This is a genomic window from Rhodococcus pyridinivorans (genome assembly GCF_900105195.1).
GTDB lineage: Bacteria > Actinomycetota > Actinomycetes > Mycobacteriales > Mycobacteriaceae > Rhodococcus > Rhodococcus pyridinivorans.
The window spans coordinates 1,601,112-1,656,227 of record NZ_FNRX01000002.1 but is presented as its reverse complement, the minus strand read 5'-3'; the positions used below and the strand labels follow the sequence as shown (position 1 = coordinate 1,656,227).

Genomic DNA, 55,116 nt, shown 5'->3' with positions numbered 1-55,116 from the left:
ACAAGCACTGGAAGTACGACCCGAGCGATGTCTCGGAGCGCGCCCTGTGGCCGCAGTACCAGCAGGCCTATCAGGACATGCTGGATCGGACCAGCACCGACGAGGCGCCCTGGTACGTCGTACCGTGCGACCGCAAGTGGTACAGCCGCCTCGCGGTGACGGAACTGCTCATCGACGCGTTCGAACGTCTCGACCTCGATTGGCCGGAGCCGACTTTCGACATCGAAACGGAGAAGCGCCGACTCGCAGAGTCGTGATGTCGTGTGAGTGATGCGAGTCGGCTTTCACCGACTCGCGTCAGGTATCACCCTCAGAACAGATGCGGGGTGTCGTAGTGCCGTCTGTGGTCTCGGCGCACGGTTCCGGCCATCATGCCGAATGCCGCGCCGAGTGCGACGACAGCGCCGAGCGCCGCGACGAGCGCCCAGCCCGAGAATCCGTACCCCGCGGCGACGATCGTCAGGGCGATCATCAGGATCGAGGCGAGTGCGAGCGCATAGGCGCTCCAGGCTACGAACAGATTGAGTTTCACGACCGGCCTCCTCGGACGAGGTGTGTCCCTCTCGATGCCGACGGTACCTGCACGTGACTCGCATCACAACCGACCGGTGGATTCCTTCAGCACCTCGTAGCGGAGGACGGCGAACTCGCCGCTCTGCCCGAGCTCGGTGAGGCGCATCTCCACGTGTAGCGGGAGCAACGGACGGCCGGAACCGATGGTCACCGGCGCGAAGGAGACGACGAGCTCGTCGAGCAGACCGCGCTCGGCGAACTGTCCGGCGAGATCACCGCCGCCCACCATCCACAGGTCGCGGCCGTTCGCGGCCTCGGCCATCTCGTCGTAGACCTGACGGACGTCCTTCTGCGTGAAGCGGATGTCGCCGGGTTCGTCGCCTGCCCGGGCGACGGGCAGGTCGTCGCGATGCGTGAACACCCAGCAGGGCAGGTCGTACTCCCACTTGTCCTCGCCTGCATGGTCGAGCACCCAGCGGTAGGTGGACGAGCCCATGACGATGGCGCCGATACCGGCGATGAACTTCTCGTAGTCGAACGGCCCGCCGTCACCGGACTCCCGGGTGAGCAACCAGTCGAGCGAATGGTCCTCGGTGGCGAGGAAGCCGTCCAGTGTGCTTGCGGTGTAGTAGATCATCCGGGTCATGAGCTGCTCCTGTTCCAGTCGAGTGGATCTCCGTGATCGACGTCGAGCCCGACCGCCCGCATCATGTGCCGCGCGAGTTGACGGCGGTGTGCGGCGAAGGTGAGGACGTGGGCGACCACTCCCCCGAGGACGAAGCTCTCGGGAGGGTCGCACAGGGCGTCGATGAGCACGTCGCCCCAGGCGCCGCGGCGATGGATGTCGCGGATCGTCTCCACCCAGCGCGGAGCAACATCCTCGAAACGCACTGTCAGAGAGTCGATCCCGTTGTCAGAATCCTCGGGGTGGTCAGCGCCGGCCATCGAGGCCAACCACATCTCCTTGGCACGTACCAGGTTGCCGAGCACACGTGAGACGGATTCCTCGGGACCGTCCCATTCGAGGACCACCAGTCCGGGGAACCTGATCCGGTCGCGCTCGTCGTCGTCGAGCTCGGTGGCGCGCCCGAGGAGATAGCGGGTGTCCGCGAGGTCGTGCTGCACCATCTGCGCGAGGACCTCGGCGGCCGGGTAGTCGGGCGCGGTGGACCGCCCTCCGTCCTCCTCGACCCAGAGATTGGTGGGCGGATGGAAATGTACGCCGTTGGGGGCGGGCAACCAGTGATCGACGGGCGCGGGCGCCCAGTGGTCGACGGGCGCAGGCGCCCCGGGATCCCTACGGCCGGTGCCGAGCACCCGGGCGGCCTCGCTGGGCGGATATCCGTAGGCACGGACGAAGGCTCGGGCGAACCCTTCGACGCTGTCGTAGCCGGCGGCGAACGCCGCATCGGTGACCGAACTGCCGTGACGCAGTTGCCAGGCGGCACGCTCGAGCATCACCCGGCGCCGCAACGCCACCGGCGACTCGCCGGTGCCCACCGCGAAGGTGCGGCTGAAGTGCCACTGCGACGCGTAGGCGTGCTGCGCCATCCGTTCGAGGGTCGCGTTGTTCTCGTCGAGAACGGCGTCGAGCAGTTCCCGCAGTCGGTCACGGCCGAAGGTCATGCGTTCAGTGTCGCGCACAGACCCCGGCCGCCGCCCGACCGTTCTTGCTCTCTACCGGCTCACCCGGTCAGCCCGGCATGGTCTCGCCGCCGAGCGGGGCGAGTACCTCACCGCTGTAGTACGACGACATCGTCTCCGATGCGAAGAAGACGTAGGACGGGGCGATCTCGTCGGGCTGCGCGGCGCGGCCGAAAGGGGCCTGTTGCCCGAACTCGGAGACCTTCTCCGCGTCCATCGTCGCCGGGATCAACGGTGTCCACACCGGTCCGGGCGCCACGCAGTTCACGCGGATCTGCCTGTCCTGCAGTGCCTGCGCGAGCGAGTAGGTCAGGGCTATCACCGCGCCCTTGGTCGCCGAGTAGTCGATGAGCGTCTTGTTGCCGCGCAGACCGTTGACCGACGCGGTGTTGATGACGGAACCGCCCGGCGTCAGATGCGGCAGGGCCGCCTTCGTCACGTGGAAGAAGCTGTCGATGTTCACGGCGAAGGTGTGGCGCCACTGCTCCTCGCTCAACTCGGCGAAATCGTCGACGGGCTGCTGGGTGCCGGCATTGTTGACGAGGATGTCGAGGCCACCGAGTTGCTCGACCGTCTCGGCCACCACCGCCCGGCAGTGCTGCGCGTCGCCGAGGTCGCCCGCGATCACGTGGCATGTGCGGCCCTCGCGTCGCACCAGGTCGGCGGTGTGTTCGGCGTCGCGGTGTTCCTCGAGGTAGGCGATCGCGACGTCGGCACCCTCCTTCGCGAAGGCGACGGCGACCGCCCGTCCGATGCCGGAGTCGCCGCCCGTGACGAGGGCCTTGCGGCCGGACAGCAACCCGCGGCCGACGTAACCGCGCATCTCGTCGGCGGGGCGTTCGGCCATCTCGTCGGTCTCACCGGGATAGTCGATGGTGTGTGGTTCTCGTTCGCGGTCCTCGCTCATGGCCGCCGGATACCCACAGGCTGCATCGATATTCACGCCCGTTTCCCCGGTCCGCACCGACCGACGGGTCGTTTCTGCACCGACCGACGGGTCGTTTCTGCACCGACCGACGGGTCGTTTCTGCACTGCTCCGAGAGGGTAACCCCGGCGTATGGCTCATGAGACCCGGATGTGCGACGTGCACGACGCTCCGCTTCCCACGCCCCGCGGACCCATCTCCGCCGAGATCGTCGAGCGACTCGGTGGCCCGGTGGACGATGCCGTGTGGGACGTCGCGACCGACGGCGCGGATGCCTACGGCGAGGACGTCCAACTCGCTCTGGCCGTTCTCTACGAGCTCCACTACCGCGGGTTCGCGGGCGTCGACCCGGCCTGGGAATGGGCACCGGGCCCGCTCGGGGTCCGGGCGCGCCTCGAGCGCATCTTCCTCGATCGGCTGCGCGCCGACGTCCCGGCTTCCGACGATCCGCAGGGTGTCCTCGAGGACCTGTGCCGCGAGCCGGACGACTCGTGGGGTGTCTCCCACGAGCTCGCCGCGAACGGCACGTGGGAGATGATGCGCGAGTTCTTCGTGCATCGCTCGATCTACCACCTCAAGGAAGCGGACCCACACGCCCTCGCGATCCCGCGACTGTCCGGTCGCGCCAAAGCCGCGCTGGTCGCCGTCGAGTTCGACGAGTACGGCGGAGGTCGGGCCGAGCGCATGCACTCGCGGTTGTTCGCCGACCTGCTGCTCGCCGCCGGCCTGAAGGACGACTATCTGGGCTATCTCGACGTCGTTCCCGCCGTCACCCTTGCAACGGTGAACTTCATGTCGTTGTGCGGTCTGCACCGCGCATATACGCCGATGCTGGTCGGGATGTTCGCCGCGGCCGAGATCACCACCGCCCCCAGCGCCCGCCGCATGGTCGAGGCTCTCGAGCGTCTGGGCGCCGACGACGCGTGCGTCCTCTTCTACTCCGAGCACATCGAGGCCGACGCCGTCCACGAGCTCGTCCTGCGGCACGACGTGGTGGGTTACATGATCGAACAGGATCCGGCTCGGGCGCAGGACATCTCGTTCGGTGCGCAGGCCATCGAGTTCCTCGAGGGCCGGCTCGGAAGCCATCTGCTGGGCAGATGGACCGCCGGTCGCAGCTCGCTCCTCACGTCGGCGGAGGCACCGGCCTGACACTCGGGTACGAGACAGCGAGTGGAGCCCCGGGACAGTGCGTCCCGGGGCTCCACTCGTCGGTGCCGGGGTCCCGGCTCAGTCGATCAGGCCGGGTTCGTGTGTGGGGGTACCACCGGACCCGCGGAGGCGGCGTCGACGGAGGTTGAGCGCGGACATCACCACGCCGACGACGATGAGCACGGCGGCAGCGATGGCTCCGACGATCACCCATCCCTCGAATCCGTCGCCCGCCGCGTAGAGTACGAGAGCGACGACAGCGATCCCCGCGAGGATGCAGGCGTATCCGACCCAGCCCGAAGCTCGGGACGCAGTGGTGGGAGCGTGAGCTCGATTCGATGGTTTCGTCATGGTGGTGGATACCGCATCCGGCCCTCCACGAAACCAGCCCTCCACGAACCCGCCCTCCACGGCCCAGCAGGGGACGACGGAGGGCGGCGGATGGTTCTGCGCAGGAGAGCGTTACGGCCGAGAGTGTTACGGCGGTATCCGCCGGCCGATGGGCCCACGTTCGACGAGCGCGGCGAGTCGTTCGCGCGCGCTGCGCGGAGAGAGGACGGGGCTGTCGGTGCCCGTCGCGCTGCGCATGCCGCGCACCGTCTCGGACCACACCTCGGGACCGTCGTACTTCGGCGACCATCCGAGTTCCTCGCGGGCCCTTCTGCAGTCGAGCATCGGGCAGGTGTAGGCGAGGTCGATCCATCCGCCCTGCACCGGTTGCAACCGTAGGCGCCAGGTCGCTTCGGCGAGCGCCGACAGACCCCATCGCGGCACCGGAATCGTCGGGCAGTCGAACGGAGCGGCGAAGTCCCGCGCTCCCACCGGGGTCGGTGCACCCAGGTTGAACGGACCGGGCACCCGTCGCTCGAGCGCTGCGACCAGCGCGTCCGCCACATCGTCGGAGTGCACGGCGGGAATCGTGAGCTTGTGATCGATCGGGATCAACGGCAGATGGTTCGTGATGCCGGCGGGCACGAACTCGGGCAGCACGTAGCGTTCGAGGCCCGAGCCGGAGACGAGCTGCCCGATGAATCCCGGGCGGAAACGGGTGAGGACGGGCACGTTCGTGCCGGACTCGAAGTCGTCGAGGAATGTCTCCGCCGCAACCTTGTCGACGCTGTAGACACAGGTGGGCACGCCTTCGCGGGCCCACGACTCGTCGACCTCCCGACGGTAGGCGCCCTCGGAGTACACGGCGGCGGAGGACATGTGGATCACGTGCGCGACACCGGCGTCGGCGGCGGCCGTCATGACGGCGCGGGTACCGTCCACCGCCACCCGCCGGAGATAGTCGCGACGGTGCGAGGGCTGGAATCCCCAGGCCAGGTGCACAACGGCGTCGGCCTCCGCGAAGATCGGAGTCAGGACCCGGGCGGCGTCGGGAGCCCCGAGGTCCACGGCGCACCACTTCGCCGCCGCATACGGATCGCGCGCCGGGGGAATCCGGCGCGCGATCGCGACGATATCGAGTTGCGCGGGGTGAGCGGCCAGCCGGCGCAGGAGCGCCGTGCCGACATTTCCGCTCGCTCCGGTGACGACGATGCGTCGTGGCAGACCGGTTCGGGGTGTGGAAGCCATCGGCATCGTCGGTATCGTCCGGGTGTCCCGGTCAGCGGGCCGATTCCGCTGCGTCCTTCTCCGTCTGCGCATCGGCGTTCGGGAGAATACCGGCAGCGTTCTCGAGGTGCGCGCGGACGAACCACTGGAACTTCTCCAGCTGGCCGGTCTGGCCGATCAGGAGGTCCTCGGTGATCGGGTCGAGCTTGCCGACCTCGTCGATCGCCTTGCGGTTGTCGGTGATGATGCCGTCGTAGACGAGGTCCAGCGCAGCGAGGTGCGCCTGCGCGGTGTCGCGGCCGACCGAGTAGTCGTCCCACGTGCGGTTCTTCTCGATGGCGCCCGGCGTGCCCTTGGGCGACGCACCGAGCGCGGCGATCCGCTCGGCGACCTCGTCCGCGTATCCGCGCACGAGCTCGACCTGCGGGTCGATCATCTCGTGGACGCCGATGAAGTTCGGACCGACGACGTTCCAGTGGATGTGCTTCAGCGTGAGGTGCAGATCGTTGTAGGCACTCAGGCGCTCCTGGAGAATCTTCGCGGTGCGCGAGCCGTCGGCATCGCTCAGACCGGGAACCGTATAGCTCGAGTTCGACATATTCTTCCTCCGGAATGCTCTCGGGTGTGTCGGAAGGCGAATACCCGAGGCACGGTGGAATCCAAACATCCGGGCGCACCGGACGTCCCGTGACCTGCGTCGAATGAATTTGTCCGGATCAGGCGAGTCACAAACGTTTGGAAACGGACCAACCCGGTTATTCGATCGCCGGGCACCGAGGCTTCCAGGTTTCGGTCATGACATCTGAGGTGGCGACAATGATCATTCTGGGTCTGATTCTGTTGGTGGTGGGGTTCTTCACCGGTATCTCGATCCTCACCACACTCGGAGTGATACTTCTGGTGATCGGCGTGATCCTTGCGATCTTGGGCGCGACGGGCCGGGCGATCGGCGGACGCGCGCACTGGTACTGACCCCCTGTCGATCGTCCGTGCCGGAAGGAGACGTTCGGCACGAGGCAGAACTGCGAATCCCGGGTGCTCACGGCACCCGGGATTCGTCGTTTCCGGACCCTTACGACCCCGCCCCGATACGACAGGCCGACCGGCGGCCCGGGGTCCCGGAACGACGTCCGGGCCGGCCCCTGTGCAGGGACCGGCCCGGACCGGAAGGTTAGTTCGATGCCCTAGGTGTCGGTGCGCGCCGCCGCCTTCGGCGTACGGAGTGCGCGATGGCTGGTGTCGCAGAGGGGGTACAGCGCGCTGCGGTGACACCGGCACACGGCCACCACGAAACGGTCCGAGACCGTCTCGGCGCCGTCGTCCTCGACGATCCGCACCGGGCCCTCGACGAGGGTGGGACCGCCCCTCACCTGCCGCACGACCCGTGCTTCGCACTCTCCGTCGGCGGTGAGCTGCGTGATCTTCGGTGCCTTGCTCACGTTCTCAACTCCTCGTGCGGGGGCGGTCGGCGCGGACGACGACCACCTCCTCGGTCAGTGCCCCGGGCTCCGCCAGCTGCGACGAGTACAGATAGTCCGTGCGGTTGCGAAGGACCGGTCCGAAGGGGATACGGCTGCGGGCGACGACGGATGCCTTGAGGTCCGCCTCGCGCAGCCGGGACAGTGTTGCCTCCACACCGGTGAACTCGGAGTGCACGATCAGCGCGAATCCGCCGGGCGTGAGCAGGGTGGGCAGGCTGTCGCACAACGGATCGAGCACGCAGCGGCCGTCGGCGCCGGCATCCCAGCGCGGGTCGCGGTTCTCCCCGTCGCACGGAACGTACGGCGGATTCGACAAGACGATGTCGAACGGACCGTGGCGCAACGCCTCGTCCAGGCCTCCCTGCCGGGCACGGATCGGCAGCCGGCGCGACCACGCGTTGACGCGGGCGCTGAACACGGCTCGCGGGTTGATGTCGAAGGCGGTCACCGACGAGGCACCGAGCATGGCGGCGTTCACCGCCAGAAACCCTGTCCCGGTGCAGAAGTCGAGCACCTTCGCACCCTTCGTACCGCCTGCGTCCGCAAGCGCGCCTGCGAGCAGATACGAATCCTCTTGGGGGCGGTACACCCCCGGAAGACGCCATACCCGCGGCGAATCCGATCCGTCCAGCGCCAGGGAAGCTGTCACGTCACACCACCTCGGTATCTCGAGTTCGCCGGCATCTCCACCACCCCGGGCCGAAAACCCGGATCCGTCCGTTCGCGGGCGGATACCCGCGCGACTTCCGTGTGAAACACGCCACCGTTCCGCGTGGGAGGTCCAGCAATCACGAGAACAGCACCCGGCGAGCGGCATTTCGCACGCGTCGGGTCACCGGAGCGGTGCGTTTGCCGTCCGCGAGTGCGGCGTGAGCGGCGTTCCAGCCACCCATGCCGTGGACTCCCCCGCCCGGATGCGCACCCGAGCTGGCGAGATACACCCCTTCGACCGGCGTCCGCGGTCCGCCGAAACCGGGAGTGGGCCGCAGGAACAACTGCTGGTGGACCTGCGCGGTTCCACCGTTGACGGCGCCGCCGACGAGATTTGCGTCGGCTGCTTCGAGGTCGCCGGGTCGCTGGACGTGCCGGCCGACCACGCGTGCACCGAAACCCGGTGCGTAGGCCTCGAGTTGCGCGTCGACGCGTTCGGCGAGGTGGTCGGCGGACGCGTCGTCGGTGATGCCCCGCGGCAGATGTGTGTAGGCCCAGCAGCTTTCGGTTCCCTCGGGCGACCGCGTCGTGTCGGTGGTGGTCATCTGCCCGAAGAGGAGGAAGGGCGACTCGGGGACGACCCCGGTGGACAGATCGGCCGACCACCGGATCATCGCGTCCGTATCGGCACCGACGTGCACCGTGCCGGCCCCGCTCAACGAGGGCGAACGCCACGGCACGCGGCCGTCGAGCGCGTAGTTCACCTTCACGACCGGGGTGTCCCATTCGAACTTGCGCAGGTCGTCGAGTACCCGTGACCCGACGGCGTCGGCCGGGAGGAGCCGCGTGTACAGGGCCGGGGCCGAGGTATCGGCGAGGACGGCACGTCGCACCTTCACCCGCTCGCCACCGGCGATCCGGACTGCGGAGACCTTCCCGCCCTGCACCTCCACGCCGACGACCGGCGAGTCGCACCGCAGCTGGGCACCCGCTGCGGCGCCGCGCCGGACCAGCGCGTCGGTGAGCGCTCCCGCGCCGCCGACCGGCGCGGGGAATCCGACGTCCTGCGCGAGCATCGTGAGCATGTAACCCATCACGCCGCTGCCGGGCGCCTCGGGCGGTGTGTCGGCATGCATGGCATTGCCCAGGAGCAGCAGCCGCGCCGCCGAACCGCCGAACAACTCCGACGACATCCGGGTGACGGGCAGCGCGAGCATGCGCGCGTAGCGCAGCAGATCTCCCGTCTTCATGGTGCGCAGCAGGTCCACGGAACCCCGGACGGGCGGGAACGGACCGAGGAGCAGTTCGAGAAGCGCGCCGCGTACCTGCTTCCACTGGTCGAACAGCGCCAGCCACGCTTCCCCGTCACCGACGTAGCGACGCTCGAGGTCGGCCGCCGTGTCGGTCGGATCCGGAGAGACGACGATCGCGTCCTCGTCGTCGGGGCCCAGCGGGTGACCGAAGGCCTTCGGGGAACGCGCCCAGCGGAGGCCGTGCGACGCGAGATCGAGGGCTTGGAAGGCCGGTGAGGCCACACCGAGCGGATAGAACGCGCTGAACAGATCGGCGCAGTATCCCGGGTGAAGTTCTGCGCTGCGCACCGCTCCACCGGGTTCGGGTTGTTCCTCCAGTACGAGGACGTCCCATCCGGCGTCGGCGAGCACCGCGGCGGCGGTCAGACCGTTGGGTCCGGCGCCGATGACAACCGCATCGACCGTCGCGTCGCTCATTCGGTGGCGCCTTCGGCGAGCAGCACCAGCCGTCTCAGGCATTCCTGGTTCCGTGGCAACACCATTTCCTCCTGTACGCGATCGGGGACGAGGGCGTACGGTCCTTCGACGACGTGTTCGGCCATCGTGATGCGGGTGCCGCCGTCGTGGGTGGGTTCGAGCGAGATCGCGATCTCGGCCTTGCCGAACAGCCAGGCACGTGCGCGCAGCACCAGTTGCCGTTCGGGCACCACCTCGCTGACCTCGGTGTGGTCGTCGAGCAGGAGAGGCCACAGACCCACCGAATGATGGATCCGGGTGTCCCGTTGCGGCCAGGCGGGGTCGACGGCCCGGATGCGCGACGCACCCACCACCCATGCCGCGTACCGCCAGCCGTCGGCGAGGATCTCCCATACACGCGCCGGTGCCACCGAAGTCTCGATCGTCGCGATCCTGGCCATGCCCGCTCCTCATCCTCTGGACGACAGCTCGCTTGCGGCAGACGCATACCCCGCTTCCTCAGGTGTCACACGACGCCGGGTGTCATCGCTGTTCGGAGGGGGTATCCGGGCGGGCATGGAAGCCGAGAACATCCCCTCCTCCAACCCGTACGCCTTCGTCTTCGCGCCGTCCCCGCTCCTCACGGTAACCCTCGAGAAGGCACCCGACGGAAGCACCGAACTGCACGTCCATCCCGGCGGGCAGGGATTCTGGATCGGCCGCATGGCGGCGACCCTGGGAATGGACGTGCACCTGTGCGGACCGTTCGGCGGCGAGTCCGGCACGATCCTCGTCGACATGATCAACCGCGAAGGCGTGACGGTGCATGCCGTGGAGACCGCATCACCCAACGGTTCCTACATCCACGACCGGCGCGAGGGCGAACGGAAGGAGATCGTGGAGATCGACCCGCCGGCACTCACCCGTCACGAGACCGACGATCTGTTCAGCGCGTCGCTGGCGTCCGCGATGTGCGCGAAGGTCGCGATGCTGGGCGGACCGCACAACGACGACGCCGTACCGAGCGAGGTGTACACGCGCCTGTGCGCCGATCTGGGAGCCCTCGGCATCCCGGTCGTCGCCGATCTGTCCGGCCCCACCCTCGGTGCGGCCCTCGAAGGCGGGGTGACCGTGCTGAAGGTGAGCCACGAGGATCTCATCGAGGACGATCGCGCGAAGTCCGAGGATCTCGACGATCTCATCGAGGCCTTGCACCGTCTCCACGACGAAGGTGCCGCCTCGGTGGTGATCTCCCGCGCCGGCGATCCGGCGATCGCACTGGACAACGGAACCATCTGGGAGGTTGAGGCACCCTCGGTGCAGACCGTGGACCACCACGGTGCCGGAGATTCGATGACCGCCGGCATCGCGTCGGCCTACGCCGCGGGCGCGAAGTTCGAGGACGCGCTGCGTCTCGGCGCCGCAGCAGGTGCGGTCAACGTCACGCGCCGCGGTCTGGCGACGGGGCATCGTGGCGCTGTGGAGAAGATGGCCGAGAAGGTGGAGGTCCGGAAGGTGAAGGGGAAGCGTTCATGAAAGCACTGATCGTCAACGACGACGGCATCGACAGTCCCGGTCTCGCCCTGCTCGCCCGCCTCGCGGTCGAGGCGGGATTCGACGTGCAGGTCGCGGCGCCCCATGTCGAGCGCAGCGGCGCCAGTGCATCCTTGACCGCTCTCCAGGACGAAGGAAAACTCCTGCTCAGCCGTCGCCCGCTCGACGACCTGCCCGAGGTGGAATCCTATGCGGTGGAAGCATCTCCGGCGTTGATCACCTTCCTCGCCTCGTACGGCGCGTTCGGGACGGCACCGGACATCGTGTTATCCGGAATCAACCTGGGCCCCAACACCGGTCACGCGATCCTGCATTCGGGCACGGTGGGTGCAGCCCTGACCGCGGCCACCCACGGTGCCCGCGCGGTCGCATTGTCCCTCAACGGGACAGCTCCGTCGCAGTGGGAGACCGCCGAGTTGGTGACCCGTCGCGCTCTCGAGTGGGCCGTCGAACACAGCCGTCCGGGCACGGTTCTCAACGTCAACATCCCCGACATGCCCGTCCACGAGTTACGCGGACTGCGCAGTGCTCCTCTGGCAGGATTCGGTGCCGTCCAGGCCGAGATCGGGGAGGTCGAGGACGACGGCGACATCTCCCGCGCCTTGCCGGTCACCTTCCGGGCGGTCGAACTCGACGAATCCCACGACAGCGACGCCGTTCTCGTGTGCCGGGGGTGGGCGACCGCGACCGTGCTGACGATGCCTTTCGAGGTGGCGGAAGCCGATCTCGGAACCTTGGAATTCGCCCACTCGGGTAGTTCGCAGCAGTAGGTGCTGTAGAAGGTTCCGGGACCGCTCGGTCACGAGTGCCACGACCGAGCGGTCCCGACTCCAATTGATTCGGGCCGCTGCAGTTCTCAGAGAACTACAGTTCTCAGAGCACTGCAGTTCTCAGAGCACTGCAGTTCTCAGAGCACTGCAGTGCTCAGGCGACTGCGGAATCGGAGACGTAGCGAGAGATCGGCGTGACGACGGACCGTTGCGCACGACCGGTCGTGTCCGTCACGGACTGCACGAACCGGCCGGCCTCGGCGAGCGCACGCCGGCTCTCGGGAACGCTGTCGGCGAAGATCGGGAAGGCGTGCACCTGGTGTCGCCACAGGTGCAGGTCGCAGCTGACCCCTGCCTCCCGCACGGCCCGCGCCATGGATTCTGCGTCGCTGCGCAGCAATTCGTCGTGACCGGCGTGGATCATCACCGGGGGCAGCACACTGAGGTCGTTGTCGAGCGGGCACATCAGCGGTCCGGGCTCCCCGTCGACGGTCAGACGGGTATGGGTGCCCTCGATGTAGCGTACGAGCGACTGCACGGCCGATCCGGGGAACATGGGGCAGGCCGCCTGCATGTCGTGTTCGGCGCGACGATCGGAATCGAGGTCGACGAGGGGCGACAGCGCGACGATTCCCGCGGGGCGGGGCAGATCGGATTCCGCGATGGCCAGGGCCGTCATGAACGACAGGTATCCCCCGGCGGAGTCGCCTGCGACGACGATGTCCTCTCCCCGATAACCTTTCTCGCACAACCACTCGTAACCGCGTACCGCGTCGTCCACCGCGTGTGCGATGGGAGCGTTCGGCAGCATGCGGTAGTCGACGCTGAGCACCGCGCCGTCGGCGCGATCCGACAGGCTCACGGCCAGCGAACGATGAGTGTTCAATCCGCACATCAGGAACGCGCCACCGTGCAGGTACAGCACCGCGCGCTTGGTCGATCGTCCTTCCGCGCGGATCCACTCTGCACTGCACGCGCCCAGGTCGACGTCCACGTACTGGGCTCCGGAGGGCTTGGGGAGGAGGGACGCAGCGCCGTCGACGACCGACAGTGGCCACGCGAGGTCGGGCCGGGCCATCCATGCCCCGACGACCGGCTTCGCGAGTGCGCGTACCGCGCCCCGAACGACTCGGGAGCGCACGCTTCCACCTCGGTGGGTGCGGCTGACGCCCTCACCTCCACCGAAATCGTCGATCTCAGAAGACAGCACTGGAACCTCCCGTGGGACACCCACGAAACCGGTTGATTTATTTCGCCTTACGCGACGTGGTACTGCGGTTTACCCACACCTGTCCGGCATCGAAACACCCGGTTCGGATCACGAACCGGAAACAACGATGCGAGAGGCTCCCGCAGCGCCCCGTTTACCGGTCCGGCCGGGGAGGTAACCAGCGCATATGCCTACCGAGACCACGGTGTCCCTCTGGCGGGATCGCGCCCCGCACATCGCGACGTACGACGACTGGACGGCCCGCCGGGAGTGCTACGACATCGTGGTCGTCGGCGCCGGGATCACGGGCACCGTGACGGCGCTGCTCCTCGCTGAGAGGGGACTGCGCGTTGCGGTGCTCGAAGCCCGGGACATCGGGGCGGTGACCACCGGGAACACCACCGGCAAGGTCAGCGTCCTGCAGGGCACACGCCTGTCGCAGATCGGCCGCAGACATTCCGGTGCGATCCGTCAGGGATATGTCGACGGCACCCTCGCGGCACAACGATGGGTGGTCGATTTCTGCACGCGGCACGGACTCGACTTCGACCGTGCGGACGCCTATACCTACGCGCAGGATCCGTCGAACGTGAGCATGATCGACGCGGAATACCACCACTGCCGCGCCGCCGGGTTACCGGCCGAGAGGGTCGGTGAGATCCCGCTGCCCTTCGGCGTGGCCGCGGCAGTCACGGTTCCCGACCAGGTGCAGGTCGATCCCATGCCCATTCTGTTCACGGCAGTCGACCGGGCGCGTGCGTGCGGCGCCGAAGTGTTCGTCGGGCGGCGCGTGAAGACCGTGGACACCGAGGACGCAGGATGCATCGTCCGCACCGACGACGGCAACATCCGTGCAGATCGCGTCGTACTTGCAACCGGCATCCCCATCCTGGACCGCGGTGCATTCTTCGCCAGGATGGAACCCGACCGCTCGTACTCCATCGCCGTCGAAGTGCCCGGTGGCCCGCCGGAAGGGATGTTCTTGTCCGCGGACAGTCCCACCCGGTCGCTCCGCACCGCCTCTGCGGCGGGAACGTCCTCGTCGGCGGATCGACTACTGCTCGTCGGCGGCAACGGACACGTCGTCGGCCGGCACGATTCGACCTGCTCCGCATACGACGACCTGCTGCGATGGAGTCAACGGACCTTCCCCGGCGCCCACGAACTGTACCGGTGGTCGGCGCAGGACTACACGAACATGGACAGCCTCCCCGAGGTCGGCCCCGTCCTGCCCGGTGCCGACCGGATCTGGGTGGCGACCGGCTTCGGCAAGTGGGGCATGACCGGCGGGGTCGCGGCGGCGCACATCATCGCGTCCCGGTTCTCGGAGTCGCCGGATCCCGAGGTCGAGGCGTGGGCGCCCGCCATGGCGGCATGGCGCACCGAACTGGTGACCGGCATTCCCACCGCAGCCAAACTCAATGCCACCGTCGCATTGCACATGGCCAAGGGCTGGTTGCAGGCCGCGACGTCCTCCGGATCAAAGCCGGAAGAAGGACAGGGACGGGTGGTACGCAGTTGCGGACGTCCCGTCGGCGTGTCCACGGTCGACGGCCGGACGCACCGCGTGAGCGCGGTCTGCCCGCACCTCGGCGGAATCCTGCGGTGGAACGACGCGGAGTCGTCGTGGGACTGCCCGCTACACGGCTCTCGATTCACTGCCGACGGCACTCTGCTGGAGGGGCCCGCGACCGGCAACCTTTCCCCCAGCTGACGCCGAGGGTGGAAAAAGGCGTGAGAGCCCGCGTTTCACACCATCCGAGCCGGGTAATTCTGACAGCAGCCGAGAAAGGACACACGAACATGAATTCCGCCGATGGGGCACGACTGTCCGGACTGACCATCGCAATTCTCGCGACGAACGGAGTCGAGGAGGTCGAGTTCGTCGAGCCGCGTAAAGCTCTCGAGGACGAGGGCGCCACGGTCCGACTCGTCTCGATCGAGCAGGGCGAGATCCAGGCAATGGAGAAGGACGTCAACGCCGCAGGGAAATACACCGTCGATCACCTCGTCTCGGAGGTCTCCCCCGGCGACTTCGACGGCCTGGTGCTTCCCGGTGGAACCACGAATCCCGATCAGCTGCGCCAGGACGACAAGGCCGTGTCGTTCGTGCGGGAGTTCGTCACCTCCGGGCGCCCGGTCGGCGTGATCTGCCACGGACCGTGGATGCTCGTCGAGGCCGACGTGGTGCGCGACCGCACCCTCACGTCGTATCCGAGCGTTCGTACCGACATCCGCAACGCCGGCGGAAACGTCGTCGATCAAGAGGTGGTCGTCGATCGCAACCTGGTCTCGAGCCGCAACCCCGGCGACCTGCCGGCATTCTGCAAGGCACTCATAGATCTCTTCGCGGCGAACCCCGCGAGCTGAATCGTTCGGGCCACGACGCAGGCCGATCCTCGTCACTTCACCGACCGCGACCACAAAGGTCCCGGTCCATCTCCGCCTGTTTTCCGAAAGGACCTCGACGATGCTCGAGCAGAGCCCCGTTTCCGGCGCCACCTTCTTCCCGCCCGCAGCCCTCCACCAGGGCGTGCGATTCAGTACCGCGGAGATCAAGAAGCGTATCGACGAAATGTTCGACAACCCGGCTGCTCCCCTGCCGAGCGAAAGCTGATTTTCCGGAGAACTGCTGGTCGAAGGCCCGCAGCGGTGCACGCAATTTGCGGCCCCCTACCCGCCTTGATAACAAGAAGTAGTCGATTTCGAACATGTGGGATTGGTTCGCCGTAAGGCAGTTGCACGAAGGCGGGATTATGAACGAACCGAACTCCGACGATTTCGTCGTGGTCGCCAACCGTTTGCCGGTGGATCTCGAGACGCCGACCGACGGTGGCCCGCCGGTCTGGCGACGCAGCCCCGGTGGCCTGGTGACCGCGATGGAGACCGTCCTGAGGTCCAACAGTGGCGCCTGGGTCGGCTGGCCCGGCACTCCCGACGTGACGGTCGATCCCTTCGAGGAGGACGGGCTCTCGCTGTATCCGGTGGAGTTGTCCTCCCAGGAGGTCGAGGAGTACTACGAGGGTTTCTCGAACGACACTCTGTGGCCGCTCTACCACGACGCGCTCATCCCACCCACTTTCGATCGCCGGTGGTGGCGGACCTATCGCGCGGTCAATCAGCGATTCGCCGAGGCCGCGGCCCGTGCCGCTGCCCCCGGGGCGACGGTGTGGGTGCACGACTACCAGCTCCAGCTCGTTCCCCGGATGTTGCGTGAACTCCGGCCCGACGTCACGATCGGTTTCTTCCTCCACATCCCCTTCCCGCCTACCGAACTGTTCCTGCAGTTGCCGTGGCGGAAGGCGATCGTCGACGGTCTGCTCGGCGCCGATCTCGTCGGTTTCCATCTCCCCGGCGGGGCACAGAACTTCCTCTATCTCGCCAACCGGCTCTTCGGACTTCCGGCACCGCGCGGGACCTCGTCGGGCGGCACCATCGTTCTCGGCGACCGGCAGGTTCGTGTCGGTGCCTACCCCATCTCCATCGACTCCGCGCAGCTCCGGGAACGTTCCCGCGACACCGCCGTTCAGGAGCGCGCCGCCGAGATCCGCAGGGACCTGGGCGATCCGGAGGTCATGCTGCTCGGCGTCGACCGGCTCGACTACACCAAGGGGATCGACGTACGTCTCGAGGCCCTGCACGAGCTGTTCGCCGAAGGCACCCTAGATCCCGAGAAGGTCGTGATGGTGCAGTTGGCCACGCCGAGCCGCGAGCGTTTGACGGCGTACGCACAACTCCGCGACCAGGTGGAGCGCGAAGTGGGTCGGATCAACGGCGAGTTCGCCCGGCTCGGTTCCCCCGTCGTCCACTATCTCCATGCCTCGGTCGACCGCGACGAACTGCTCGCGATGTACACCGGTGCCGATGTCATGCTGGTCACTCCCCTGCGCGACGGCATGAACCTTGTCGCCAAGGAATACATCGCCTGCCACCCCGACGGCAGCGGTTCGTTGGTGCTCAGCGAATTCGCCGGGGCGGCAGCCGAACTCCGCCGCGCTCTTCTGGTCAACCCACACGATCTCGAAGGCGTCAAGCGCGCGATCGTGGAAGCGATAGAGGAGGACCCGGCCGAACGGAAGAAGCGCATGAAGACCATGCACGCGCACGTCATGGAGTACGACGTCGCCCGCTGGTCGCGCACCTTCCTCGAGGACCTGCGGGCCACCTCGGGTGCGCACGTCACCGCCTCCGGAAGCTAGGCGTGCGGGTCCTCTCCGACATCTGTCGGAAGAGGACCCGCACGCTCCGCACCTCGAACAGCGACAGACCCGAAGGAATGCGGACCTACCCGCTCGGCTGCGGCACCTCGCACTCGACCTGGGGATTGACGCCCGCGTAGTTGAGCGGCCCGGCCACCACCGTAACTGCCACCGTCGCGAGACTGCTGCAATTCTGGTCCGAGTCGCTGAAGTAGCCGCGCTGACCGGCCGCCACCGCACCGATGATCAACCAGATCAGGACCACGAGACTCACCAATCGCACGACCTCACCTCGATCCGTCTCATATGCCGGACCGTCCGGCCGGGTAGCAATACCCGAGGGGGAAACCGAACAAACGCACCGAGCGCCCTGATCCGGCCCTAACGGACAAAACTCTCCAAGGTCGGATCGGGCGGGGATGAATCCGGGTCCGGCGGCGCCTGGCGCTCGCAGGAGACGGACGTCGAACTGCGGGCACTGGCCGAACGACTCGTACACGAGATCACGTCCTTGCCGGCCCTCGCCGAACAGCATCGGAGCCACTTCGACCACGTCTTCATGACCGTGCACCAGCACGCCTGACGCCCGGCTCACCCCACCTCTCGTGGGGCGACCACCGCACATCCGGATTGGGCGACCTAGCCGGGGGTACTCGGAGAGCGAGTCACGCCGGCCGTTACGCGCGTGCGCCGCCATCGCGCGTGCACCGTTCGGCCACGAGAAGGAGAGCCATGACCCAGGATGTGGAGAAACGCTGGAACGACCCCCGGACGGCCCGTAAGGCCACGATGTACGCGGGGGGCGTGATCGTCGCTGCGCTCGTGGTGATGGGCATCGCCATCCTCTGGGGCACGAACTCCGGACAGGACTGCAGCGACGCCGCATTCGCGGTGTGCACCGATCCCGCCCGCCAGATCCTGGTCTTCGGACCCACACTCGTGCTCCTGCTCGGCGGACTCGGCGCACTGCTGACGGCCTACCGCACGTGGAAGCACGGCGGTCGCTGGCCGATCTGGCAGGGTGCGGGATGGGTACTGCTGGTGCTGATGGTCGTCTACGCCACCATCTCCGCCCGCGCCATCATCTGATCCGGGACCGGTCGTCCCGGCCCGGTGCGGCCGGAGCCACCGACCCACACGAACGAACAGGTGGGGCAGCAGCGTATTCCGGTTCGTACCGGCGCGCCGCGACCGGTTTATCCCCCACCACACACGGGAATACCGCTGTGGTGAAGATCGCGATGGTTGCCGGACAAGTGAATCCCCTGCTCGGTCACGGCGCGCACGCAGATGCGCCGCCGCAAGGACTTCACGTCCACCTGGCCGAACTGTCGTCCGCCCTCGCCGGGGCCGGTCACGAGGTGGTGGTCTACACACGCCGCGAGGACCGCGACGACCCCGACCGGATCTCCGCCCCCGGTGGATACGAGGTGGTGCAGGTACCGGCAGGACCACCGTCCCCGCTGCGTCCCGACGAAACCGACTCTGCGATGGGGGAATTCGGGAGCTTCCTGGATCGGGAGTGGCGCCAGCGGCCACCGGACATCACCCATGCCCACTACTGGCTGTCCGGACTGGCCACGCAGCTCGCCACCCGTTCGCTGGGCATCCCCACGGTTCAGACCTTCCATTCCCTCGGCACGGTCGAGCACCGGATCCGGGAGAAGACTGCGATGGACGCGTCCGCGCGCGACCGAATCCGCTTGGAGCGGCTCCTCGCCCGGGGCGCGACACGCATGATCGCGACGAGTTCCGACGAGGTGTTCGAGCTGGCGCGCATGGGACTTCCCCGCACGCGGACCACGGTGGTGCCGAGCGGCGTGGACGCCGTGCACTACAGCACCGCTGCCGCTCCCGACACCACGAGGACCCGCAAGCATCGTCTGCTCGCAGCCGGCCCTCTCGAACTGGGCTCCGGATTCGACATCGCCATCGAAGCGCTGGCGGGCATTCCCGACACCGAGTTGATCATCGCCGCGCATCCCGCTCCCCCGTACTTGTCGCGCCGAGCGGACGAGCAGGAGAAGTCCCGTCTCGTGAAGCTCGCACGCGTACGCGGTGTGCAGGGACGCGTCCGGATCCGCCGCGATGTCGGGCGGGACGAGATGCCCGGTCTGCTCCTGTCCGCCGACGCCGTGGTCTCCACTCCCTGGCACGATCCGTCGGGGATGCTCGCCCTGCAGGCGATGTCGTGCGGTCGCCCGGTCATCGCAACTGCTTCCGGTGGAATGCTCGACACCGTGCTCGACGAGGCGACCGGCCTTCTCGTGCCCACCCGCTCCCCCGAGGCCGTCGCGGCCGCCGCGCGCCGGCTTCTCTCCGATGCGACGACACGCGCCACCTTCGGTATCGCCGGACGCGACCGCGTTCTCGCCCGGTACACCTGGGATCGCGTGGCGGAGGACACCCTTCGCGCCTACGAACGCTGCGTGCCGGTCCGGCGTACTGCACACCGGACCGCACGGACCGGCGTGCAGTAGCGCCCGTCGAACCTCTACAGACGCCGGAACGATCAGCGACGGAAGTCCTGATCGTTCCGGTGTGCGCCCGCTGGGCCGGCCTCGTCGCCCGGCACGGTGTTCGGGACCTGATCCGACGAACCTGCCGTCCGCGGAACCGGATCCGCGCGGTGATCACCGCGCTCGGCGTGTTCCGCCGAACGGGGATCCAGCTCTTCCGCCCGGCGACGACGCTCGTCGAGTTCGGCTCGTGCCGCTTCGGCGGTACGACGTTCCTCCTCGGAGCGGGCGCGCAGCCGCTCCGCCTCGGCCGCCTTCGCTTCGGCGTCCGCCGCGGCGCGACGGGCCTCCGCTTCGGTGCGTTCGGCCGACGCCGCCCGCTGTTCGACTCCCGGCCTGTTCTCCTCGACGCTGCGACGCAGACGTTCGGCTTCGGCACGCCGGCGCTCGGCACGCCGGTTGCGGAGCGTCCACCCCAGCACCGCCACTACCACCAACGCGACGACCACCGCTATCACCAGCAGAATCCAGTCGTTCGTGCTCATCTCGACCTCCTCGGGTTCACCAGCGGGTTCCCCCGGGTCGAAGTGACGAAACGGGCACCTCGGGCCGAGCGGCGGATCGGAGATGCCCTCCGAACAGAACCGTTGCCGCCCGGGAAACCCGAACGGCAACGGTATGGAGGGGCGTGGCGGATTGCGGCCACGCCGTATGGTCGGCTCTCCCGGCCTGTTACTTCACGCGAGCGAGCGCAGCAAGCGCTGCTTCACGTGTTCTGCATGCCTTGGAAGCGATGGTCGCGTCGGCGACCCGGAGCAACCGTTCCACCGGTCGCCCACTCAGAAGTGCCCAGCGGACGTTCAGGGCACGCGCACGTTCGTCGAGATCGTCGAAGACCGACAACCCGGCCGCACCGAAGAATTCGACTGCTCCGAGATCGACGACCATACGGATCGATTCTTCGAGCTGCCGATGGGTGAACGCGTGTAGAGCGTGTGCGTTGCGGATGTCGATCTCGCCTCGCACGTCGATCCAGACGAGGTCCGGTTCGATCTTCTGCGCGCTGAATTCTGCGCCGACGACCCGTTCTGCGGGAATGTCGGACCTGATCGGCCGAGCCGACCACCCGGATGGGACGGAATCTACCTGTGCGGCAATTCGCTGAGGAACTGTCATAGCACTTCCCAACATCGAAAATTGCAGGAAGCACGACCTACGAGACAGGCACAACCGGTGACCGATCGGAACCCTCCCGAAACAGGGGTGCTTCCGTGTTCTCGGCTGTGTGCTCAACCTTCTGCCGCCACAGTAGTCCACGAACCACGGGCACTCAACACGCCGATCGTGCATTTCGGGAATGTTGCGGCCCCCTGCCCAGGTCACGGTGGATGGATTGAATTCGCGGTATCTGGGTACTCTCTCCGACGACCAGACAGACACGACCCGCTCGTACCCCCACTCCCCGTACTGGAGACATCAGGCTCATGGCAAAATCCGCGTCGATCGAATCGGCACGCGACCACAATCCCCCGGTAGTCGAACTTCGAGTAGAGGCCCATCCCGACCAGCTCGCAGTGCTCCGAGCGGTAGCCGCCGCGATCGCGCTGCAGCACGACTTCGACCTCGATACCGTTGCGGATGTGAAGCTCGCCGTCGACGAAGCGGCCACGCGGCTGATCATGGGCGCACCCGAGGACGCGATCCTGGCGTGCTCGTTCCGGGCGGCTCTCCCGCTGCTGCAGATCAGCCTGTCGGCGCCCACGAACGACGCCTCCGAGATCGGGCAGCCGCGCTCCTTCGGATGGCACGTGCTCAACTCGCTGACCGAGTCCATCTCGGTGACGAGCGACGACTCGCGCGCCACGATCGACATGTCCATCGCCGAAGGCAGCGCCGATCGGTGACGCGCAACACGGGTAGGTCGAGCGACGAGTACGCCGACGTCACCGAAACGTTGAGAACACTCCTCGCACTCGAGGAGGGCGACCCCGGTCGCATCCGCATCCGCGACGCAGTGGTCGAGCGGTGCCTGCCGCTCGCCGAGCACATCGCCCGGCGCTTCGACGGCCGTGGTGAGGCCTTCGAAGATCTGCTGCAGGTCGCGCGCCTGGGCCTGGTCAACGCGGTCGACCGTTTCGACCCCGAACGCGGTTCGGATTTCGTCTCCTTCGCGGTCCCCACGATCATGGGCGAGGTGCGCCGGCACTTCCGTGACGCCGGCTGGGCGGTTCGTGTGCCGCGACGCATGAAGGAACTGCATCTGTCCCTGAGCAAGGCCACGTCCGAGCTCTCCCAGCAGCTCGGACGTGCGCCCACCGCCTCCGAGCTCGCCGAGGTACTCGGCATCGATCAGGAGGAGGTGCTGCAGGGTCTCGTGGCCGGCAACGCCTACCAGACCGTGTCGGTCGACCGGTCGTCCCCGTCCGGCGACGACGGGCTCACCCTCGCCGACACGCTCGGCGACTACGACGCCGCGCTCGACGAGGTCGAGAACCACGAGGCGCTGCGTCCGCTGCTCGAGGCCCTTCCGGCCCGCGAACGCACGGTCGTGCTGCTGCGCTTCTTCGGCAACATGACGCAGACGCAGATCGCCGAGCGCGTGGGTGTCTCGCAGATGCACGTGTCGCGTCTGCTCACGAAGACCCTCGCGCAGCTCCGCGATCAGCTCGGCGACAACTTCTGACGGGTCGACGTCCCGGGCTCCCGTGCCCGGGACGTCGACGCGGTCAGAACGTCGAGGCGTCGATCACGAAGCGATAGCGCACATCACTGGCGACCACACGGTCGTATGCCTCGTTGATACGGTCCGCGGAGATCAGCTCGATCTCCGCACCGATGCCGTGCTCTGCGCAGAAGTCGAGCATCGCCTGCGTGTCGGGGATTCCGCCGACATTCGATCCGGCCATCGCACGATCGTTCATCGCGAGCGAGAACGCCCGCACCGACAGCGGCTTCTCGGGCAGGCCGAGGCCGACGAGGGTGCCGTGCAGCCGCAGCAACGACAGGTAGCGGTCGAGGTCGAGGTTGACCGAGACGGTGTTGAGGATCAGATCGAATTTCCCGCGCAACTCCTTGAAGGTCGACTCGTCCTCGGTGGACCGGTAGTCGACCGCACCGAAGCGCAGGCCGTCGTCCCGCTTCGACAGCGAGTGACCGAGCACGGTCACCTCCGCACCCATCGCTGCCGCGATCTTCACTCCGACATGCCCGAGACCGCCCATGCCGATGATCGCGACCTTGCTCCCCGGCCCGGCATTCCACCGCTTCAGCGGCGAGTACAGGGTGATTCCCGCGCACAGCAGAGGCGCCGCGGCGGCCGGGTCGAGTCCGTCGGGAATCCTCAGGACGAAGTGTTCGGTGACGACGATGTGTGTCGAGTAGCCGCCCTGGGTGACGGAGCCGTCGCGGTCGACGGAGTTGTAGGTTCCCGTCACCCGACTGGTGCAGTGCTGCTCGAATCCTGTTCGGCAGGGCTCACATTCACCACAGGAGTTCACGAAGCAACCCACGCCGACGCGGTCTCCGACGGCGTGCTTCGTGACACCGGAACCGACGGCGGCGACGGTGCCGACGATCTCGTGGCCCGGCACGATCGGGTACTTGGTTCCGCCCCACTCGTTCCGGGCGGTGTGGATGTCGGAATGGCAGATGCCGGCGAATTCGATGGCGATGAGCACGTCGAGCGGGCCGAGGGCACGTCGTTCGACGGTGGTCTTCGACAGGGGCGCGTCGGGCGCGGTGGCGGCGTATGCGGCGACGGTGGTCGTACCGGTTGTGGACGTCATTCCTCCACAACTACTCCGCCTCGCGACGACGTGCACCCGCGGGGGACTCCCGCAGGTGCACGTCGTGGAGACGGTTCGACTATCCGGCCTGGTCGGACCGGTGTGTCGCCCGGCGGCGCAGTCGTCGCGCCGCAGCGACGAGGTTGCGCAGCGACGGCTCGAGCTGCCAGTGGTGACGGGTCTTGAGACCACCGTCCGGATTGGCCCACAAGCGGTCGAGTTCCACCGATTCCGCCGCCTCGCTGAGCAACTCGTCGAGCTCGTCGATGTCCGGGATCCGCGCCGAGCGGGACTCGTAGACACCGGGACCGACACCGTGGGACAGCGCGCGGTCCTTGATCGCCTCGAGCACCCAGCGGATCGAGCGTGTCGCCACGATCGCCGTGACGTCGGCGTCGAGCCGCTCGATCGCGTCGACCACCGACACCTGACCCGAATAGGTCAGGTGCGTGTGGATCTGCGTCTCCGGCTTCGCGCCACCGGTGGCGAGACGGAAGGCGTCGACGGCCCAGTCGAGGTACTCGGAGCGCCCGTCCTGCCGCAGCGGCAACAGTTCCCGGATGGCCGGTTCGTCGACCTGGATGATCGCGATGCCCGCCCGCTCGAGATCGGCGATCTCGTCGCGGATGGCCAGCGCGAGCTGGTCGGCCGTCTCGTGGAGCGGCTGATCCTGACGCACGTAGGAACGCGCCAGCATCGTCACCGGACCGGTGAGCATGCCCTTGACCGGCTTGTCGGTCAGCGACTGCGCGAACGAGATCCACTCGACCGTCATCGGCTTCGGCCGCACGATGTCGCCGTAGAGGATCGGCGGACGCGTGCAGCGCGAACCGTAGGCCTGCACCCAGCCGAAGTGCGTGGTGGCAAAGCCCTCCATCAGCTCGGCGAAGTACTGCACCATGTCGTTGCGTTCGTGCTCGCCGTGGGCGAGGACGTCGAGACCGATGTCCTCCTGCAGACGGATGGTGGACTCGATCTCCTCCTGGATCCGCTTGACGTACTCGCCGTACGACATCCGGCCACGACCGAGTTCCGCTCGTGCCCTGCGGATCTCCGCGGTCTGCGGGAACGACCCCAGGGTTGTCACCGGCACCGGCGGCAGATCCAGTCGCTTCTGCTGCGCGGCGCGGCGCTCCTCGTACGGCGCGCGCACCCGATGGGCGGGCGTGACCGCGTTCAGACGTGCACGGACGGTGTGCTTCTGCTTGAAGTGCACCGACACGGGCGGCTTGCGCCACCGCTCCTCGGCTCCGGTCGTGAGCGCCTTGGCAAGGGAGACCACCTCCCCCACCTTCTGCTTCGCGAACGCGAGACGGTCGGCGACGTCGCCGGGGATGTCGTACTCGACGAGCAGGTCGTAGGGCACGTGCAGCAGCGAGGACGAGGTCGACACGACGAGATCCGGTGCGACCGCGGCGAGCGACTTCAGGTAGTCGAGGGTGCGGTGGCGGTCGACCTTCCACACGTTGCGGCCGTCGACGACACCGGCGTAGATGCGCTTGCGCTTGAGTCCGGGCACTGCGGCCAGTTCGTCCGCGCTCATGCGGCCGTTGACCAGGTCCAGGCCGATCGCCTCGATCTTCGACGCGGCCAGGATCGGCAGTGCCTCACCGAGATGCCCGTACGGGCCGGTCACGAGCAGACGCGGACGCAGCGGAGCGTGCGAGAGCGCGTCGTAGGTACGCGCGAGGGCTGCGAGCTCCTCCTCGCTGCGGTCCTCGGTGAACGACGGCTCGTCGAGCTGCACGCAGGTGGCACCGGCACGGGCGAGCTGCTCGAAGAGCTTCTCGTATTCGGGGAGCAGCGCGTCGAGCAGGTCGAGGGTGCGGAAACCCTCCTTCGTCGACGTCGGTGCGACCTTCGACAGCAGCAGCAGCGAGACCGGGCCGAGCACCACCGGCCGCAGCTCGATACCCTCGGCCTTTGCACGCTCGAACTCGTCGAGTACGGCCGCCGAATTCAGCTCGAAGACGGTGTTCTCGTCGAGTTCGGGCTGGCGGTAGTGGTAGTTGCTGCCGAACCAGCGCACCAGCTCGAGCGGCGGGAAGTCCTCGCGGCCACGGCACAGCGTGAAGTACAGATCGAGCGGGTCGAGCTCATCGGCCAGTGGACGGAACCGCTCGGGCAGCGCGCCGAACAACAGCGCGTTGTCCAGGACGTGATCGTAGTAGGAGAACGTGTTGCCGGGTACCTGGGTCAGACCCGTGGCTGCGAGCTCGCGCCAGGTGTTCTCCTGGAGCTCGCGAGCGACCGCGACAAGTTCGTCGCGCGTGCCCTCACCGTGCCAGTAGGCCTCGAGGGCGAACTTGAGCTCGCGGCGGGGCCCGATGCGCGGGTACCCGAGGATGCTCGATCCGTATCCGTCGGCGAGAGTTGCCATGTCGGCGTCGACCTTTCCCTCATGCACGTCGCGCCCGTGCACCGGTGACCAGTGTTCGGAACACTGTCGCCGGGCACGGGCGCCGTGTGCGGTGGTGCTACCTGGCTAGCCGGCCTTCTTGACCGTGCGACCGTTGTCGGCGTACTCGTAGAAGCCGGCGCCCGACTTCTTGCCGACGAGTCCCGCCTCGACCATGCGTTGCAGCAGCGGCGGGGCCGAGTACAGGGGCTCTTTGAACTCCTCGTACATGGAGTCGGCGATCGACTTGACGGTGTCCAGACCGACCAGGTCGGTCAGGGCGAGCGGACCCATCGGGTGGGCGCAACCCAGGACCATCGTCTTGTCGATGTCCTCCTTGGTGGCGAAGCCGGACTCGACCATCCGGATCGCCGAGAGCAGGTACGGCACCAGCAGTGCGTTGGCGATGAACCCTGCACGGTCGGAGGACCGCACGACCTGCTTGCCCAGTACGTCGGCTGCGAACGCCTCGGCGCGCTCGGCGACGGTGGGGCTGGTCTTCAGGGTGGTGACGAGCTCGACGAGCGGGAGCACCGGAACAGGGTTGAAGAAGTGCATGCCGATGACACGCTCGGGCGCACCGGTCGCGATACCGAGCTTCATGATCGGGATCGACGAGGTGTTCGAGGCGAGCACCGCGTTGGGATCGGTGACGATCTTGTCGAGCTCCGCGAGGATCTCGCTCTTGACCTTCTCGTCCTCGACGACGGCCTCCACCACGAGCTGCCGATCGGCGAAGTCACCGAGATCGGAGGTGAAGCGCAGACGCCATGCGGCCTGCTCACGCTCCCGTTCGGTGATCTTTCCGCTGCTCACGCCCCGGTCCAGCGACCGGAGGATCCGGGCACGTCCGGCAGCCGCGAGTTCGCGGGTCTGCTCGAACACCAGTACGTCGACATGAGCGCGTGCGCACACCTCGGCGATACCTGCGCCCATGATGCCGGCGCCGATCACGCCGACGCGCTGAATCTTTTCGCTGGTCACGTCAGCTCCTTCTCGTTGTGGGGGTCGTGGCCGAGGCCGGAAGTACAAGCGAGGACCCGTCGGGTGCGCGCGTTTCGAACTGCTCCGGATACGCACGCACCCCGCGGCAGGACATGGGGACCTGTGGATCCCGCCGCGGGGTGGTGGACCTCGGGGTGGCGCTGGTTCCTAGTGGAACTGGCCTTCCTCGGTGGAGCCCTTCAGGGCAGCCGTGGAGGTGTTGGGATCGACGGTGGTGGCGATGGTGTCGAAGTAACCGGCACCGACCTCACGCTGGTGCTTGATGGCGGTGAAGCCGCGCTCCTTGGCCGCCTTGAACTCGCGCTCCTGCAGGTCGACGAAGGCCGTCATGCCCTCGCGGGCGTAGCCGTGCGCCAGGTCGAACATGCCGTAGTTGAGCGAGTGGAAGCCGGCGAGGGTGATGAACTGGAACTTGAAGCCCATCGCGCCGAGCTCCTTCTGGAACTTCGCGATGGTCGCGTCGTCCAGGTGAGCCTTCCAGTTGAAGGACGGCGAGCAGTTGTAGGCCAGCAGCTGGTCCGGGAACTCGCTGCGGACGCCCTCGGCGAACTTCTTGGCGACCTCGAGGTCCGGAACACCGGTCTCCATCCAGATGAGGTCGGAGTACGGAGCGTAGGCCTTCGCACGGGCGATGCAGGGCTCGATGCCGTTCTTGACGTGGTAGAAGCCCTCGGCGGTGCGCTCACCGGTGATGAACGGGCGGTCACGCTCGTCGACATCGGAGGTGATGAGGGTCGCGGCCTCGGCGTCGGTGCGGGCGATGACCACGGTCGGGACGTCCGCGACGTCGGCCGCGAGGCGAGCCGAGGTCAGGGTGCGGATGTGCTGCTGCGTGGGGATGAGCACCTTGCCACCGAGGTGACCGCACTTCTTCTCCGACGCGAGCTGGTCCTCCCAGTGGGAACCGGCGACGCCGGCCGCGATCATGGCCTTCTGCAGCTCGTAGACGTTGAGGGCGCCACCGAAGCCGGCCTCACCGTCGGCGACGATCGGAGCGAGCCAGTTGTCGACGGAAGTGTCGCCCTCGACCTTGGCGATCTCGTCGGCGCGCAGCAGCGCGTTGTTGATACGGCGGACGACCTGCGGAACCGAGTTCGCCGGGTACAGCGACTGGTCCGGGTAGGTGTGGCCGGACAGGTTGGCGTCGCCGGCGACCTGCCAACCGGAGAGGTAGATGGCCTTCAGGCCGGCGCGGACCTGCTGGACCGCCTGGTTACCGGTGAGGGCGCCGAGCGAGTTGATGTAGTCCTCGTTGTTGACGAGGTCCCACAGGATCTCGGAACCGCGGCGAGCGAGGGTGGCTTCCTCGACGACGTTGCCCTGCAGCTTGGCGACCTGCTCGGCGGTGTAGTTGCGGGTGATCCCCTTCCAGCGCGGATTGGTGTCCCAATCCTTCTGGATCTCTTCTGCAGTCCTCGGGGTGCCGGTGGTCGACATCAAATCTCCACTCTCTAGATCTGCCCCGCTCGGGATGAAGCAGTACGCGTGTACGACTTCACATCCTTTGCGTGCCGTTCGGATGTACAAGAACGACAATGACACAGTCCAAAAAGCCCGTCTACCTGTTGCTAATGCCAATCTCGGCTATTTTCGTCGCAGCCATTGCGAAGATTGCCAATCGATGGTCGGTCCAACTACCCGAATCGGGCACGGGTTTATTACCCGCGAGTAGTAACTACCTCGGCTTTTGCCGCTGCCGTCCGGCCCACATCGCCGGGACGCCTCGTCCCGCCGACTCCCCCACCTCGGGACGGATCGGACACCTGCCTGTGACTGCCTTCACAAACGGTGATCGTGGTTTGTGATCCCCATTGACCCCTGGAATCCCATCCGTAACATGTCTCGGGCCGGATCGGGGCCGGTGCATCGTAGTGCCTTCGTGTCTCAGGGCCCCGGCCGAACAGCCCCCGAACACGAGGAGTCGACATTCTCTCGAGTACGTCGCGGTCGATCGTCGAAGCGACCCTGCCGGTGGTCGGCGCCGAGATCGGCACGATCTCACGTGTCTTCTACAACCGGCTCTTCCGGGCCGTCCCGTCCCTGCGGGACACCTTCAACCGCACCAACCAGGCCAACGGGGCCCAGCAACGGGCGCTCGCCGACTCGGTCGCCGCTTTCGCATCACTGCTGGTCACCCACGCACCGACCGACATCGACCCGATCATGGAGCGGATCGCCGCCAAACATGCGTCCCTCGGTGTACAGGCCGCGCACTACGGGATCGTGCGGACCCACCTGTTCGCCGCGATCGCCGAGGTGCTCGGCGACGCCATCACACCGCAGGTCGCCGTGGCCTGGCACGAGGTGTACACGCTGATGGCGAACTCGCTCGTCGAGCAGGAGACGGAGCTGTACCGGCGGGCCGGTGTGGCCCCCGGTGACATCTGGCGTCGGGTTGTCGTCACCGAACACGAGTACGACGGCGCGCACGCGGCCACCTTCCACCTCCGCTCCGTCGACGGTCGGCCGCTGCCGGCCTTCCTTCCCGGCCAGTACATCTCGGTGCGGGTCGCGCTGCCGGACGGCTCCGAGCAGATCCGCCAGTACACCGTCTTCCCGGGCAGGACGAGCGGCGAGTGGGCCGTCACCGTCAAGCGCGTGCCGGGCGGACTCGTCTCCCCCGTGCTGTGCGACGGCCTGGGCGTCGACGATCACCTCCTCGTGTCGCCGCCGTTCGGCAGCGTCGTCGTCGACAGGGGCAGCGAACCGTTGCTGCTCGCCTCGGCGGGCGTGGGCGTGACGATGACGATCGCGGCGCTGCGCGACATGCAGTCCCGGGGCGACGGCCGGAGCGTCGACGTCGTCCACGTCGACCGCACCCCCTACGAGCAACCGCACCGGACCGAACTCGCCATCCTGGTCGACTCGTTGCCGGACGCCCGGCTGCACGTGCGCTACACCGAGTACGACGAGATTCGCAGCGACGGACGAACTCCACTGTCCGGGCTGACGATTCCGGGCGATGCCCGCACCTATGTGTGCGGTCCGATCACGTTCATGCGTGCCATCCGCTCGGATCTCGTCGCGTCGGGGGTATCCCCCGGGTCGATTCACTTCGAGGCGTTCGCGCCGGGCTCGTGGTTCGGCCTCGAGGCCCCACCGGTATCTGTCGATTAACACGCTGCGAACACTGCCTTGCGAAGGCTGCGAGGCAGTTCTACCCTGGGCGAATGGCCAAGACCTATGTAGGCGCCCGGCTGCGGCAGCTACGCACCGAGCGAGGACTCAGCCAGGCCGCGCTCGCCAAGACCCTCGAGATCTCGGCGAGTTATCTCAACCAGATCGAGCACGACGTCAGGCCGCTGACGGTGCCCGTCCTGCTCCGGATCAGCGAGGTCTTCGGGGTCGACGCCACCTTCTTCTCCTCGCAGGACGACACCCGTCTGATCGCGGAGATGCGGGAGGTCGCGCTCGACCGGGAGATGGGCATCGAGGCCGACGCCCAGGAGATCGCCGAGATGGTCGCAGCCCACCCCACTCTGGCGCGCGCGATGGTCAATCTCCACCGGCGCTTCCGCAACACCACCGCGCAGCTCGCCGTCGCGACCGAGGAGAGGTACAGCGACGGCAGCGGCAGCGGTGCGATCACCATGCCCCACGAGGAGGTCCGCGACTACTTCTACCAGCGGCAGAACTACCTGCACGATCTCGACACCGCGGCCGAGGAGCTGGCCAACCGCATCCGGTTCCACCGCGGCGACGTGGGGGGCGAGATCGCTCGCCGCATGACCACGGTCCACGATGTGCAGATCGTCAAGCGCATCGACCTCGGCGAGAACATCCTTCACCGCTACGACCCCGAGACCCGTGTCCTGGAGGTCGCGCCGCAGCTGTCCGGCGGGCAGCAGGTCTTCAAGCTGGCCATCGAACTCGCGTACCTGGAGTGTGGAGAGCTCATCGACCGCCTCGTCGCGGAGGGTTCGTTCACGAGCGATGCCTCACGCGCGCTGGCCCGGCTCGGGCTCGCCAACTACTGGGCGGCCGCACTGATCCTGCCGTACACGCAGTTCCACGAGATCGCAGAGGACTTCCGCTACGACGTCGAACGCCTGTCGGCCTTCTACGGCGTCAGCTACGAGACGATCGCGCACCGGCTGTCGACACTCCAACGTCCGAAGCTGCGGGGCGTCCCGTTCTCGTTCGTGCGCGTCGACCGCGCGGGCAACATGTCGAAGCGTCAGTCCGCCACCGGTTTCCACTTCTCCACCAGCGGTGGCACGTGCCCGTTGTGGAACGTATACGAGACCTTCGCCTATCCCGGCAAGATCATGACGCAGATCGCGCAGATGCCCGACGGTCGTCGCTATCTGTGGGTCGCGCGCACGGTCGAGCGTCGCGCCGCGCGTTACGGCCAGCCGTCGAAGACGTTCGCGATCGGTCTCGGCTGCGAACTGCGGCACGCGCATCGCCTCGTCTATGCCGACGGTCTCGACCTCGACGAGTCCAATCCCGGCACGCCGATCGGCTCGGGTTGCCGCGTGTGCGAGCGGATGAACTGCCCGCAGCGCGCCTTCCCTCCCCTGGGCAAGGAGATCGACATCAACGAGCACCGCTCGTCGGTCTCGCCGTATCTGGTGCGCTGAGCGTCGGTAGGCTCGTCGCATGGCACGCACCCCCGACTCGATAGGCGCGAAGGCACTCGAGTTCCTGTCCGAGTACCACCTCGCGACGCTCACGACCCTCCGCAAGGACGGCTCGCCGCACGTCGTCGCCGTCGGGTTCACGTGGGACGGCGAGGCCGGCCTCGCCCGCGTCATCACCTTCGAGGGCTCCCAGAAGACCCTCAACGTCGAGCGCGGGGGTTACGCGGTGGTGAGCCAGGTCGACGGCGGTCGCTGGCTCACCCTCGAGGGCCCGGCCCGCGTTACGCGCGAGCCGGCCGACGTCCGCGAGGGCGAGCGTCGCTACGCCGCCCGCTACCGCGAACCCCGCCCCAACCCCCGCCGCGTCGTCATCGAGATCGCAGTCGAGCGCGTGATGGGCTCGGTCCTCGACCCCATCTGACGCATCCGCTCGCTTGTTTGCCATCCGCAGCGGAAGCAGATGCGGCACATAGCTGGGACGGTAGCGGTTACCGCCACGCACGGGCGACGGCACGGTCGAAGCGAGCGAGGACGACGTCGAACCGGGACAGTTCGGGCCACGTCCACCTGACCACTTCGAAGCCGAGGTCGCGCAGGGCGCCCTTCCGTCGCTTCTCGTTCCGTAGGGCCTCGACGCCTCCCTCGTCGTACTTGCCCATCCCGTCGAACTCACCGACGACTCCTTCGTCCTCCCAGAGGAAGTCGACCCGGGCGACGAACTGCCCGTCGGGTGTTCGTATCTCCTTCTGGAGCGTCGGTGCGGGCATGCCGGCCTGATGCATCCGGATGCGACTCAGCGATTCTCCCGGACTCTCGCTGCGACCGTCGAGAAATGCAGCCACGCGTCGCGCCGCGGCGATACCCCTACGCGGCCCGGACTCGTCGAGACAACAGAGCAACGCGGAGCCGAACTCGGCATCACGAGCCGCAGCACAATCACCCGCGATCACGGCTTCGTCGAAGTCGAGTGTGCAGGCGAGATCCACGACGGTCCGGGCGAGCGAGGTGCACGCTATGCCCGCGACCTCCGACAGGTCGTGAGGACGCAGAGGGGCGACGTGCAGGTGACGGTTCGCGTTCCTCCGACCACCACCCGATCTGCCGCGGGTGACGTGGACCCGCGTGAGATCCGGCTTCCACAGGGCGAGCCCGTGCAGGACGGCGGCGGACTCGTGGCTGATCACCGTGCCGGGCGCGAGCACTGCCCCGACGGATCGCACGCGCACGCGATAGCGATCGAGTTCGTCGAGGGAGTCGTCGCGGTGGAGGTAGACGCCGGGTTCGAGTCGCTCGAGTTCACCGGCGCGTACCGCACGACGGATCTCGGAGTCGGTCATCCCGGAAGCGAGAGCGGTGGTCCGCAGGAAAGGTGTCGGTCGCATGCGGACAACCGTGCCCGATCGTCGTGGTGCAGACGCGGTGCGAACACCGGTATTCGCGTCGCCTGTGGATGATCCCGCCACCTGTGGACAGACAGTTCGCTACACCGTCAGCTATCCGCCGCAGCGATTGCCGTAGCGGATAGCGAAGGTCGTAGCTGATGCTTGTGCGCACTTTGTAACGCCCACGAAATCTGTGTCACGAGACCGTGACCGGAAGATATTCCCGCGCAACAACTCCCTTCTACTGTGTGGCCTCACGGATACAGCGCTGTATACGCCTCCCGGATACACCGGGGTCCCCTCAGGCCACACCTTCGAAGGAAGGGCTCTACATGTCTGTTGTCAGGTCCAGGCTCGCCACCCGCGCCATCGCGGCCCCCGCAGCACTCGTCGCAGTCGGACTCGTACTGTCCGCCTGCGGAAGCCGCGCAGGTGACGAGGGCAGCACGGCCGCCTCCGGTGCTGCGTCGTGCGTCGACACCTCGGGCGACACCGTCAAGGTCGGCTCGCTCAACTCCCTGTCGGGCACGATGGCGATCTCCGAGGTCACCGTCCGCGACTCGATCGCGCTGGCCGTCGAGGAGATCAACGCCGACGGCGGTGTGCTCGGCAAGCAGATCGAGATCGTCTCCGAGGACGGCGCATCCGAGCCGGCGGTGTTCGCGGAGAAGGCCGAAAAGCTCATCGGATCCGACTGCGTCGCAGCGGTGTTCGGTGGCTGGACATCGTCGAGTCGCAAGGCGATGCTGCCGGTCTTCGAGGACCGCAACGCGCTGCTGTACTACCCCGTCCAGTACGAGGGCCTCGAGTCGTCGTCGAACATCTTCTACACCGGCGCGACCACCAACCAGCAGATCGTGCCGGCCCTGGACTACCTGAAGGAGCAGGGCGTGAAGTCGCTCTACCTCGTCGGTAGCGACTACGTCTTCCCGCAGACCGCCAACCGCATCATCAAGGCGTACGCCGAGGCCAACGGCATCGAGATCAAGGGTGAGGACTACACCCCGCTCGGCTCCACCGACTTCTCCACCATCGTCAACAAGGTGCGCACCGCCGACGCCGACGCGGTGTTCAACACACTCAACGGCGACTCCAACGTCGCGTTCTTCCGCGAGTACACCAACGCCGGCCTCAACGCGAAGGACATGCCGGTCGTGTCGGTGTCCATCGCCGAGGAGGAGGTGGGCGGCATCGGCGCGCAGAACATCGAGGGCCAGCTCACCGCGTGGAACTACTACCAGACCGTCGACTCCCCCGAGAACACCTCGTTCGTCGAGGCGTACAAGGCGAAGTACGGCGCGAACAAGCCGACCTCCGATCCCATGGAGGCCGCCTACACCTCGGTCTACCTGTGGAAGAACACCGTCGAGAAGGCCGAGTCCTTCGAGGTCGACGACGTCGTCGAAGCCGCCGACGGCGTGACCTTCGACGCCCCCGAGGGCACCGTCACGATCGATGGCGACAACCACCACATCACCAAGACCGCTCGCATCGGTGAGATCCGCGGCGACGGCCTGATCTACACCGTCTGGGAGTCCGACGGCGCCATCGAGCCCGACCCGTACCTCGAGTCCTACGACTGGGCGTCGGGCCTGTCCGGTAACTGAGCACGGAAGCCGAAGAGGGAGACGACATGGATGTCCTTGTAGGACAGCTCTTCACAGGATTGAGTATCGGATCGATCCTGTTGCTGGCAGCACTGGGGCTGTCGCTGACGTTCGGCCAGATGGGCGTGATCAACATGGCCCACGGCGAATTCATCATGGCCGGCAGCTACACCGCCTTCGTCGTGCAGCAGGTGATCTCCTCGGCCGGGATGTCCCTGTTCGTCTCCCTGCTCGTCGGCTTCCTGGTGGGCGGCGTGATGGGTGTGATCCTCGAGGTCACCCTCATCCGCCGCATGTACCACCGCCCGCTCGACACCCTGCTGGTGACCTTCGGTGTGGGCCTGCTGCTGCAGCAGGCCGCCCGCGACATCTTCGGCGCCCCCGCCGTCAACGTCGTCGCACCGTCCTGGCTCTCCGGTGGTGTGGAGATCTTCGGGGCGGTGGTCCCGAAGACCCGCCTGTTCATCCTCGCCCTCGCCGTGGTCTGCGTGGTCGCCCTGATCGCGTCGATGAAGTACACCCCGATGGGACGACGGATCCGGGCCGTGGTGCAGAACCGCGATCTCGCCGAGACGGTGGGCATCTCGTCGCGCCGCACCGACATCACGACCTTCTTCCTCGGCTCGGGCCTGGCCGGCCTCGCCGGTGTGGCCCTGACACTCATCGGCTCGACCAGCCCGACCATCGGCCAGTCGTACCTCATCGACGCCTTCCTCGTGGTCGTCATCGGCGGTCTCGGCCGCATCGAGGGCGCCGTGCTCGCGGCCGTCGCACTGGGCCTGCTCAATTCGTTCATCGAGTACTCCACGACCGCGTCGATCGCGAAGGTCATCGTGTTCGTGCTCATCGTGATCTTCCTGCAGGTCCGTCCGCAGGGCCTGTTCGCCGTCAAGACGAGGAGCCTGGTCTGATGCCCGCGACCTTCTCGACCCGCACCTTCACCCGACCCGGACCCGTACGCACAGCAGGCGGATTCGCGATCGCCGCGATCGTCCTGTTCGGTCTCGCCCCCGCCGTCCTCTCCGATTTCCGGCTCGGCCTGCTCGGCAAGTTCCTGTGCTTCGCGATCGTCGCCGTCGGCATCGGCCTGGCCTGGGGCCGCGGTGGCATGCTCACCCTCGGCCAGGGTGTCTTCTTCGGCCTCGGCGCCTACATCATGGCCATGCACCTGAAGATCTCCGACGCGCAGCTCCGCGGCGACACCGTCCCGGACTTCATGCAGATCGCGGGCATCCGGGAACTACCCGCCTACTGGACCCCGTTCGCCTCCCCCGCCGTCACGCTGCTGGCGATCCTGATCGTGCCGGCCCTGCTCGCCGCCCTGCTCGGCTTCGGTGTGTTCGCCCGCCGCGTCAAGGGCGCCTACTTCGCCATCCTCTCCCAGGCACTGGCCGCCGCCTTCGCGATCCTGCTCATCGGCCAGCAGTCCACCGGAGGATCCAACGGCCTCAACCGTTTCCGCACCTTCTTCGGCTACGACCTGTCCGATCCGGTCAACAAGCGGATGCTGTTCTTCATCGTCGCCGCGATCCTGCTGCTCGTCGTCGCCGCGACCCGCCAGCTCATGCAGTCCCGCTACGGCGAACTGCTCGTCGCGGTCCGCGACCAGGAGGAGCGGGTCCGCTTCCTGGGCTACGACCCCGCCCTGATCAAGGTGGCCGCCTACACCGTCGCGGCCTTCTTCGCCGGCATCGCCGGGGCGATGTTCGTGCCCATCGTCGGCATCATCTCCCCCGCCGACGTCGGCATCGTCCCGTCGATTGCGTTCCTCATCGGTGTCGCCATCGGCGGACGCACCACCCTGCTCGGCCCGGTCCTCGGCGCGGTGGGCGTGGCGTGGGCACAGACCACCCTGTCGGAGAACTTCCCGTCGGCCTGGACCTACGCGCAGGGCCTGCTGTTCATCGTCGTCGTCGGCTTCTTCGCCGCCGGCCTCGCCGGAGTCATCACCCTGCTCCGCCGGCGCCGCCGCACCACCCCGACCGAACCCACACCCCCGACCGAACCCGAGCCCGCCGACCTTCCCGAGATGGAGCCCGTGCGATGAGCAAACCCGTCTACGGCGGCAACGCCGGAATGAGCAGCGACTACCTCGAGATCCGCGACCTGCGTGTCACCTTCGACGGCTTCACCGCCGTCGACGGCGTCGACCTCACCCTCCTCCAAGGCGACCTGCGGTTCCTCATCGGCCCCAACGGCGCCGGCAAGACCACCCTCGTCGACGCCGTCACCGGCCTGGTTCCGGCGACCGGCTCGATCACCAAATCCGGCGTCGAACTGCTCGGCAAGAAGACCCACAAGATCGCGCGCCTCGGTGTCGGCCGCACCTTCCAGACCGCCTCGGTCTTCGAGGAACTGTCCGTTCTGCAGAACCTCGACATCGCCGCCGGCGCGAGCCGCTCCCCGTGGCAGTTGCTGCGCCGCCGCAACAACGTTCTGCCCGAGATCGAGGAAACACTCGAGACGATCGGCCTGACCGCCCACCGCGACACCCCCGCGGGCATCCTCGCCCACGGGCAGAAGCAGTGGCTCGAGATCGGCATGCTGCTCGTGCAGAACGCCGACGTGCTGCTCCTCGACGAACCCGTCGCCGGAATGAGCGGCGACGAACGCGAGGAGACCGGGCAGCTGCTGCGCCGCATCGGCGCGCAGCGCACGGTGGTCGTCGTCGAGCACGACATGGACTTCATGCGCGCCTTCGCCACCTCCGTCACCGTCCTCGCCCGCGGCAAGGTCATCGCCGACGGCACCGTCGACCAGGTCCAGAACGACCCGCAGGTCCAGCAGGTCTACCTCGGGACCGCCACCACTGCTCAGGAGGCATGATGCTCGAACTCGTCGACGTTCGCGCCGGTTACGGTCGAACCGAGATCCTGCACGGCATCTCCCTCACCGTCCCGACCGGGAAGACAGTTGCGGTCATGGGGCACAACGGTGCCGGCAAGACCACACTGCTGCGCGCCGCCGTCGGTCTGCTGCCCGTCACCAAGGGAAAGATCCTCTTCGACGGTGACGACATCACCTCGCTGCGACCATCTGCCCGCGTCACCCGCGGCCTGGCCTACGTCCCGCAGGGGCAACAGTCCTTCGGTCAGCTCACCTGCCGGGAAAACCTGCAGGTCGTCGCCGACACGCGCCGCAACGGCCGTCAGTTGATCACCGACATGCTCGACCTGTTCCCCGCCCTCGTCCCGCTACTCGACCGCCGCGCCGGCCTGCTCTCCGGCGGTCAGCGCCAGCAACTCGCCATCGCCCGCGCGCTGATCACCGAGCCGCGCATGCTCATCCTCGACGAGCCCACCGAAGGCATCCAGCCATCGGTGGTCACCGAGATCGAGAACACCATCGTCGAACTCGGCCGCAGCGGCGACCTCGGGGTGCTGCTCGTCGAACAGCACATCGGTTTCGCCCTCGACAACGCCCTGCACTACTACGTCCTCGAATCCGGGCGCATCACCTCGACGGGTGACGGTGGTGTCGACGCCGCCTCCACCGTCCGTGCGGCGATGGCGATCTGATGGCCGCCGACACACGGCGCGAGTGGGTCTACAAGGCCCTGCGCGATCGTCTGATGTCCGGGACCCCCTCCCCTGACGAACGACTCAGTGAAGAACGCCTCGCCGAACAGTACGAGGTGTCGCGCACGCCGGTACGCGAGGCCCTCGCCCGACTGGTCTCCGACGGGCTCGTCGAACGCCGCGACCAGGGGTTGTACCCCTACCGTCCGCGCTTCGACGACCTCGCGGACCTGTACGAACTGCGGACCACCCTGGAGCTGCGCGGGATTCGCCGCGCACTCGACAGCGACTCGGTGCGGCACGATCCCGACGTCCTCGGTCCCGAGCTCGACCGCTGGTATGAGATCCGCGAGGATCCGCCCGAGCCCGACGCCGGCTTCGTCACGCTCGACGAGCGCTTCCACATGACGTTGCTCGCCGCCTCCGGCAACCGTGCCCTGTGCGACGCGCTGGCCTCGGTGAACGCCAAGGTGCGCCCGGTGCGGATGTTCGACTATCTGACCCCCGACCGCATCGTCACGACCGTCGACGAGCACATCGAGGTCGCCGAGCTGGTTCTCGCCGACAAGCTCGACGACGCCCACGACCTGCTGCTCGCCCACATCGACACCTCGCGATCGGTGGTCGTGCGCCGGGCCGAGGAGGCACGCGCCTTCGCGCGGATGGCCCGGGCCGTCCGAGACTGACACTTCCGGTCGTGTCACGTGACCGGACGGGTCCGGTGCGGCACACTGGCGCTCATGACACCCCGCATCCCGCCCGGACGTTTCAAGGAACTCGGCCCGATCAACTGGGTGACATGGAAGGCCCTGTCCGCCGCCGGCGGCACCTCGGACGCCCACCTGTTCAGCACCCTCGGCCGCACCGGACGGCTGTTCCGCGGGTGGTTGCACTACGCCGGCATGCTCATGCCGTTCGGCCGTCTCGGCCGGTTCGAATCGGAGATGGTCATCCTGCGCGTCGCGCATCTGCGCGAGTGCGGTTACGAATTCGACCACCACACCCGCCTGGGTCGCCGTGCCGGCATCACCGACGAGGTGCGCGAGCGTATCGTCGCCGGACCCGACGCTCCCGGCTGGCAGGCAAGGCACTGTGCTCTTCTCGCCGCCGTCGACGAACTCGTGGCGACGAAGAATCTGTCCGACGAGACGTGGGCGTCGCTCGCGCAGTTCTACGACGACCGCAGGCTCATCGAGTTCTGTCTGCTGGTCACGCAGTACGACGCCCTTGCCACAACCATCGGTGTGCTGCGGATCGAACGCGACTTCTGATCCGTCCGCACCGGCCGGCATCGGTTCGGCGCGATCCCTAACAAGGCTGTTACACAACGTCACAGCAGCGTCATTGCTGGTCCATAGCGTATACAGCCATGTCCACAAAGATGTATACAGCTGCGGCGCCCGTCTCCCCGGTGAGGGTGTCCGCCACCGATCGCGTTCGTGCCGCACTGGGCCGCATCGACGAGGTGGATCGACCCGAGGTGTGGATCACGCTGCGCAGCGCCGACGATCTTCTCGCCGACGCCGCCGAAGTGGACGCACGGGTCGCCGCCGGTGAGTCCCTTCCCTTCGCCGGTCTGGTCGTGGCGGTCAAGGACAACGTGGACGTCGCGGGAATCCCGACCACTGCGGCATGTCCCGAGTTCGCGTACGTCCCGGAGGAAACCGCTTCGGGTGTCGAGCGTCTGGTCGCCGCCGGCGCCGTCGTGCTGGGTAAGACCAACCTCGACCAGTTCGCCACCGGTCTCGTCGGCACCCGCAGCCCGTACGGGGCGGTGCGGTGCGCGTGGGATCCCGAGAAGGTATCGGGCGGTTCGAGTTCCGGTTCGGCGGCCGCGGTGGCGCTCGGCATCGCCGACATCGGGCTGGGCACCGACACGGCCGGTTCGGGACGGGTACCCGCCGCGCTGCACGGAATCGTCGGTATCAAGGCCACTCTCGGCGTCATCCCGGCGCACGGCGTGGTCCCGGCCTGCGTCGACTACGACTGCCTCACGGTCTTCGCGACGTCGCTCGACCTGGCGGCGACCGCGGTCCGGATCATGGCCGGACCCGAACCCCGCGACCCGCGCAGCAGGACCTGGCCCGCGGATGTACGACTCGCCGCGCCGAACACTCTGCGCGTCGCGGTGCCGCGCGCCGAGGATCTCGAAGCGTTGTGTGAGGAGTACCGCGACGCCTTCGCCCGCACAGTGACCGCGGCACGCGAATCCGGCATCGAGATCGCGGAGGTGGTCATCTCACCGCTGCTCGATGCTGCCCTGCTTCTCTACGACGGTGCCGTGGTGGCCCAGCGCTACGCGGCCGTCGGCGAGTTCCTGTCGACGACACCGGAGGGTGCCGATCCCACGGTCGCCGCGATCGTCGCCGGCGCGAAGAAGCCTGCCGCCTACGAACTCGTCGAGGATCTCGACACCCTCATCCACGTGAAGGCGTTCGCGCGTGAACTGCTCGCCGGGTTCGACGGGTTGCTGCTCCCGACGACGACGGAACACCCGACGATCGCCGCGGTGCAGGCCGATCCGATCGCCATCAATCGTCGGATGGGCACCTACACCAACTTCTGCAACCTGCTGGACATGACGGCGGTGGCGGTGCCCGGTGCGCCGACACCGGCCGGTGAGCCGTTCGGGGTCATGGTCGTGGTCCCGGCCTTCGGCGACCAGGTGGCCGTGGACGTCGCGGCCGCGCTGAACGGTGTGGATGCACCGCGCGTCGTCGAATCCGGCGTCGAACTCGCGGTCTTCGGAGCACACCTGCGCGGTCAGCCGCTGCACTTCCAGCTCGAGGAACTCGGGGCGCGCTTCGTCGAGGAGGTGCACACCTCCGACGCGTACCGTCTCGCCGCACTGAACACGACGCCGCCGAAGCCGGGACTGGTGCGTCACGCACCGGGCGAGGGCGCCGCGATCGTCGGTGAACTGTTCCGGTTGTCGGAGGCCGGACTGGGCCGGTTCCTCGCTGCGCTGCCCGCCCCGATGACGTTGACGAGCGTCGAACTGGCGGACGGGCGGTGGGTCGTCGGTTTCGGGTGCACCCAGGACGCAGCCGCCGACGCGGTGGACATCACCGAGTTCGGCGGCTGGAAGGCCTACCGGGCGTCCTGACCCCGGCTCCGGAGTGCACCGGACGAACCGGTCAGCGGGGCGGCGGATCGACCTTCACACCGCCACCGGCGTGTTCCGGTCCGGCGTCGGGATGGTCGGCCGGCAGACGGTCGCGGAACCGTGCGGCCTCGCTGGGAACGGGACCGCCGGTGGGATCCTGCGAACGACGATACGGTCCGGGCTTCGGACGGGGCTTGCCGCCCGGGAAGGCGAGCCGGGCGATGGTGCGGTGCACCATGAACCACTGCTTGCCCAATCGCCCCGAGTTGTAGGGCAGTTCGTAACGCTCGCAGATGTCCTTGACCTTCGGCGCGACCTCCGCGTAACGGGTGCTCGGCATGTCGGGGAACAGGTGATGCTCCACCTGGTAGCCGAGATTGCCGCTGAGGATGTGGAACAGCGGGGTGCCTTCGATGTTCGCGGCGCCGACGAGCTGCCGCACGTACCACCCTCCACGCGACTCGTTCTCGACCTCCTTCTTCGAGAAGGTATAGGTCTGGTCCGGGAAGTGCCCGCAGAAGATGATCGCGTGCGCCCACACGTTGCGAATGATGTTGGCCGTGATGTCGGCGAGAACCGTCGCGAGGAAGGTCTTCTCGACACCGGGTAGATACCGGTCGGCGAGATGGGCTGCGGTACGAAACTTTCCGGACCGGCCCTTGCCCATCGGTCCCTTGCTCATCGACCGCAGTCGCCGGCCCAGACGCGAGGTCTTCGGCTGGGGCAACCGGCCCTGCAGCGCGACCTGCGCGAGACCGAACAGCGCGGCGCTCACCAGCGGCCAGCCGACGTAGTCCTTGACGAACTGCGCGCGGGCCTTGCCGAAGATGCCCTTCAGCTCCTCGATTACCTGACCGGTCGACTTCTCGCCGGCCCACAACGCCTCGAGGTCGAGGTCGTGCAGCGCCACACCCCATTCGAAGAGCACGGTGAGCAGCGCGTTGTAGAGAGGTTGCGCCAGGTAGACGGGGTGCCACTTCTGGTGCGGGTCGATCCGCATGATCTCGTAGCCGAGATCCTTGTCGAGGCCGCGGATGTTCGTGAACGTGTGGTGGATGTAGTTGTGCGAGTGCTTCCACGCCTCCGCGGTGGAGGCGGTGTCCCAGTCCCACACCGACGAGTGGATGTCCGGATCGTTCATCCAGTCCCACTGGCCGTGCATGACGTTGTGGCCGATCTCCATGTTCTCGAGGATCTTCGCCACTCCGAGACAGGCTGTCCCGGCCACCCAGGCGGGCTTGTACGACGACGCGAAGAGCAGTAACCGCCCCGCGACGACCAACTGCCGTTGCGTGGCGATGACGTTCTTGATGTACTGCCGGTCCTTGTCGCCGAGACTCGAGTACACCTCGTCGTGGATGGCGTCGAACTCCTTGGCGATCTGCTCGAGATCGTCGTCGCTCAGATGCGCGAGCGGACTCTGTGGTTCCCGTGTCCCGGTGTCGGTCCTGTCGATGCTTCTCGTCACGACGCCCCCTGCTTCGAAGCCGGTTGCTTCACAGTTCTATTTCGATGTCACCCTCCGCGGTGTGGATACAGGTACGCACCGCAGCCCCGGTGGGCTCGCTCACCTCGTCGGTCCGCAGGTCCCGGAGTTGCCCGGATTTCAGCGTTCCGACGCACGTGTGGCAGATGCCGATACGGCAGCCGTATGGCAACTTCAGGCCGGCGTTCTCGCCTGCGACCAGGATGGGTGTTCCCCCGTCGCACTCCACCTCTTTCTCGCTGTCGAGGAAGTGGATGGTGCCGCCCTCGCCGCTCCCGGCATTCCCACCGATGATCGGCTGGAAACGTTCGAGGTGGAATCTTTCGGGATCACCGTGTTCGTCCCAGTGTTCTTCGAGGGCGTCGAGCAGGTCGCGCGGGCCCGAGCAGAAAGCGTCGCGTTCGCGCCAGTCGGGGCACAGATCGCCGAGGTCGTCGGGGGTGATGCGGCCGCGGTCGCCGCTGAGCCACAGCTCGAGACGCATTCCGGGATGCCGCTCGTCGAGGTCGCGCAGGGTCGAGCCGAAGATCACCTCGTCCTCGGTGTGGGCGGAATGCACGACGACGACGTCGTCGATGCGGTCGCGGTGGTCGAGGCTGCGCAGCATGCTCATGATCGGGGTGATCCCGCTGCCCGCGCTGATGAACAGCATCTTCGCGGGCAGCGGGTCGGGCAGGGTGAACACGCCCTCGACCTCACCGAGGCGGACGATGTCGCCGGGCTCGAGTTTGCGGACCAGGTACGGCGAGACCACGCCATTCTCGACGAGTTTGGGTGTGATGCTGATGAGCCCGTCGACCGGATCGGGGTCGGAGGTGAGCGAGTACGCGCGCCAGTGGTAGACCCCGTCGATGACCACCCCGAGCCGCACGTACTGGCCCGGCTCGTGACCGCGCCACTCGTAGGCCGGGCGGATGAGCACCGATGCGGCGTCGCCGCCCTCGGGGACGACCCGCTCCACACGGCCGCGCAGTTCGCGGGTCGTCCAGAGCGGGTTGATCATCTCGAGATAGTCGTCGGGCCGCAGAGGTGTGAACAGGTGCCGCACCGTGCGCAGCAACCATCTCCGAACCGGGTGCACGTGTGGGCGAGCGCCGCGTTCCGCCATGGCGCAACACTACGCGGGCGCGCACACCTCACATGCACATTCGTCGCCGATGTGGGATCGGTGACAGCTCAGCGCAGGATCGTCAGCTGCACCACGGAATCGGCGTTCGCGACGAGGCGGTGCACGATGCCGGCGTCGACGTGGACGGCGGTACCCGGTACGAGCGACACGGTCTCGTCGGCGGTGCTGAACGAGATGTCGCCGGTGACGGCCTGCACGAGGATCGGAGCGCCGGCCTTGTGGTCGTCCATCGTCTGCCCGGCGACGAAGGACAGACGTACCACGGTGGCACCGGTGACCGCCGCGAGCTTCTCGATGCGTGGCCCGCTCCCCTCGCCCGCGTTGAGCTCCGCGAGCCCCTCGATACGGGTGAGCTTGCCCTCGACCTGCTGTGTACTCATCACGCTTCCTTCTTCGTGGCGACGATCTCGATCGCGACCAGATGCTTCTTGTACTTTGTGAACGTCGACCGCATCTGGAGCACCCGGCTGCGGGCGTCGGAGTCGCGAAGGACGTTGCGAACGAACTTCAGGGTGCCGGGCAGGCCCTCGTCGGCGAGGATGCGCTTGGGTTCGAGCAGCGCCATGGGAGCGAAGCCGATCTTCTCGACCTCGAATCCGTTCTCCTCGAACAGGGTCCGCCATTCCGCCGCGGTGAGCGGGCGGGCGTTGACCTTGATCGAGCGCGCGAGCGACGTGCGGATCTCGGTCTTGACCTCGTCATCGACCTCGTCGGGTTCGATCGCGAGTTCGTGGATGGCGTACCGGCCGCCCACACGGAGCACCCGGCGGGCCTCCTGCACGATCTCCGCCTTGTGCCTGTCGGTCTGCATGGTCAGCATCGCCTCGCCGACCACGACGTCGGCGACCTCGTCGTCGAGTCCGGTCTTCGATGCCTCGCCGCTGACCACACTGCCTCCGCCGGCGATGGCCTTGCGCGTCAGTTCGGCTGCCGTCTCGTCGGATTCGACTCCGGTGTAGCTGCCGGGCGAGTACGCGAGGATCTCTTGCGCCGTCCGGCCGAGGCCGGGCGCGAACTCGACGACGTCCGCGCCACGCAACCTCGCGTCGGCGAGCACGCGTGCCGTCAGTTCCTTACCGCCGGGCCGCAGCACACGCTTGCCCAGGCGGGCGAGCAGCCAGTGTCCCGGCAGGTGGGCGGTGTCCCTACCCGCAAGGGGGAGAGCGTCTTCCGATGCGCGCTTGTCCGCCATGTTCTGCACTCCTTCTCGCGAGGGCAAGGGTGGCTACGGTTCCGAGGCTCTCCGGACCGGTCGTAACGTGGACGGTGCGTCGGTTGTCGCCTCCATGGCGCCGACTATAGAGGATTTTCCTCCTTTTAATAAGGTGACCCTCACCTGAGAGTCACCGCGGGCGCGACGGGAGAGCGGACTTGGCACGGCGGGTGAAGCAACGCGAGCGGATTCTCGGCCTGTTGCGGGAGTCCTCGGGCCCGGTCGACGCCCATCATCTCGCCGCCACGCTCGACCTGCACGTCACGACCGTCCGCTTCCATCTCGCGGGCCTCGGGGAGGAAGGTCTCGTCCGCACCCGGCAACTTCCGATCGAGCGGGTCGGGCGCCCGCGCCTCGGCTACGTCGCGGTGAAGGAACCGTCCTACACCGATCTCGTCGCGCTGCTCGCCGCGCGGATCGGGGGCACCCCCACCGAGCGCGAGGACAAGGCGTTCGAGGTGGGCTCGGACTGGGCGGGCATGCTCGCCCTCGCACCCGCGCCGACCGTCGACGCCGGCACGCTCGTCATCGACGCCCTGCAGCAGTTGGGTTTCGAGACGCAGAGCGCGACGAACGCCTTCGGCACCCACAGCCTCACGTTGTGCACGTGCCCGCTCGCGGAGATCGCCCGCACGAATCCCGAAGTGGTGCGCGGCATCCAACGCGGATTGATCCAGCGTGTCCTCGACGACCACGCCGACCTGCTGCGCAGCCGCTACGCCGTCGACGTCCGGCCCGACCCGCAGGACGGTAACTGTCTCGTGCAGCTGGTGCTGCGCCCGGAGAAGGGCGGAACGACGTCAGCCCGCGACGACGGTCGAGTCGTCACGGGCTGAGCCGGTACATCCGAGCGGGGATCCGCCCACACGGAAGAAGGGTGAACGCGGGGCCTCGGGTCGGCCCCGCATCCTCAGAAGTTGATCATGTGTCCTGCGAGACCGTGGATGGCCTCCTGCAGCGCCTCGCTCAGAGTCGGGTGCGTGTGGACGTTGCGCGCGAGCTCGTTGACCGTGAGGTCCCACTTCTGGGCCAGGGTCAGCTCGGGCAGCAGCTCCGAGACGTCGGGGCCGATGAGGTGGCCGCCGATGAGCTCACCGTGGGTCTTGTCGGCGATGAGCTTGACGAAGCCGTTGGGATCGCCCAGACCGTGCGCCTTGCCGTTGGCGGTGAACGGGAAGGTCGCGACCTTCACGTCGTAGCCCTCGGCCTTCGCCTGCTCCTCGGTGAGACCGAAGGAGGCGACCTGCGGCTGGCAGAAGGTCGCACGCGGCATCATGCGGTAGTCGCCGAGCTCGAGGGTCTCGGCACCGCCGATGGTCTCGGCCGCGACCACGGCCTGCGCCTCCGCGACGTGCGCGAGCTGAAGCTTCGCGGTGACGTCGCCGATGGCGTAGATGCCCTTGACGTTGGTGCGCATGCGCTCGTCGATCGCGATGGCACCGCGGTCGGTGAGCTCGACGCCGGTGTTCTCGAGGCCGTAGCCCTCGACGCGCGGCGCGAAGCCGACCGACTGCAGCACCTTGTCGACCGTGACGGTCTCGACGTTGCCGGACTTGTTGTCCTTGATCTCGACGGTCACCTTCGAACCGTCGTCCGAGATCTTCTGCACCGCGGCACCGGTCTTGATGGTGATGCCGAGCTTCTTGTACGCCTTGGCGATCTCCTTGGAGACGTCGGCGTCCTCGTTGGGCAGTGCGCGGTCGAGGAACTCGACGATGGTGACGTCGACCCCGTAGTTCTTCAGGACGTAGCCGAACTCCATGCCGATGGCACCGGCACCGACGATGACGATGGACTCGGGGAGGTCGCGGGTGAGGATCTGCTCCTCGTAGGTGACGACGTTGTCGCTGAGCTCGGTGCCCGGCAGCAGCTTGGTGACGGAGCCGGTGGCGATGATGACGTTGTCGAAGGTCACCTGTTCGGTGCCGCCCTTGGTGAGGGTCACCTCGATGGTCTTGGCGTCGACGAACGAGCCCTTACCGTCGTATTCGGTGATCTTGTTCTTCTTCATGAGGAAGTGCACGCCCTTGGTGCGCCCGTCCGCGACCTTGCGGCTGCGGTCGTAGGCGGCACCGAAGTCGAAGGACACGTCTCCCGAGATGCCGAAGGTCTTGGCCTCTTTGTTGAAGAGATGTGCCAGCTCGGCGTTGCGGAGAAGTGCCTTCGAGGGGATGCAGCCGACGTTCAGGCAGACACCACCCCAGTACTTCTGCTCGATGATGGCGGTGCTCAGTCCCAGCTGTGCCGCGCGGATAGCAGCGACGTACCCACCGGGACCGGCTCCGAGGACAACGACGTCATAGTGTGAGGTCACGGATATACAGGGTAGTCCCGCCCGATTCCGGTGTCTGCCGATGGTCCGGTTACCGGCCGGTAGCTACCGGATCCGGTGATCGGCCGTGTATCGGCGCACGGCGAGCGGGACCGTCACGGCGAGCAGCACGACGCACCAGCCGAACGCCGACCACACCGGATGGTGCAGCGGCCACGCCGCATCCGCGGGTACCGGCGCGGACGCCGAGAGCAGCTCGCGCAGCGCACCTACGACGGCACTGACGGGATTCCACTCGGCGATCTGTCGGACGACCACCGGCATCGTGTCGGTGGGCACGAAGATGTTCGAGAACATGATCGTGCCGAAGATCATGGGTGCGCACTGCTGCAGGACCTGTTCGTCCCGGATCGAGACGCCGAGCCACACACCTGCCCACGAGAATGCGAACCGGAACAACAGCAGCACCACCGCGGCGAGGGCGATCTCCCCGGCGCCCGCTTCGATCCGCCAGCCGACGAGATATCCGATGCCGACCATCGGCGCCAGCGTGACCGCACACGTCAGGGTCTCGGCGAAGGCGAGTCCGGCGGGCGCGGCCACCGGGGAGGTGGGCAGGGTCCGGAAGCGATCCGACAGTCCGCTGCGCATGTCGGCGTTCGCGGTGGCGGCGGTGGTCGCGAGGCCCATGGCCGCCACGAGGACGAGCACACCCGGCATCAGGTATGCGCGGTAGGCGGCGCCCTCGCCACCGGACAGGGCGCCGGCGAAGACGAATCCGAAGAGCAGCATCATGCCCAGCGGTGCGGCGAGGGTGACGAACAGCAGGGCCGGCGAGTGCCGGTAGGTCAGCAGGACGCGATGCAGCAACGTCCGGGTGCCGGTGAGGGCAGAACTGCCGTGGCCGGACTCGTGGATGGTGGTCATGCGGACTCCTCGATTCGCTCGCGTCCGGTCAGGGTCAGGAATGCCTCGTCGAGACCGACTCGACGACGGCCGATGTCGTCGACGGGGACACCCGCGTCGTCGAGGGCGCGCAGCACGGGCAGCAGTGGCACCGAGTGGGCGTCGGTCGTGAAGGACAGCCGGACCGAGCCGTTCTCGACCGGCACCTGGATGCCGTTGTGGCGCAAGCCGAATGCGCCGATGACGGCGACGGCCTCGTCGATGTGGGCGGCACCGGGGAGGACGAGGTCGAGTCCGGAGCCGACCGCCTCCTTGATCTCGGCGGGAGTGCCGGTCGCGATCGTCCGGCCCGCGTCGAGGATGGTGATGTCGTCGGCGAGCCGGTCGGCCTCGTCGAGATACTGCGTGGTGAGCAGGACCGCGGTGCCCTCGGCGACCAGTTCGCCGACCATCCCGTAGATCTCGTTGCGGCTGCTCGGGTCGAGACCGGTGGTCGGTTCGTCGAGGAAGAGCACGTCGGGTCGCACGAGCATCCCGGCGAGCAGATCCAGCCGCCGGCGCATGCCGCCGGAGTAGGTGCTCGCCTGCCGGTTCGCAGCATCGGCGAGGCCGAAGCGGTCGAGCAGTTCGACCGCGCGGGTGTGGGCGGCGCGGCCGGCCAGACCGTGCAGGCGAGCGACGATCATCAGGTTCTCGACACCGGTCAGTCGTAGATCCACCGCGTGGTACTGGCCGACGAAGCCGATGCAGCGCTTCACGCGGGTCGCGTCGTGCACCACATCGAAGCCGCGTACGCGGGCACGTCCGGCCGTGGGCCGCAGCAGGGTGGCGAGCATCCGGACGATGGTGGTCTTCCCCGATCCGTTCGGACCGAGGAGCGCATGGACGCGCCCCGGCGGGACGCGCAGGTGGACGTCGTCGACGACGATGCGATCGCCGAACGCCCGGGTGAGGCCTTCCGCCTCGAGTGCCATCTCGATCACGATCCACCTCTCGATTGGGAACACCGTTCGCAGTTCGAGGGTACGCATCTGCGAACATCGTTCGCAACCCGTTCGAGGAGGCATGCTGTCCTGCATGACGGTCTCCGACTCGATCTGGCTGCGGTCCGACACCGGGCGCCCCGGCCCGCGACCGGCCTACACGCTCGATCAGCTCGCAGACGCGTGCGTGCGGATCGCCGACGAGGACGGCATCCGCGCCCTGTCCATGCGCAGGCTCGCCGACGCCCTCGGCACCGCCCCCGCGTCGCTCTACCGCTACGTCTCCGGCAAGACCGATCTCGTGGACCTCATGGTCGACCGGGCCGGAGCCGAATACCGCTTCGCTCCGCTGACCGGTGACGTGCGCGCCGACGTACTCGACGTCGCCGAACAGTCCCGCGCAATCCACCGCCGGCATCCCTGGCTGAGCCAGGTCACGGCATCGACGCTCGGCCCGAACTCGATGCGGTATCTCGACCACCTCGTCGGCGCCCTCGCCCCCGCCGGACTCGACCCGACCGCGACGATGACCGGAGTCGCCCTCCTGTCGGGGTGGGTCACCAACTTCGCCGCGCAGGAGGCCGCCGGGATGTCTGCAGGGGCGGCCGGCGGCGGAGCCGCGCACATCGCCGCGATGCTCGAGCACGGCGACTACCCGCATCTCACCGCCCTGATGACCGGCGCGTCCGCCGGAGGATCCGCAGGTGATGTCGCAGATGCGGACAGCCGCAGCGGTGCGGACGACGGATCCGATGCGAACGACCGTGCGTTCCGCGCCGGCATCGACGCGCTCCTGTTCGGCATCGCGCCGACCCGCTGACATCAGCTGTCGGCTCCCTGCAAGTGCCGGAGTGATGATCACGGACCGAGCGCGCGGAGACATTCTTGGCGACCACTTGGTGCGCGACGATCTCCGGCGCCCGCTCGGCACCAAGCCGGTTCCAAGTCCGGCCGCGCACGCTACCGACATGACTTCCGCATCCCTCACCCCGCGCCTCACCACCGACGACGACCTGCTCGGAATGCGGCTCGCGCACCGCGTGATCCTCCGCGACGTCACCCGGCTCCGCGAACTGGCGGACCGGATGCTCGCAGATCCGTCGAGCTTCGACAGGGCCCGCTACGCGGCGACCGCCGACTATGTCGGACTGTTCGTCGCGAGTCTCTACCACCATCACAACGTGGAGGACCTCGCACTCTGGCCGCTGATCACCGCGTCGGCCGGACCCCACGTCGACTTCACCGAACTCACCGACGACCACGACGAACTCGACCCGCTCCTCGACGAACTCGGCGAATTCACCCGCGGGCTCCCCGACCCCGCGGCAGTGGCCGGCTTCGCACGCACCCTCCGCACGCTGAGTGAGCACCTCCACGAGCACATCGCGGACGAGGAGCGAACGGTCTTCCCGCTCATCACCGGGCACGTCTCCGCCGACGCGTGGCAGCGGTTCGAGAAGGACGCCCAGCGCGGTGGCCGGGCCGACTTCGACCTCACCCGCTTCTTCGCCGTGATGACCGAGGACGAGACCGAGCGGGTCCGCCGCGAACTGCCCCTTCCGGTGCGACTGATGGTCGCGGTCTTCTCCCGTCGGCAACGACGCCGCGAGCGTGCGGTGTTCGGCTGACCCTGCTGTTCGGCTAACCCTGCTGTTCGGCTGACCCTGCTGTTCGGCTAACCCAGGATCCCGCGGTCGTAGGCGACTGCGACCGCGGCCGCCCTGTCCTTCACCTCGAGCTTCGCGAAGACGTGGGTCAGGTGGGTCTTCACGGTCGCCTCGCTGATGAACAGCTCCTGGGCGATGGCCCGGTTCGAGGTGCCCTTCGCGACGAGCGCCAGCACCTCACGCTCCCGGGCGCTGAGCGCCTGCGGGGCGGTGGGTGTCCGCATGTGGTTCATCAACCGCGACGCGACCACCGGCGACAAGACGGTCCGTCCCTCCGCCGCGGCCCGCACCCCGGCGAACAGGTCGTCCCGCAGAGCGTCCTTGAGCAGGTAGCCGGTCGCGCCGGCCTCGATCGCAGGCACGGTGTCGGCGTCCGTGTCGTAGGTCGTCAGCACCAGGACGCGACTGCGCGCACCTCGCGCGACGAGTTCGGTGATCGCCTGCACTCCCCCGCCTCCCGGCATCCGCAGGTCCATGAGCACCACGTCGGGGTCGAGTTCGAGCGTGAGGGTCACGGCCTCCGGACCGGAGGCAGCCTCTCCGACCACGTCGAATTCCGGGGATGCGGCGAACATTCCGCGCAGGCCGTCCCGCACGACGGGGTGGTCGTCGACGATCAGCACGGTGATCTCGTCCGCGTCGGTCACGACGTCCTCCCGGCCCTGATCAGCGGCACCCGCACCGAGACCGCGGTCCCCACACCCGGTTCGGACTCGACGTCCACGACGCCGGCGATCCGGTCGGCACGGGACTGCATGCCCCGCAACCCGAATCCGTCGCCCGGTGTCGCGCACGGATCGAAACCGCATCCGTCGTCCCGGATGTCCACACTCACTTCGTCGTCCATATAGGACACCGTGACACCGGCACGGTGTGCGGAGGAATGCTTGGCGACGTTCGCGAGGGCCTCCTGGGTGATGCGGAACAACGTCACGCCGATGTCGTCGTGCAACGGTTCGGTGGTGCCCGTGACCGTGAGATCGACCCGGATCCCGTGTTCGGCCGACCATCTCTCCACCTCGTGGGCCAGCGCGTCGTCGAGCGTGCGGTGCTCGAGTGCCTCGGGAGCGAGATTGCGCACCGAGCGGCGGGCATCGCCGAGGCTGCGTCGCGCAAGGTCCGTGGCCCTCTCGACGTGGCGCCGCGCCGCCTCCGGATCGGCGGTGTCCTGTGCCGCCTGCAACTGCGTGACGATCCCGGCCAGGCCCTGGGCGAGGGTGTCGTGGATCTCCGCGGCGAGCCGGCGGCGCTCGTCGTCGATCCCCGCTTCCCGGGCATGCACCAGCAGCTGCGCGTGCAGGGCCTGGTTCTCGGACAGCGCGTTCTCGAGTCGGACGTTGGTGCGTTCGAGTTCGGTGATCGCAGCGAGCCGTTCGAGACTTCGCTGCTCGTCGCGTTCGGCGAGCCTCATCATCAGCATGGAAATCGAGGCGTTGAGCACGACGAGGAGCCCGAATGCGATCCACATCGTCGTGTCGTCCGGCGGCAGACCACCCGCCTGCGAACCCGCCACCGTCACGGCGGTGACGATCAGCCCGAACCGGATCCAGCGGTCCGGCAGCATCGCGTGGGCATCGAAGTAGCCGGAGGCCGCATAGATCGCGAAGAACGGGTTGAGCCAGCTCAGGACGAACGCCAGGGCGGACCGGAGCAGGTAGTAGACCGCGTCGCCCTCCGGCATCGACCGGCGGCGGCGACCGCGCCACAGTTCCAGACCCACCGCCACCGCGGTGAGCACCGCTGCCGTGTACCGCTCGGCGGGACTCATCAACAACGTCGCGGTGCCGACGGACAGGACGGTGCCGGTCGCGAGCATCCCCACCGGCGCCCATCTGTAGGTCCGAAGCCACGGATCGTCGGTGGTCGTCGGTGCCGTCATGGCTTCCAGGATGACGGTCGACGCCGTCACTGCCAACGGAACCACCGGATCGCCACGCCGGTCAGGACGACGGTCCAACCCACCACGACCGCGATGCCACCGAGATTCGGCAGGTCGCCCGCGGCGGTCTCGTCGAGCAGTTGCGCTGCGGCACCGAAGGGTGTCAGCTCCACGATCCGTCGCAGCAGCTCGGGCATCGCCTGCACCGGCAGCCATACGCCCGCACTGAACATCAACGGGAAGAACACGATCGTGCCCAGCGTCTGAGCGATCCGCACGGACGGTGCCACCGCAGCCAGTGTCCCTCCCGCGCTCAGTGCCGCAGCGAGAGTGACGAGTACCGCGAGTGCGTATCCCCACGGCTGGGCGGGGAAGGCGACTCCGAAGGCCGCCCGACCGACGATCAGTGCGAGGAAGACCGACGCCAGGACCGCGATCGCGTGCACCACGATCTGTGCGGTCAGCAGGTGCGACGGACTCGCCGGGGTCACGGCGAGCCTGCGGAGGATTCCCCGTTCTCGGTACGACGACAACACCGCGGGCATCGTCTGGACACCGGCCACGATCATCGCGAGGAGGATCGCCACGGGGACGTACAGATCGATCACCCGCAGACCACCGAGGTCCGGATCCGGTTCCCGGAAACCGGGAATCAGGCCGAGGATCACGAGCAACAGCGTGGGGAAGACGAGGATCCAGAAGAGCGCCCCGGGTTCCCGCGTGAACAGTCGTGCCTCGGTACGCAGAACGGCGGTCGATGCGGACATCGTCGGGGTGCTCGTCGTCGACGTCTCGACGAGCCTGGTGCGGACGGTCGGGTCGGTCATGACGTGCTCCTGGTGTCGGTGAGATCGAGGTAGGCGTCGTCGAGGGTCGCTTCGGCGATGCGGAGGCGTTCGGCCGTGACGCCGAGGCGTGCCAACAGGCCGAGTACCGCGTGGATCGACTCCTCACTGCCTTCGACGGCCACCCGTTCCCGGGCGGTGTGCACGGAGACGACGCCGGGCTGGGCTTCGAGGAGCGCGGGGTCGAGCGGACCGGACGGGTGGAACGAGACCACGATCGCTGCGGACGACTGCCCGATCAGCTGGGCCGGCGTCCCCAGCGCACGGATGCGCCCGGAATCGAAGACCGCGACACGGTCGCAGAGGCGTTGTGCCTCTTCCATGAAATGTGTGACGAGCAGGACGGTGACGCCGGAATCACGCACCTCCTCGATCAGTTCCCAGGTGTCACGGCGCCCACGCGGGTCGAGTCCGGTGGTGAGTTCGTCGAGGACGACGACGCGCGGTGAACCGATGAGTGCCAGTGCGATGAACAACCGCTGTTTCTGGCCCCCGGACAGTTTCGTGAACCGGGTGTCGAGCATGCGGCCGAGCCCGAGGCGTTCGGCGAGCACATCGCCGTCCGCGGGTCGGGCGTAGAAGGCCGCGTACAACCGGAGGGCCTCGCGCACGGTCAATTTCGGCTGCAGCTCACTCTGCTGCAACTGCGTGCCGAGCAGTTCGGTGACGGCCCGGTGGTCGCGGACCGGGTCGAGGCCGGCGACGCGGACGGTGCCCTCATCGGGTTTTCGCAGACCCGAGATGTGTTCGACGGAGGTCGTCTTCCCGGCCCCGTTCGGACCGAGGACCCCGAAAATCTCACCTTCGTGGATCTCGAAGCTCACGCCGTCCACGACGGCGCGACCTCCGTACGACTTGTGCAGATTGTTCACTTCGACGATCGGCATGCATCGAGCGTCGCGCGGAGCACCGGTCCCGCACATCGTCCGTCCGTCTCGATCGGATGTCCCCCGATCGGATGATGGCGAGGGTCATCCGGTTCGGGCATGATGTCGCCGTGCGTGTTCCCCGTCGAGATCAACCCGCGCGGCGCGAGGCCGCTCGGGTGTTCGAACCGGGAGAACCCACATGGAATACAACGCAATGATCGAAATCGACGCCGACCTCGATCTCCTGACCGACGACGAGACCGTCGACCTCATCGAACCGATCGTCCCGCACCACGGGGCGGTGGGCCGCAGCGACAACGGTCGCGCCCAGCTCATCATCACCGTCGACGCCGTCGACGCGATCCACGCCCTGCGGTTCGTGCGCGACCTGATGCAGGACTCGCACTCGTCCTACCGCGTGAACGCGGTGGATGTATTGCCCACCAGCGCGTTCGACGCGATCTACGGTTTCGGCGACTACTTCGCCTGATACGGGAGCGCGGTGGGGGTCCGCGCTGCGCGGACCCTCACTTGCGGCGCCCGAACCTGCGCATGCCGAGCAGGTAGCGCGGGATCGACCGGAACGGGACCCGCACCGGCCAGTCGTCGGGACGGAAGTACGCCTCGGTGCCGCCGTCGACCACCACGACGCTGCCCG

The 55,116-nt window shown here is 67.6% G+C and carries 60 protein-coding genes (2 of these 60 running past the window's edge); 28 read left to right on the top strand and 32 right to left on the bottom strand.

Going from position 1 to position 55,116, the window contains the following annotated elements:
• Window positions 1-257 carry the 3' end of a polyphosphate kinase 2 family protein gene (locus BLV31_RS08165; RefSeq protein WP_064061806.1) on the top strand. The gene continues 601 nt to the left of window position 1, outside the view, so the window shows 257 of its 858 coding nt (coding positions 602-858); its start codon lies off the left edge, out of view; the stop codon is at window positions 255-257.
• A 53-nt stretch (window positions 258-310) separates the two neighbouring features.
• Here BLV31_RS08165 and BLV31_RS08160 read toward each other — a convergent pair whose 3' ends face one another.
• The 4 genes from BLV31_RS08160 to BLV31_RS08145 all read right to left on the bottom strand — a co-directional run bounded on the left by BLV31_RS08160 (window position 311) and on the right by BLV31_RS08145 (window position 3,064).
• A complete protein-coding gene (locus BLV31_RS08160) occupies window positions 311-532 on the bottom strand; it encodes a hypothetical protein (RefSeq protein ID WP_006552390.1) in 222 nt (73 codons plus the stop codon).
• Between the two features lie 63 nt (window positions 533-595).
• Entirely contained in the window at window positions 596-1,159 is a 564-nt protein-coding gene (locus BLV31_RS08155) for a dihydrofolate reductase family protein (protein WP_024101753.1), read from the bottom strand.
• Window positions 1,156-2,139, bottom strand: a complete 984-nt coding sequence (locus BLV31_RS08150) for a helix-turn-helix transcriptional regulator (protein WP_064061813.1) — start codon at window positions 2,137-2,139, stop codon at window positions 1,156-1,158. The genes BLV31_RS08155 and BLV31_RS08150 overlap by 4 nt, the downstream gene beginning before the upstream one ends.
• 67 nt (window positions 2,140-2,206) lie before the next feature.
• Window positions 2,207-3,064: an SDR family oxidoreductase gene (locus BLV31_RS08145; RefSeq protein WP_019291163.1), complete on the bottom strand. Its 858-nt coding sequence runs from the start codon at window positions 3,062-3,064 to the stop codon at window positions 2,207-2,209.
• 151 nt (window positions 3,065-3,215) lie between these two features.
• Between BLV31_RS08145 and BLV31_RS08140 the strand changes: the two genes are divergently transcribed.
• Complete coding sequence (locus tag BLV31_RS08140; protein WP_081263513.1) at window positions 3,216-4,235, top strand: iron-containing redox enzyme family protein; 1,020 nt, start codon at window positions 3,216-3,218, stop codon at window positions 4,233-4,235.
• A gap of 78 nt (window positions 4,236-4,313) precedes the next feature.
• Here the strand turns inward: BLV31_RS08140 and BLV31_RS08135 are convergent, their stop codons facing one another.
• The 3 genes from BLV31_RS08135 to BLV31_RS08125 form a co-directional block, all read right to left on the bottom strand.
• Window positions 4,314-4,586: a hypothetical protein gene (locus BLV31_RS08135; protein ID WP_006552395.1), complete on the bottom strand. Its 273-nt coding sequence runs from the start codon at window positions 4,584-4,586 to the stop codon at window positions 4,314-4,316.
• 126 nt (window positions 4,587-4,712) lie between these two features.
• Window positions 4,713-5,819, bottom strand: coding sequence for an NAD-dependent epimerase/dehydratase family protein (locus BLV31_RS08130; RefSeq protein WP_064061808.1), 1,107 nt, complete (start codon window positions 5,817-5,819; stop codon window positions 4,713-4,715).
• A 25-nt stretch (window positions 5,820-5,844) separates the two neighbouring features.
• On the bottom strand, window positions 5,845-6,390 hold the full coding sequence (locus BLV31_RS08125; RefSeq protein ID WP_064061809.1) for a Dps family protein: 546 nt from the start codon (window positions 6,388-6,390) through the stop codon (window positions 5,845-5,847).
• A gap of 218 nt (window positions 6,391-6,608) precedes the next feature.
• Between BLV31_RS08125 and BLV31_RS24985 the strand changes: the two genes are divergently transcribed.
• A complete protein-coding gene (locus BLV31_RS24985) occupies window positions 6,609-6,764 on the top strand; it encodes a DUF6131 family protein (RefSeq protein ID WP_006552398.1) in 156 nt (51 codons plus the stop codon).
• A gap of 212 nt (window positions 6,765-6,976) precedes the next feature.
• On the opposite strand, the gene BLV31_RS08120 is transcribed toward BLV31_RS24985, so the two are convergent.
• The 4 genes from BLV31_RS08120 to BLV31_RS08105 all read right to left on the bottom strand — a co-directional run bounded on the left by BLV31_RS08120 (window position 6,977) and on the right by BLV31_RS08105 (window position 10,094).
• Window positions 6,977-7,231, bottom strand: coding sequence for a CDGSH iron-sulfur domain-containing protein (locus BLV31_RS08120; RefSeq protein WP_019291160.1), 255 nt, complete (start codon window positions 7,229-7,231; stop codon window positions 6,977-6,979).
• A gap of 4 nt (window positions 7,232-7,235) precedes the next feature.
• A complete protein-coding gene (locus BLV31_RS08115; protein ID WP_019291159.1) occupies window positions 7,236-7,862 on the bottom strand; it encodes a HemK2/MTQ2 family protein methyltransferase in 627 nt (208 codons plus the stop codon).
• 199 nt (window positions 7,863-8,061) lie between these two features.
• Window positions 8,062-9,654, bottom strand: a complete 1,593-nt coding sequence (locus tag BLV31_RS08110) for a phytoene desaturase family protein (RefSeq protein WP_024101761.1) — start codon at window positions 9,652-9,654, stop codon at window positions 8,062-8,064.
• The gene (locus tag BLV31_RS08105) at window positions 9,651-10,094 is read right to left on the bottom strand and encodes an SRPBCC family protein (protein WP_006553563.1); all 444 of its coding nucleotides are present in this window, start codon (window positions 10,092-10,094) and stop codon (window positions 9,651-9,653) included. The genes BLV31_RS08110 and BLV31_RS08105 overlap by 4 nt, the downstream gene beginning before the upstream one ends.
• 115 nt (window positions 10,095-10,209) lie before the next feature.
• On the opposite strand from BLV31_RS08105, the gene BLV31_RS08100 reads away from it, so the two are divergent.
• Together BLV31_RS08100 and surE are read left to right on the top strand one after the other, a co-directional pair.
• Complete coding sequence (locus BLV31_RS08100; protein WP_064061810.1) at window positions 10,210-11,169, top strand: 1-phosphofructokinase family hexose kinase; 960 nt, start codon at window positions 10,210-10,212, stop codon at window positions 11,167-11,169.
• Complete coding sequence (gene surE, locus BLV31_RS08095) at window positions 11,166-11,957, top strand: 5'/3'-nucleotidase SurE (protein ID WP_006553565.1); 792 nt, start codon at window positions 11,166-11,168, stop codon at window positions 11,955-11,957. Before BLV31_RS08100 ends, surE begins: the two co-directional genes overlap by 4 nt.
• A gap of 154 nt (window positions 11,958-12,111) precedes the next feature.
• Here surE and BLV31_RS08090 read toward each other — a convergent pair whose 3' ends face one another.
• Window positions 12,112-13,098, bottom strand: a complete 987-nt coding sequence (locus BLV31_RS08090; RefSeq protein ID WP_230826393.1) for an alpha/beta hydrolase — start codon at window positions 13,096-13,098, stop codon at window positions 12,112-12,114.
• Window positions 13,099-13,354: 256 nt separating this feature from the next.
• Here BLV31_RS08090 and BLV31_RS08085 point away from each other — a divergent pair, with 256 nt between their 5' ends.
• The 4 genes from BLV31_RS08085 to BLV31_RS08075 all read left to right on the top strand — a co-directional run bounded on the left by BLV31_RS08085 (window position 13,355) and on the right by BLV31_RS08075 (window position 17,366).
• On the top strand, window positions 13,355-14,881 hold the full coding sequence (locus BLV31_RS08085) for an FAD-dependent oxidoreductase (protein ID WP_064061811.1): 1,527 nt from the start codon (window positions 13,355-13,357) through the stop codon (window positions 14,879-14,881).
• Between the two features lie 89 nt (window positions 14,882-14,970).
• The gene (locus tag BLV31_RS08080) at window positions 14,971-15,537 is read left to right on the top strand and encodes a type 1 glutamine amidotransferase domain-containing protein (protein ID WP_006553568.1); all 567 of its coding nucleotides are present in this window, start codon (window positions 14,971-14,973) and stop codon (window positions 15,535-15,537) included.
• Between the two features lie 100 nt (window positions 15,538-15,637).
• A complete protein-coding gene (locus tag BLV31_RS24980; RefSeq protein WP_019291152.1) occupies window positions 15,638-15,784 on the top strand; it encodes a hypothetical protein in 147 nt (48 codons plus the stop codon).
• A 139-nt stretch (window positions 15,785-15,923) separates the two neighbouring features.
• On the top strand, window positions 15,924-17,366 hold the full coding sequence (locus BLV31_RS08075) for an alpha,alpha-trehalose-phosphate synthase (UDP-forming) (protein ID WP_006553569.1): 1,443 nt from the start codon (window positions 15,924-15,926) through the stop codon (window positions 17,364-17,366).
• Window positions 17,367-17,451: 85 nt separating this feature from the next.
• Here BLV31_RS08075 and BLV31_RS08070 read toward each other — a convergent pair whose 3' ends face one another.
• Window positions 17,452-17,649 carry a hypothetical protein gene (locus BLV31_RS08070; RefSeq protein WP_019291151.1) on the bottom strand — a complete coding sequence of 66 codons (198 nt, stop codon included), beginning with the start codon at window positions 17,647-17,649 and terminating at the stop codon, window positions 17,452-17,454.
• 449 nt (window positions 17,650-18,098) lie between these two features.
• On the opposite strand from BLV31_RS08070, the gene BLV31_RS08065 reads away from it, so the two are divergent.
• Both BLV31_RS08065 and BLV31_RS08060 read left to right on the top strand, forming a co-directional pair.
• Window positions 18,099-18,455, top strand: a complete 357-nt coding sequence (locus tag BLV31_RS08065) for a hypothetical protein (RefSeq protein WP_064061812.1) — start codon at window positions 18,099-18,101, stop codon at window positions 18,453-18,455.
• Between the two features lie 137 nt (window positions 18,456-18,592).
• Complete coding sequence (locus tag BLV31_RS08060; protein WP_081263514.1) at window positions 18,593-19,846, top strand: glycosyltransferase; 1,254 nt, start codon at window positions 18,593-18,595, stop codon at window positions 19,844-19,846.
• A gap of 32 nt (window positions 19,847-19,878) precedes the next feature.
• On the opposite strand, the gene BLV31_RS08055 is transcribed toward BLV31_RS08060, so the two are convergent.
• Window positions 19,879-20,370, bottom strand: coding sequence for a hypothetical protein (locus BLV31_RS08055; RefSeq protein ID WP_006553573.1), 492 nt, complete (start codon window positions 20,368-20,370; stop codon window positions 19,879-19,881).
• 187 nt (window positions 20,371-20,557) lie between these two features.
• Window positions 20,558-21,001, bottom strand: coding sequence for an STAS domain-containing protein (locus BLV31_RS08050; RefSeq protein WP_006553574.1), 444 nt, complete (start codon window positions 20,999-21,001; stop codon window positions 20,558-20,560).
• Window positions 21,002-21,309: 308 nt separating this feature from the next.
• On the opposite strand from BLV31_RS08050, the gene BLV31_RS08045 reads away from it, so the two are divergent.
• A complete protein-coding gene (locus BLV31_RS08045; protein WP_064061982.1) occupies window positions 21,310-21,729 on the top strand; it encodes an ATP-binding protein in 420 nt (139 codons plus the stop codon).
• Window positions 21,726-22,508: a SigB/SigF/SigG family RNA polymerase sigma factor gene (locus BLV31_RS08040; protein ID WP_006553576.1), complete on the top strand. Its 783-nt coding sequence runs from the start codon at window positions 21,726-21,728 to the stop codon at window positions 22,506-22,508. Before BLV31_RS08045 ends, BLV31_RS08040 begins: the two co-directional genes overlap by 4 nt.
• Before the next feature lie 43 nt (window positions 22,509-22,551).
• Here BLV31_RS08040 and BLV31_RS08035 read toward each other — a convergent pair whose 3' ends face one another.
• The 4 genes from BLV31_RS08035 to aceA all read right to left on the bottom strand — a co-directional run bounded on the left by BLV31_RS08035 (window position 22,552) and on the right by aceA (window position 28,450).
• Complete coding sequence (locus BLV31_RS08035) at window positions 22,552-23,610, bottom strand: NAD(P)-dependent alcohol dehydrogenase (RefSeq protein WP_039585432.1); 1,059 nt, start codon at window positions 23,608-23,610, stop codon at window positions 22,552-22,554.
• 79 nt (window positions 23,611-23,689) lie between these two features.
• The gene (gene metE / locus BLV31_RS08030) at window positions 23,690-25,990 is read right to left on the bottom strand and encodes a 5-methyltetrahydropteroyltriglutamate--homocysteine S-methyltransferase (RefSeq protein ID WP_064061983.1); all 2,301 of its coding nucleotides are present in this window, start codon (window positions 25,988-25,990) and stop codon (window positions 23,690-23,692) included.
• A 105-nt stretch (window positions 25,991-26,095) separates the two neighbouring features.
• Window positions 26,096-26,992 carry a 3-hydroxybutyryl-CoA dehydrogenase gene (locus tag BLV31_RS08025; RefSeq protein ID WP_019291147.1) on the bottom strand — a complete coding sequence of 299 codons (897 nt, stop codon included), beginning with the start codon at window positions 26,990-26,992 and terminating at the stop codon, window positions 26,096-26,098.
• 168 nt (window positions 26,993-27,160) lie between these two features.
• Window positions 27,161-28,450 (bottom strand): isocitrate lyase, encoded by a 1,290-nt coding sequence (aceA, locus tag BLV31_RS08020; RefSeq protein WP_006553580.1) that lies wholly within the window; start codon window positions 28,448-28,450, stop codon window positions 27,161-27,163.
• A gap of 534 nt (window positions 28,451-28,984) precedes the next feature.
• Between aceA and BLV31_RS08015 the strand changes: the two genes are divergently transcribed.
• Genes BLV31_RS08015 through BLV31_RS08005 form a run of 3 tightly spaced genes read left to right on the top strand, consistent with a single transcriptional unit; the run spans window position 28,985 to window position 32,017 of the window.
• Entirely contained in the window at window positions 28,985-30,130 is a 1,146-nt protein-coding gene (locus BLV31_RS08015) for a globin domain-containing protein (protein ID WP_230809943.1), read from the top strand.
• A gap of 53 nt (window positions 30,131-30,183) precedes the next feature.
• Entirely contained in the window at window positions 30,184-31,596 is a 1,413-nt protein-coding gene (ramB, locus tag BLV31_RS08010; protein ID WP_006553582.1) for an acetate metabolism transcriptional regulator RamB, read from the top strand.
• 19 nt (window positions 31,597-31,615) lie between these two features.
• The gene (locus BLV31_RS08005; protein ID WP_024101771.1) at window positions 31,616-32,017 is read left to right on the top strand and encodes a PPOX class F420-dependent oxidoreductase; all 402 of its coding nucleotides are present in this window, start codon (window positions 31,616-31,618) and stop codon (window positions 32,015-32,017) included.
• Between the two features lie 67 nt (window positions 32,018-32,084).
• On the opposite strand, the gene BLV31_RS08000 is transcribed toward BLV31_RS08005, so the two are convergent.
• Entirely contained in the window at window positions 32,085-32,978 is an 894-nt protein-coding gene (locus BLV31_RS08000; RefSeq protein WP_064061828.1) for a type IV toxin-antitoxin system AbiEi family antitoxin domain-containing protein, read from the bottom strand.
• Window positions 32,979-33,310: 332 nt separating this feature from the next.
• Here BLV31_RS08000 and urtA point away from each other — a divergent pair, with 332 nt between their 5' ends.
• The 8 genes from urtA (at window position 33,311) to atzF (ending at window position 41,209) form a co-directional block, all read left to right on the top strand.
• Complete coding sequence (urtA, locus tag BLV31_RS07995; RefSeq protein ID WP_064061827.1) at window positions 33,311-34,585, top strand: urea ABC transporter substrate-binding protein; 1,275 nt, start codon at window positions 33,311-33,313, stop codon at window positions 34,583-34,585.
• 26 nt (window positions 34,586-34,611) lie between these two features.
• Window positions 34,612-35,496: an urea ABC transporter permease subunit UrtB gene (gene urtB / locus BLV31_RS07990; RefSeq protein ID WP_006553586.1), complete on the top strand. Its 885-nt coding sequence runs from the start codon at window positions 34,612-34,614 to the stop codon at window positions 35,494-35,496.
• Window positions 35,496-36,632: an urea ABC transporter permease subunit UrtC gene (urtC, locus tag BLV31_RS07985; protein WP_064061826.1), complete on the top strand. Its 1,137-nt coding sequence runs from the start codon at window positions 35,496-35,498 to the stop codon at window positions 36,630-36,632. The genes urtB and urtC overlap by 1 nt, the downstream gene beginning before the upstream one ends.
• On the top strand, window positions 36,629-37,411 hold the full coding sequence (gene urtD / locus BLV31_RS07980) for an urea ABC transporter ATP-binding protein UrtD (RefSeq protein WP_033096148.1): 783 nt from the start codon (window positions 36,629-36,631) through the stop codon (window positions 37,409-37,411). Before urtC ends, urtD begins: the two co-directional genes overlap by 4 nt.
• Entirely contained in the window at window positions 37,411-38,103 is a 693-nt protein-coding gene (gene urtE, locus BLV31_RS07975; RefSeq protein WP_033096359.1) for an urea ABC transporter ATP-binding subunit UrtE, read from the top strand. The genes urtD and urtE overlap by 1 nt, the downstream gene beginning before the upstream one ends.
• A complete protein-coding gene (locus tag BLV31_RS07970) occupies window positions 38,103-38,789 on the top strand; it encodes a GntR family transcriptional regulator (protein ID WP_064062058.1) in 687 nt (228 codons plus the stop codon). Before urtE ends, BLV31_RS07970 begins: the two co-directional genes overlap by 1 nt.
• A 54-nt stretch (window positions 38,790-38,843) precedes the next feature.
• On the top strand, window positions 38,844-39,374 hold the full coding sequence (locus BLV31_RS07965; protein ID WP_024101778.1) for a carboxymuconolactone decarboxylase family protein: 531 nt from the start codon (window positions 38,844-38,846) through the stop codon (window positions 39,372-39,374).
• 110 nt (window positions 39,375-39,484) lie between these two features.
• Entirely contained in the window at window positions 39,485-41,209 is a 1,725-nt protein-coding gene (gene atzF / locus BLV31_RS07960) for an allophanate hydrolase (protein WP_064062057.1), read from the top strand.
• A 31-nt stretch (window positions 41,210-41,240) separates the two neighbouring features.
• Here atzF and BLV31_RS07955 read toward each other — a convergent pair whose 3' ends face one another.
• From BLV31_RS07955 to BLV31_RS07940, 4 genes are all read right to left on the bottom strand, one after another.
• Window positions 41,241-42,677, bottom strand: a complete 1,437-nt coding sequence (locus tag BLV31_RS07955; protein ID WP_064062056.1) for a fatty acid desaturase family protein — start codon at window positions 42,675-42,677, stop codon at window positions 41,241-41,243.
• A 28-nt stretch (window positions 42,678-42,705) separates the two neighbouring features.
• A complete protein-coding gene (locus tag BLV31_RS07950; RefSeq protein ID WP_064062055.1) occupies window positions 42,706-43,803 on the bottom strand; it encodes a ferredoxin reductase in 1,098 nt (365 codons plus the stop codon).
• 68 nt (window positions 43,804-43,871) lie between these two features.
• Window positions 43,872-44,204, bottom strand: coding sequence for a cupin domain-containing protein (locus BLV31_RS07945; protein ID WP_006553595.1), 333 nt, complete (start codon window positions 44,202-44,204; stop codon window positions 43,872-43,874).
• Window positions 44,204-45,016 carry a class I SAM-dependent methyltransferase gene (locus BLV31_RS07940; protein ID WP_064062060.1) on the bottom strand — a complete coding sequence of 271 codons (813 nt, stop codon included), beginning with the start codon at window positions 45,014-45,016 and terminating at the stop codon, window positions 44,204-44,206. Before BLV31_RS07940 ends, BLV31_RS07945 begins: the two co-directional genes overlap by 1 nt.
• Window positions 45,017-45,195: 179 nt before the next feature.
• Between BLV31_RS07940 and BLV31_RS07935 the strand changes: the two genes are divergently transcribed.
• The gene (locus BLV31_RS07935; RefSeq protein WP_248846324.1) at window positions 45,196-45,873 is read left to right on the top strand and encodes a helix-turn-helix transcriptional regulator; all 678 of its coding nucleotides are present in this window, start codon (window positions 45,196-45,198) and stop codon (window positions 45,871-45,873) included.
• A gap of 74 nt (window positions 45,874-45,947) precedes the next feature.
• Here BLV31_RS07935 and lpdA read toward each other — a convergent pair whose 3' ends face one another.
• From lpdA to BLV31_RS07920, 3 genes are all read right to left on the bottom strand, one after another.
• Window positions 45,948-47,351: a dihydrolipoyl dehydrogenase gene (gene lpdA, locus BLV31_RS07930; RefSeq protein ID WP_006553599.1), complete on the bottom strand. Its 1,404-nt coding sequence runs from the start codon at window positions 47,349-47,351 to the stop codon at window positions 45,948-45,950.
• Between the two features lie 63 nt (window positions 47,352-47,414).
• Window positions 47,415-48,236, bottom strand: coding sequence for an ABC transporter permease (locus tag BLV31_RS07925; protein ID WP_072740477.1), 822 nt, complete (start codon window positions 48,234-48,236; stop codon window positions 47,415-47,417).
• Window positions 48,233-49,189, bottom strand: coding sequence for an ABC transporter ATP-binding protein (locus tag BLV31_RS07920; protein WP_248690854.1), 957 nt, complete (start codon window positions 49,187-49,189; stop codon window positions 48,233-48,235). Before BLV31_RS07920 ends, BLV31_RS07925 begins: the two co-directional genes overlap by 4 nt.
• Before the next feature lie 103 nt (window positions 49,190-49,292).
• On the opposite strand from BLV31_RS07920, the gene BLV31_RS07915 reads away from it, so the two are divergent.
• Entirely contained in the window at window positions 49,293-50,018 is a 726-nt protein-coding gene (locus BLV31_RS07915; protein ID WP_230809933.1) for a TetR/AcrR family transcriptional regulator, read from the top strand.
• A gap of 148 nt (window positions 50,019-50,166) precedes the next feature.
• Window positions 50,167-50,826 carry a hemerythrin domain-containing protein gene (locus tag BLV31_RS07910; protein ID WP_041803803.1) on the top strand — a complete coding sequence of 220 codons (660 nt, stop codon included), beginning with the start codon at window positions 50,167-50,169 and terminating at the stop codon, window positions 50,824-50,826.
• Between the two features lie 47 nt (window positions 50,827-50,873).
• Here BLV31_RS07910 and BLV31_RS07905 read toward each other — a convergent pair whose 3' ends face one another.
• Genes BLV31_RS07905 through BLV31_RS07890 form a run of 4 tightly spaced genes read right to left on the bottom strand, consistent with a single transcriptional unit; the run spans window position 50,874 to window position 54,476 of the window.
• Window positions 50,874-51,512 (bottom strand): response regulator, encoded by a 639-nt coding sequence (locus BLV31_RS07905; protein WP_006553604.1) that lies wholly within the window; start codon window positions 51,510-51,512, stop codon window positions 50,874-50,876.
• The gene (locus BLV31_RS07900) at window positions 51,509-52,744 is read right to left on the bottom strand and encodes a sensor histidine kinase (RefSeq protein ID WP_051121656.1); all 1,236 of its coding nucleotides are present in this window, start codon (window positions 52,742-52,744) and stop codon (window positions 51,509-51,511) included. The genes BLV31_RS07905 and BLV31_RS07900 overlap by 4 nt, the downstream gene beginning before the upstream one ends.
• Before the next feature lie 26 nt (window positions 52,745-52,770).
• Complete coding sequence (locus BLV31_RS07895; protein WP_139192943.1) at window positions 52,771-53,571, bottom strand: ABC transporter permease; 801 nt, start codon at window positions 53,569-53,571, stop codon at window positions 52,771-52,773.
• Window positions 53,568-54,476 carry an ABC transporter ATP-binding protein gene (locus tag BLV31_RS07890; RefSeq protein WP_019291133.1) on the bottom strand — a complete coding sequence of 303 codons (909 nt, stop codon included), beginning with the start codon at window positions 54,474-54,476 and terminating at the stop codon, window positions 53,568-53,570. The genes BLV31_RS07895 and BLV31_RS07890 overlap by 4 nt, the downstream gene beginning before the upstream one ends.
• Window positions 54,477-54,657: 181 nt before the next feature.
• Between BLV31_RS07890 and BLV31_RS07885 the strand changes: the two genes are divergently transcribed.
• Window positions 54,658-54,948, top strand: coding sequence for a hypothetical protein (locus tag BLV31_RS07885; RefSeq protein WP_064061821.1), 291 nt, complete (start codon window positions 54,658-54,660; stop codon window positions 54,946-54,948).
• A gap of 37 nt (window positions 54,949-54,985) precedes the next feature.
• Here BLV31_RS07885 and BLV31_RS07880 read toward each other — a convergent pair whose 3' ends face one another.
• A protein-coding gene (locus tag BLV31_RS07880) for an SDR family oxidoreductase (RefSeq protein ID WP_064061822.1) crosses the window boundary here: on the bottom strand, window positions 54,986-55,116 show its end. The gene runs 715 nt beyond the window's last position; only the last 131 of its 846 coding nucleotides appear in the window; the start codon falls outside the window, past its right edge — the gene reads right to left on this strand; it ends in the stop codon at window positions 54,986-54,988.

Excerpts from the sequence above, each read along its gene's own strand:
- BLV31_RS07950 (WP_064062055.1), bottom strand. The coding sequence starts at position 43,803 with ATGGCGGAACGCGGCGCTCGCCCACACGTGCACCCGGTTCGGAGATGG.
- BLV31_RS07940 (WP_064062060.1), bottom strand. The coding sequence starts at position 45,016 with ATGGCGGACAAGCGCGCATCGGAAGACGCTCTCCCCCTTGCGGGTAGG.
- BLV31_RS08150 (WP_064061813.1), bottom strand. The coding sequence starts at position 2,139 with ATGACCTTCGGCCGTGACCGACTGCGGGAACTGCTCGACGCCGTTCTC.
- urtD (WP_033096148.1), top strand. The coding sequence starts at position 36,629 with ATGAGCAAACCCGTCTACGGCGGCAACGCCGGAATGAGCAGCGACTAC.
- BLV31_RS08135 (WP_006552395.1), bottom strand. The coding sequence starts at position 4,586 with ATGACGAAACCATCGAATCGAGCTCACGCTCCCACCACTGCGTCCCGA.
- urtA (WP_064061827.1), top strand. The coding sequence starts at position 33,311 with ATGTCTGTTGTCAGGTCCAGGCTCGCCACCCGCGCCATCGCGGCCCCC.
- BLV31_RS08145 (WP_019291163.1), bottom strand. The coding sequence starts at position 3,064 with ATGAGCGAGGACCGCGAACGAGAACCACACACCATCGACTATCCCGGT.
- BLV31_RS08105 (WP_006553563.1), bottom strand. The coding sequence starts at position 10,094 with ATGGCCAGGATCGCGACGATCGAGACTTCGGTGGCACCGGCGCGTGTA.
- BLV31_RS07890 (WP_019291133.1), bottom strand. The coding sequence starts at position 54,476 with ATGCCGATCGTCGAAGTGAACAATCTGCACAAGTCGTACGGAGGTCGC.
- BLV31_RS08055 (WP_006553573.1), bottom strand. The coding sequence starts at position 20,370 with ATGAGCACGAACGACTGGATTCTGCTGGTGATAGCGGTGGTCGTCGCG.
- aceA (WP_006553580.1), bottom strand. The coding sequence starts at position 28,450 with ATGTCGACCACCGGCACCCCGAGGACTGCAGAAGAGATCCAGAAGGAT.
- BLV31_RS24980 (WP_019291152.1), top strand. The coding sequence starts at position 15,638 with ATGCTCGAGCAGAGCCCCGTTTCCGGCGCCACCTTCTTCCCGCCCGCA.
- BLV31_RS08000 (WP_064061828.1), bottom strand. The coding sequence starts at position 32,978 with ATGCGACCGACACCTTTCCTGCGGACCACCGCTCTCGCTTCCGGGATG.
- BLV31_RS07915 (WP_230809933.1), top strand. The coding sequence starts at position 49,293 with ATGACGGTCTCCGACTCGATCTGGCTGCGGTCCGACACCGGGCGCCCC.
- BLV31_RS08125 (WP_064061809.1), bottom strand. The coding sequence starts at position 6,390 with ATGTCGAACTCGAGCTATACGGTTCCCGGTCTGAGCGATGCCGACGGC.
- BLV31_RS07925 (WP_072740477.1), bottom strand. The coding sequence starts at position 48,236 with ATGACCACCATCCACGAGTCCGGCCACGGCAGTTCTGCCCTCACCGGC.
- BLV31_RS08155 (WP_024101753.1), bottom strand. The coding sequence starts at position 1,159 with ATGACCCGGATGATCTACTACACCGCAAGCACACTGGACGGCTTCCTC.
- ramB (WP_006553582.1), top strand. The coding sequence starts at position 30,184 with ATGGCCAAGACCTATGTAGGCGCCCGGCTGCGGCAGCTACGCACCGAG.
- BLV31_RS07965 (WP_024101778.1), top strand. The coding sequence starts at position 38,844 with ATGACACCCCGCATCCCGCCCGGACGTTTCAAGGAACTCGGCCCGATC.
- BLV31_RS08050 (WP_006553574.1), bottom strand. The coding sequence starts at position 21,001 with ATGACAGTTCCTCAGCGAATTGCCGCACAGGTAGATTCCGTCCCATCC.
- urtC (WP_064061826.1), top strand. The coding sequence starts at position 35,496 with ATGCCCGCGACCTTCTCGACCCGCACCTTCACCCGACCCGGACCCGTA.
- BLV31_RS08035 (WP_039585432.1), bottom strand. The coding sequence starts at position 23,610 with ATGACGTCCACAACCGGTACGACCACCGTCGCCGCATACGCCGCCACC.
- BLV31_RS08080 (WP_006553568.1), top strand. The coding sequence starts at position 14,971 with ATGAATTCCGCCGATGGGGCACGACTGTCCGGACTGACCATCGCAATT.
- BLV31_RS08100 (WP_064061810.1), top strand. The coding sequence starts at position 10,210 with ATGGAAGCCGAGAACATCCCCTCCTCCAACCCGTACGCCTTCGTCTTC.
- BLV31_RS07920 (WP_248690854.1), bottom strand. The coding sequence starts at position 49,189 with ATGGCACTCGAGGCGGAAGGCCTCACCCGGGCGTTCGGCGATCGCATC.
- BLV31_RS08130 (WP_064061808.1), bottom strand. The coding sequence starts at position 5,819 with ATGCCGATGGCTTCCACACCCCGAACCGGTCTGCCACGACGCATCGTC.
- BLV31_RS07900 (WP_051121656.1), bottom strand. The coding sequence starts at position 52,744 with ATGACGGCACCGACGACCACCGACGATCCGTGGCTTCGGACCTACAGA.
- BLV31_RS07885 (WP_064061821.1), top strand. The coding sequence starts at position 54,658 with ATGGAATACAACGCAATGATCGAAATCGACGCCGACCTCGATCTCCTG.
- BLV31_RS08045 (WP_064061982.1), top strand. The coding sequence starts at position 21,310 with ATGGCAAAATCCGCGTCGATCGAATCGGCACGCGACCACAATCCCCCG.
- BLV31_RS08005 (WP_024101771.1), top strand. The coding sequence starts at position 31,616 with ATGGCACGCACCCCCGACTCGATAGGCGCGAAGGCACTCGAGTTCCTG.
- BLV31_RS08110 (WP_024101761.1), bottom strand. The coding sequence starts at position 9,654 with ATGAGCGACGCGACGGTCGATGCGGTTGTCATCGGCGCCGGACCCAAC.
- atzF (WP_064062057.1), top strand. The coding sequence starts at position 39,485 with ATGTATACAGCTGCGGCGCCCGTCTCCCCGGTGAGGGTGTCCGCCACC.
- urtE (WP_033096359.1), top strand. The coding sequence starts at position 37,411 with ATGCTCGAACTCGTCGACGTTCGCGCCGGTTACGGTCGAACCGAGATC.
- BLV31_RS24985 (WP_006552398.1), top strand. The coding sequence starts at position 6,609 with ATGATCATTCTGGGTCTGATTCTGTTGGTGGTGGGGTTCTTCACCGGT.
- BLV31_RS08140 (WP_081263513.1), top strand. The coding sequence starts at position 3,216 with ATGGCTCATGAGACCCGGATGTGCGACGTGCACGACGCTCCGCTTCCC.
- BLV31_RS08085 (WP_064061811.1), top strand. The coding sequence starts at position 13,355 with ATGCCTACCGAGACCACGGTGTCCCTCTGGCGGGATCGCGCCCCGCAC.
- BLV31_RS07895 (WP_139192943.1), bottom strand. The coding sequence starts at position 53,571 with ATGACCGACCCGACCGTCCGCACCAGGCTCGTCGAGACGTCGACGACG.
- BLV31_RS08075 (WP_006553569.1), top strand. The coding sequence starts at position 15,924 with ATGAACGAACCGAACTCCGACGATTTCGTCGTGGTCGCCAACCGTTTG.
- BLV31_RS07970 (WP_064062058.1), top strand. The coding sequence starts at position 38,103 with ATGGCCGCCGACACACGGCGCGAGTGGGTCTACAAGGCCCTGCGCGAT.
- surE (WP_006553565.1), top strand. The coding sequence starts at position 11,166 with ATGAAAGCACTGATCGTCAACGACGACGGCATCGACAGTCCCGGTCTC.
- urtB (WP_006553586.1), top strand. The coding sequence starts at position 34,612 with ATGGATGTCCTTGTAGGACAGCTCTTCACAGGATTGAGTATCGGATCG.
- BLV31_RS08065 (WP_064061812.1), top strand. The coding sequence starts at position 18,099 with ATGACCCAGGATGTGGAGAAACGCTGGAACGACCCCCGGACGGCCCGT.
- BLV31_RS07945 (WP_006553595.1), bottom strand. The coding sequence starts at position 44,204 with ATGAGTACACAGCAGGTCGAGGGCAAGCTCACCCGTATCGAGGGGCTC.
- metE (WP_064061983.1), bottom strand. The coding sequence starts at position 25,990 with ATGGCAACTCTCGCCGACGGATACGGATCGAGCATCCTCGGGTACCCG.
- BLV31_RS07910 (WP_041803803.1), top strand. The coding sequence starts at position 50,167 with ATGACTTCCGCATCCCTCACCCCGCGCCTCACCACCGACGACGACCTG.